The sequence below is a fragment of the Shewanella subflava genome (genome assembly GCF_025971955.1).
GTDB classification, from domain to species: Bacteria; Pseudomonadota; Gammaproteobacteria; order Enterobacterales; family Shewanellaceae; genus Shewanella; species Shewanella subflava.
In genome coordinates this window covers 180,263-237,933 of record NZ_JAPDMX010000030.1, presented here as the reverse complement: position 1 = coordinate 237,933, position 57,671 = coordinate 180,263, and the positions used below count along the sequence as shown (strand labels likewise).

Genomic DNA, 57,671 nt, shown 5'->3' with positions numbered 1-57,671 from the left:
TCGTGAACAACAGCAAAATGTAAATGATACTTGCTCCGACTGCGGCAGTTTTGTGGATATAGGTACCGTAATTGATGAGCATGATACAGAGTTAACGTTAGTTTTTAATGGCGAAAATGCTAAAAATGATGCACAGAATATTGCCAATAAAGCGACTGAGCGGTTTGAACACGTCATTATCCACATGACTGATTTAGAAAATAGCATCAAGTTGACAATGACTTTTTCGGTAACAGTTGAAAAAATGTTGTTTCAACTTGAAAATAGATGCTGAATTAAGGTTACACTAATATAATTTGCGGTATAATCTAACGCAAAACAGACATATAATAACCCTAATAAAATGAAGGTTTAACGATAAGCTTTTTATTAAGCTCCCAATGGGTGCCATTGAATATCTGCAAGTTACTACTGGGTAACTAGATCAATAATTCAGCAGAGCAGCAATGCACGATGTCTTTTCGGGAAAATAATGACACAAGAACAGAACCGGCACCTGTTAGAGTTAATTGTAAACTCTAGTGCAAAACAGCAGGGGAATTTTACGAAAACCTCTGAACTGGTTAGTAGACTTTTGCAGGAACATTTTGTTGCTTCCTCTGTTTCTGTTTGGCTGTTCGACGAAAAATTTAATGGTGAACACTCAGTCACTGAAAATGATCAAACAGCATTTAATTCCTGCTCCAAAAGACTCATCGCTCATTATTGTGCCGCCGGTTTAGAAAATTCAAAGCCTACTTTTGATCCCCAAGAATCTGAAATTCAATTTAGCTTTTTTGATGAGTTACGACGTCATCGTTTTATTGCTGCCCAAACCATTACCGCCCAATCTCAGCTAATTCATTCATTTGATTATTATCAACATCATTTAATCCATAGCACCTTGAATGTAGCTATACGGATCAATGGTCATATTGAAGGTGTATTAACCATTGAGTTTAAAGATGAATTCGAATGGTTACATGATCAAGTTCAAATCGTTATTCAGTGTGCCGATCAGCTAGCGCTAACCCTTGCCACCCGTTATTCCTACGATAAGTCTGAACAAATCAATTTACTGCGTAACGCTGCCGAGCATTCAGATCATGTGGTGATGATTGTTAATCTTGATACTTTAATGGTGGAGTACGTCAATTTTGCACATCAAAAGATGACAGGGCTGTTACGTACTGATATTGAACACCATAGCGTGATGAATCTTGATATTTTTCGTAACAAACCTGACGTACTGCAATATGTACTGGATAAGTTGGCTAAGAATGAAAGTGTGGTCGGCGATATTAAGCTTAAACGCTTAGATAACCGAGAGTATTGGTTACATTACCACGTAACAGGTTTTACGACCCAATTAGGCAACAGCTATGCGTTGGTTTCTAGTTATGATATTTCCTCTGAATTTAATCACAAAGCTGAGTTAGAGCGCTTAGCATGGCACTGTAGTTTAACCGGATTACATAATCGCTCTTTTTTCACACCAATACTTGATAGGGCAACTGATGGAGTCTTATTGCTTGTCGATCTATTAGGTTTTAAACGTTTTAATGATTCCCATGGCCATGAACAAGGCGACTCTTTATTAATCGAAGTGGCGAGGCGCTTGAAACACTTTGGCGCAAACCATCAAGCAATAGATGTCGCGCGAATAGGCAGTGACGAGTTTTGTATTTTACTTCCTAAAGTGTCTGATGAAATCGCACTAGATGATTTGGTGAGTAAATTGATGGCTAACTTGTCTGCATTTGCCGTCATAAACCGTGAAAGAGTTGAGCCCAAACCTGCAATTGCAGTTGTCGACATTGCATCTGTACTTGATTATTTTCCGCCATTATCCTGTGCAGATATTGCTTTACAATACGCCAAGAGAAAATCACTAGAACACTATCAATTTTTCAACCAGGATTTACTGGCACAATTTAAAAATAACGCTGCAATTGAAAAAGACCTGCAGTATGCCATCAAAGGTCGTCAATTTGAGTTGTATTATCAACCATTAATGGATCTCCAAAATCATCGTTATATTGGCGCCGAAGCGTTAATTAGATGGAACCATCCTAAAAAAGGGGTGCTTTATCCAGGTGCATTCATTGATATTGCAGAACAATCAGGCATGATTAATGCGTTAGGTGCCTGGGTGCTTGAAAACGCTTGTAAACAACTTAACCTATGGCAGCATAAAAATGTTGATATCACAATGCATGTTAACGTTGCTGCAAGGCAATTTTTCAGCGGCGATCTTTTTGAGCAAGTATGGGATTTGTTGAACCGCTATCGTATTAAACCCAAAAGTTTAATTCTTGAAATTACTGAAACTGAATTAATGGGCGATATTCGATATGCCAGCAATCTATGCCAGGAATTAGCTGATTTGGGGGTTGGTATTGCAATTGATGATTTCGGAACAGGCTACAGTTCAATGAAATACCTGAAACAGTTCCCAATTACCAAACTTAAAATCGATCGATCGTTTATCATGGATATCTCATCTAGCAAACAAAGCCGTGAAATTGTCAGTGCAATTATCGCTATGGCCAAAGCATTGAATATCTCAATTACTGCAGAAGGCGTAGAAACAATGGAACAAGAAGTCTTTCTTGAGCAAATATCTTGCGAGCATGCGCAGGGATTCTTATACAGCCCTGCAATTCGGGTTAATGATTTCAACAACTTAATTTTGACTAAACTGCAATAATGAGTTTGATTTAAGCCGCTAATTTAGCTTGCTAATTTTTACTTTTATCTACTGCAGCACTGCTTAAACTTTTTACCGCTATGACAAACACAAGCGTCATTACGCTTAGGTAAAGCCGCTTCCATTTGAACCCCTTGGGTGTAAAACCACTGACCATGTTGTTGTACAAAATGAGAACGTTCAAAAATGGCATCCACACTTTTATCGTGCTTATACCAGGCTTTAAAGGTTACAAAGGCTTGTGGGCTATCAATTAAATCTGCCACAAAATCTGAGTGGTGTTGCTCAATCAATCCATGTTCTAATACAGTTAACCCTAACCACTGCGTATCACCTTGTGCAAGTTGTTCTGCCGTTAAGCCATTGAGATAGGTTGGATGGTGTGTTTGAATGAGATATTCAAATGCATTAACCACAAAAGCACAATAACGTGAACGCATCAATTGCTCAGCGCTGTCGGCTTGTTGGGTGTTGGTGTGAAGCCCATAGCAACAATCTTGGTAAGCTAATTTACTGTTACAGGGACACAGGTTGGGTTGTGACAATACTTTCATTCTGATTGTGGTGAAATCTGTTGTATAAATTGGCGACCATAATACCAATTTGGCATCGGCTTGGCGCTATAATAAAACTCGGGTTTAGAGCGGGTGTTAGCATCGATACTGATTTTCCATTCACCCGTTGAGGTTCGTGTTGACACAGTAACAAACTTTCCAGCAAATTCACTTACTGGTTCGCCTGACTCTTCACCAGGGTGGAATTTTACCAAGTAATAACCCACATCAGTTGATTGGTTATCAGACAACTGTCTCATTACTACTCGAAAATCAATTTCAATTTTAGCTTGTTTATGACGGATTTTATTGAAGAATTTCTGGTATAAATCGATAATATTTCGGCGACCAATAACAATATCTTTGTCTTGTGTCTCAGAAATATACACAGCATCATCAAGATAAATGTGATTAACAATATCCATATTGAGCTGTTGAAACCCTTGCGAAATAAACTGGTAATTTTGATTGAGTTTGTCATTGTCCACTTGAGTGCTGCTGTAACAAGGCAAGGCAGTTGCTAAGATCAGCACGCCTAATAATGGGATAAATGACAATTTAAAAAAATTCATTAAAGCGATTTTCTCGTTAGGTTGATCTGTTTTACTGCATTGCGTGTACTATAAATTATTATGTCGGATCGCAATAGAACATAATCATTACAAATTGTGTAGGAGGTGATTTTGGAACGACTCGATGATGACCTGTTATTTTCTCAAGAAATGGCAGATGTTAAGCCTTTAAAAGAAAACCAAAAAACACAATCTAATGGTTTAACAGCACAAATTACACCCACGTTTGGACAATTAGTTAAACAAGCTGCATTAAATGAACATGAACTACTTGCCATGTTACCCATAGCACCTTTTCAGTTTAAAACTGTGTCACCGGATGAGGTGGTCGAGCATAGGCACGATGGCATGCAAGAAGCGGTTTACAAAAGGTTGAGGCAGGGAAAATATGACTTCAAAACAATATTAGATTTGCATTCATACAGTTTACAGCAAGCAAGGGGCAGTTTAGTGAACTGCATATTTGCAGCAATCGAACGGGGTGAGCGTAATATTTTAGTGATTCATGGTAAGGGTTATCACAGCAAACCCTATCCTGGGTTAATGAAAAGTGCCGTTTGTCATTGGCTGTCGGTTATTGAACAGGTGGCCGCTTTCCATAGCGCAACACGCGAGCAGGGCGGTTCTGGTGCGTTATTTGTTCTACTTAAAAAATCATCACAACAAAGAATTGAAAACAGTGAGTTAAACAGAAAGGGGGGAGGTTTTAGGTAAATAAAAACGCCAAATAATATTGGCGTTTTTATGACAAAGTTTAATTGTTATTTAATCAAAGCATACAAGTTCAAAGCATATAAATTGATTAATATTAAGTCGTTACCAACCACATTGGCGGCTTGCTTGTGAATTTTGTTCATCCAACCAAACCTGCAACGGAGCAAAATAATCAAGTACCGCTTTTGCATCCATTTGCTTAGTACCAGTAACAACATTTAATGCTTCTGGCCATGGTTGACTTGCACCCATTTCAAGCATTTCATTTAATTTTGCACCAGCTTCTTTATTGCCATATATACTGCAGCGATGTACAGGGCCTTTATCGCCAGCGATATCACATAAGGCTTTATGGAATTGGAACTGTAATACGTGCGCAAGGAAGTAACGTGTATAAGGAACATTGCCTGGTACGTGATATTTGGCGCCAGGGTCAAAATCCATTTCAGTGCGTGCTATTGGTGCTTTGACACCTTGATATTTTTCACGCAATTCCCACCATGCTTGATTGTACTGTTCAGGCTTAATTGTGCCGTTAAACACCTGCCAGCGCCATTGATCAATCATTAAACTAAAGGGCATAAAGGCAATTTTATCTAATGCTTGCTTAAGCAATAAACCAATATCTTTATCGGCATCTGGAACTGTGTCAAGTAAGCCAATTTGTTGCAGATATTTAGGCGTGATAGACAAGGCTATCGTGTCTCCAATCGCTTCATGGAAACCATCATTAGCTGAGTTTTTGAAGATAAAGGGTTGGTTTTTATAAGCGCGCTGATAAAAATTATGCCCAAGCTCATGGTGGATAACAGTAAAATCTTCAGATGTTTTTTGAATACACATCTTAATGCGAATATCATCAAGGTTATCTAAATCCCATGCAGAAGCATGGCAAACAACGTCACGGTCCTGTGGTTGAACAAACATCGAACGAGACCAAAATGAATCGGGTAATTTGTCAAACCCTAGTGAAGTAAAGAAACCTTCAGCCTGTTTGACCATTTTGATTTCATCATAATTGTTTGCGGCCAAGAGGGCGGTGACATTGTAACCTGGATCGGCGTTGTCCGGAGCAACAGTGTTGTAGATAGTGCCCCATTGCTGTGCCCACATATTACCAAGAAGATGTGCGGGAATAGAGCCAGTTTTAGGGGCGACATCATCACCGTATTTTTCATTTAACTCGCCGCGAACATAACAGTGCAAAGAATCATATAACGGCTTAATTTGTCCCCAAAGACGGTCTAATTCAGCGGAAAAATCATCAGGCTTCATGTCATATTGACTACGCCACAACTCAGATAAATCCTGATAACCTAAATCGCGCGCACCTTCATTGGCCAATTCTACCTCACGTTGAAACAACGGGCGCATTGGTTTAGCTATTTCACGCCAACCTTGCCAAGCTTCTAAAAGCACAGCAGGATCACTCGATTCAGCCATCAAATTAGACAACTCAGGTTGAGTTAAACATTTACCGTCGGCAAAACAATATTTCCCTTTGCCATATAGGCCATTAAGTTCAGAACTGATTTTAGCCAGCTCAGCATTCTTTTCTGGGTCTAAGGGGGCGGGTAACACTAAACTGCTACGTAAACTGTTTAGCTTACGCGCGTTAATGGGGTCTAACTCTACATTGGCATATTTGGCGGCTTCATTGGCATAGCGGACTGATGTCGCGATAACCTTTTCACCCATAGTGGCAGAGAGCGCCGCTGTGTCTTCAGTAATGAAGTTAGAGTAAATCCATTCAGCACGATTTGCTTCTATTGATAGCTTGGCTAAATCGGCTTCGGCCTGGTTAATAAATGCAATCGCTGAGTTTGCATCTATCGTGTTAGCCTGTTGAGTGACAGCTTTATTTTGCGAGGCATTGTTTGGGCTGACTTTATCAGTTTCTCCACAGGCAGAAGTCCCCAACACCATGGCAATAAGTAATGCAGTTTTAGACGGTCGTTTTAAAGGCAAATTCATTTTATTTTTCCTTATTGTTATTCATCCTATAGTGTACCGAAATTTTTTGCATATTGCATACAAGTTAAAACTGTTAACCTATTGCTAAGTTTTGTGGGTGTTTTGCTAAGTAAATAAGCTAAATTTAAATTGACATCTGTTCGCCCAATGATTAATTTAAACAGGTGTTTTAATTAAGAGCGAGTTAGAGGATGGCAGGTCGTACTGATACGAAAACAAGAATTCTAGACGCAGCAGAGAAACTGTTTGCGGAGCGAGGATTTTCAGAAACGTCTTTGCGTTTAATCACCAGTAAAGCCGAAGTGAACTTAGCATCGGTTAATTATCATTTTGGCTCGAAAAAAGAATTAATTCGGGCAGTGTTAGCCCGATATCTTGATGTGTTTATGCCAACGGCTGCGACTGAGATAAAAAGACTACACTTAGCGCCTGAACATGCATCACTAAATGAAATATTTTCAGCGTTAATAAAACCGTTATTAGATCTAAATAAAGTGCGCAATGGTGGCACGATCATATTTCTACAGTTGTTAGGTCGTGGTTACATTGAGAGTCAAGGTCACTTACGTTGGTTTATCACCACCCATTATGGCCAACATTTAAGTACATTTGTGCAAGCGGTGTCGGCAAGTGCACCTCATATACCACCGGCTGAAATGTTTTGGCGTTTGCATTTTACCCTTGGCACCATTGTATTCACTATGGCGTCAGCCGATGCATTAAATGAAATTGCCGCTTCAGATTATGGTGAACACAATAATACTGAAGCCATTATACGCAAAGTAATTCCCTACATGGCAGCGGGTGTTGCTGTGCCAGTTACATCTAACGAGTAAAACTTAAGAAGGTTAAAAATGAGTATTCTTATATTACTGATTATTGCTGTTGCAGTGCTCTTTGGCGTGCGCAGTGTCAGAATGCAAGTGATCACACGTCCCGCATTTGCGTTTTTCAAAAAAGTTCTGCCGCCACTATCGAGCACCGAAAAAGAAGCGATGGAAGCGGGCGATGTATGGTGGGAAGGCGAGTTATTCCGTGGTAAACCCGATTGGAATAAACTGCATAGTTACACTAAACCTACTTTAACGCCTGACGAACAGAGCTTCCTAGACAATCAAGTTCAAACAGCGTTAACAATGATCGATGATTTTGACATTGTTCATAACCGTAAAGATTTACCGCCTGAATTGTGGGAATACTTCAAAAAAGAAGGCTTCTTTGCGCTAATTATTCCTAAAAAATACGGTGGACGCGAGTTTTCAGCCTATGCTAACTCGACTATCGTCGCCAAAATCGCCACACGCAGCGTGAGTGCTGCTGTGACTGTGATGGTGCCTAACTCTTTAGGTCCAGGTGAGTTATTGACACACTATGGTACGCAAGAGCAAAAAGATCGCTGGTTACCAGCCTTAGCTGTGGGTAAAGAACTGCCTTGTTTTGCGCTAACGGGACCTGAAGCAGGCTCTGATGCGGGTGCAATCCCTGATATCGGTGTTGTTTGTCGTCAAGAATTTGAAGGCGAAGAAACCCTAGGTATTAGCTTAACATGGGACAAACGTTACATTACCTTGGCACCGGTTGCCACGGTACTGGGCTTAGCGTTCCAAATGCGCGATCCTGATAAGCTATTAGGCGATAAGAAAAACCTAGGTATTACCTGTGCCTTGATCCCAACAAATCATACTGGTGTTGAAATCGGTCGTCGTCATAACCCATTAATGATGGCGTTTATGAATGGTACAACCAGCGGTAAAGATGTGTTTATTCCATTAGATTGGATCATTGGTGGTCCACAATATGCGGGTAAAGGCTGGAGAATGTTAGTCGAGTGTCTATCAGCAGGGCGTGGTATTTCATTACCTGCACTTGCAACAGCATCTGGCCATGTTACCACCAAAACAACAACCGCCTACAGTTATGTTCGTCAGCAGTTTGGTATGCCAATTGGCAACTTTGAAGGTGTTCAAGAAGCGCTGGCGCGTATCATTGCTAATACCTACCAATTAGAAGCTGCGCGTCGTCTAACAACAACGGGTATTGATGCTAATGTGAAACCTTCGGTGGTCACGGCTATTGCTAAGTACCACATGACTGAGTTAGGTCGTGATGTATTAGAAGATGCGATGGATATTCAATCAGGTAAAGGGATTCAGTTAGGGCCTAAAAACTATTTAGGCCACGCATTTATGGCTAACCCAATTTCAATTACCGTTGAAGGTGCAAACATTTTAACCCGTTCATTGATGATTTTTGGTCAAGGTGCGACTCGTTGTCATCCTTATGTGCTTGCTGAAATGGAAGCGGCGGGAATGGAAGATGAAACTGCCGCAGTAGATCGTTTTGACCAGCTATTATTGGGTCATATTGGTTATGCTACCCGTAATGCGTTAAGTTCATTCGCAAACGCACTAACAGGCAGCCGTTTGTCATCATCTCCTGTTAGTGGTCCAACCCAAAAGTACTACCGAGATATGAATCGTATTTCGTCTTCATTGGCGATTATGACCGACTTATCTATGCTAATTATGGGGGGTGATCTTAAACGTAAAGAAATGATTTCAGCCAGAATGGGTGATGTGTTAAGTCAATTGTATCTAGCATCAGCAACATTGAAATTCTATGAAGACAATGGCCGTCAGCATGATGATTTACCTAGTGTGCACTATGTGATGACTGAACGTCTTCACCTAGCAGCTAAAGCACTCGAAGATGCCATCCGTAATTTCCCAAGCAAAATTGCTGGCGTATTATTGAAAGTATTAATCTTCCCATTAGGTAACCACTTTACCGCACCAAGCGATAAAGCGGCAGTTGAATTGGTAAAAGCGATGCTTAAACCGAGCGCTGCCCGTGACCGTATTACTTTCTTGTGTGGTGAGTTTGAGGGCGACACAGGTGGTATAGCGGAAGTTGAAGATGCATTCCTTGCTAAATATGCTGCAAGAGATTTGTATAAAAAACTGAAAAAAGCACAGCGCAGTGGTCACATTAAATCAAAACTACCAATGCTTGAGTTGTTTGAAGTGGCCTTAGAAAAGGACATTATTACTGATGCAGAATATCAACAATTATTAGAAGCAGATAAGAAGCGATTAGCGGCTATCAACGTTAATGATTTTGACAAGCTCTAACTGACTCAGTTAAACAATTAGTTTATTTATCAAATGTAAAAACGCTGACATAGTTTGCACTAGTTCAGCGTTTTTTATTGCCTGTTAAAAAGTGCCTTCTGCTATAATTCAGCTCGATTTCACATTTGCCCCTATACCAATAGGGGCAAATGTGAAAGAGTTTGCTAGTACAAGTACACCTTTACAGATCTGCTTCGGGACGATTTATGCCGTTTATGGCCGCTTAACCAAAACGTCCTGTTTTCAATATCCTCAGCCGTATCTTCATCGGAAAATTTATCCCTTCAATTTAGCTTTATTTGAACCCCAAATGAAAAGCAACAGTGATACTTTGAATTAAATTTTGATGTTTTTTCTATTGGTTACAAACAAGGTTAAATTGAAGGGGCTAAAATTTCAGGGACCTTTGATATATATAAAGAGTGCAGCGTGTCAAGGTCGTGCTTGCACATAGGCCTGCCGCAGGCAATTGATTAGATTGAGGCTGTGTCTTCAATGCAGAGATAAACGAATTAGACTTGGGTTGCTCGTAGAGGGTGTAATACAATTTTGTCCAAAATTGAGATTGAAATGCATGATCCCAAGTTGAAATTCCTCATAGTAAAGAATCCACTTTCTGAAGCAGGTGGCTTTGATATCACTGCCTAAAAGGCCGCGTTCCTACCGTGCGTGACAAGACGCCGTAAATATATCCCTATAGGCTCTACTAAATCATCCCTGATTTAGAAACTTGTATCGCACCATTAGCAAAGCTCACGTACCACTTAAGTTAATCAACTATTGAACGTACTTCAGGGAGCCTAATGGATGATAACCCCATACTGAAGTAGGTGGTTTAGGGCAGAAAACAAAAAACGCCAATCATATGATTGGCGTTTGGTATTGAGACAAGTACCTAAACTAAGTGTCTAAATGTTGTTGCTAATCATTTAAGCAACAAAATCACTTAAGCAACAACCAGTACTTTACAGGTATTGGTGCCACCGACGGTCTCCATTGCGTCGCCTTTAGTCATTAGTACCATGTCGCCGCTGCTTAAGTAGCCGGCAGCAACCATAGTGTTTAATGCTTCACGTGCTAACTCATCAGCACCATAGGCTGTTGAGTCAAAAAACATAGGTTGTACACCACGGTATAATGCCATTTTCGCCAGTGTTTTCTGATGACGTGAAAGGGCAAAAATCGGTAATGAAGAACTAATACGAGACATGAGTTTCGCCGTTGCACCCGATTCGGTTAACGAAATGATGGCTTTTACACCTTCAAGGTGGTTTGCTGCATACATAGTCGATAGGGCAATGGTTTCTTCAATCGAAGTGAAGCTTTGCTCTAAACGATGCTTAGACACTTTCACGCTTGGGTGTGATTCAGCACCAACACACACATTTGCCATGGCTTTTACGGTTTCTTCAGGGAAGTCACCTGCAGCGGTTTCGGCAGATAACATTACCGCATCAGTACCGTCTAATACTGCGTTAGCCACGTCCATCACTTCAGCGCGCGTTGGCATTGGGCTTGAAATCATTGATTCCATCATTTGCGTCGCTGTAATAACCGCTTTGTTCAATTGACGTGAACGTTGAATTAAACGTTTTTGAACCGCAACCAATGCGGCATCACCAATTTCAACCCCTAAGTCACCACGGGCAACCATCACCACATCAGATGCTCTAATCACATCATCCATGGCTTCATCAGTGGCAACCGCTTCAGCACGTTCAACTTTTGCAACGATAAGGGCATTGCTACCAGCTTCTACCGCTAATTTACGTGCTAGGTCTAAATCAGCACCAGTACGTGGGAAGGATACCGCTAAATAATCAACATCAATTAATGCAGCTGTTTTAATGTCAGCCATATCTTTTTCAGTTAATGCTGGAGCGGTTAAGCCACCACCTTGCTTGTTGATGCCTTTGTTGTTTGATAAAGGGCCGGCAACCGTCACACTGGTAAATACCTTGTTACCTTCAACACTGTCTACACGTAATTGCACACGACCGTCATCTAGCATCAAAATATCGCCAATCACGACATCTCTTGGTAATTCTTTGTAATCAATTCCCACTTGCTGTTGATTGCCTTCACCTTTTGCTAAATCAGCATCAAGAATGAATTTATCACCCAAAGAAAGCTTAATTTTCATGTTGTCTTTAAATGTAGACACACGAATTTTGGGACCTTGTAAGTCGCCTAAGATAGCAACATGTTTGCCTAACTCTTTAGCAATTGCGCGCACTTCGTTAGCACGTTTCAAATGGTCTTCTGGTGAACCATGGGAGAAATTCATACGAACAACATTTGCACCGGCTTTGATAATTTTACGTAAATTATCATCGCGGTCAGTTGCTGGGCCTAAAGTGGTTACGATTTTAGTTCTGCGGAACATAACATACTCCGTTAAATTTAAAGGAAAGATTAAAATTGAATAAAATTGGCTATTAAAAGTACGCTTTGATTCTGGTACTAAAAATGATGGATATATAGTAGCAGAGATTTATTTCAAATGTAGTAAAGTTACAAACAAAAAGTCAGTATTTAATGTGTATATTTTGTGACAGAGAAAAGGTTTTTCATAAAAAAAGGCTAAAACACCTTAGTGCTCAGCCTTTCATTTGAACTATTTACCTACGACTTTGCTAACGTCATAAAGAAAATTTTGTTGTAATTGACAATCAAAACATGAATATTTGCTGATTAAATCGTCAAATCTTTGTTTACGCGTGACTCTTTTAGTACTTCTTTAACGCGTTTTAGATTGTCTCTAAAGCGTGGGCCGCGGCGCAGTGTAAAGCCTGTGGCCAGTACGTCTATGGTAACTAGCTGTGCTAAACGTGATGCCATAGGTAGATAGAGGTCGGTATCTTCTGGTACTTCCATGGTGACAGGTAAAGTACACTCAAGTGATAAGGGGGAGTTACGAGCGGTAATACCGATCACCGCAGCACCATTTTCGCGGGCGATTCGTGCGATTTCAATTAACGATTTTGTTCTGCCAGTGTGCGAAATCAATACCACAACATCACCTTCGTTTGAGTTAATGCAGCTCATACGCTGCATGAGTACATCATCAAAACAAATAACAGGCACGTTAAAACGAAAGAATTTATTTTGCGCATCATGGGCGACAGAAGATGAAGCACCTAAGCCAAAAAACGAAATTGTTTTGGCTTGAGTTAAGATATCAACCGCTTTATTTACCGCGGCGATATCGAGGCTTTGACGCGCTGTATCAAGCGATGCCATTGAAGATTCGAAGATTTTTGTGGTGTAAGACTCAGGGCTATCATCTTCTTCAACATGACGGCTAACATAAGGTGTGCCATTCGCAAGACTTTGTGCCAAATGTAACTTAAAATCAGGGAAGCCTTTTGTGTCTAAACGACGACAAAAACGGTTTACTGTCGGTTCACTGACATCGGCCATTTTGGCCAATGTGGCAATACTCGAGTGAATGGCTGTTTGCGGCGAGGCTAAAATAACTTCGGCTACTTTACGTTCAGACTTACTAAATTTTGCCAGGTTGTTTTGAACCTTTTCAAGTGTATTCATAATCATGCATCCGCAAATATTGGGTAGTGTAATTTTATATCAGAAGTCAGTGTTATCGAGGGAATTAAGTAGTTTTTATACCTTCTGAAAGTCAACTGTAGTAAATTTTCAATTGTTCTTTCAACTGTGAAACTTCTGTTACTGTCTATGAGTGTTGAAAATCATAGCAGATAACGTACCAAAATGACTATATGCTAAACAAGAGATTAATTTCAAAATATTGATGCATATTTTAAATTCTGTTGTTATATTACAACAAAAGTGTGTTTTTATTCATCGTTTAAGACGATATGAGCACAAGATAATAAAGGAGAGCTTTCAGCAATGGGCAAATCATCAGGTGCAAAGGCGTGTGATTTTGTGTTGTTCGGTACCAAAGGGGACCTTGCAAGACGTAAACTTTTACCTTCACTCTACCAATTAGATAAAGCAGAGTTATTGGATAAGGACACCAAAGTGATTGGTGTTGCAAAAGATGCCTTTACTCAACAAGAGTTCATTGAACTTGTTAGCAAGGCATTAAACACATTTGTGAAGGATGAAATTTGTCCAACAACACTTGAGCGTTTCCTCGCCCGTTGTCATTATATCGGCACAGATTTTACTCAGCCAGAAGGCTACCAAGCTTTCCATGATTTATTAGAGCCGAAAAAGCGTGTGATGGTTAATTATTTCGCTACGCCTCCTTCTATCTTCGGTGCTATCTGTCGTTGTCTTAATGCACAAAAACTGATCCATCCTGATACCCGCGTTGTACTCGAAAAGCCGATTGGTACTGATTTAGAATCTTCCCATGTGATCAACGACCAAGTTGCAGAGTTCTTTAATGAGAACCAGGTTTATCGTATTGACCATTATTTAGGTAAAGAAACAGTCCAAAACCTAATTGCACTGCGTTTTGCTAACTCATTATTCGCCTCTAAATGGGATAACCGTACCATTGATCATGTACAGATCACGGTGGCAGAAGAAGTGGGTATTGAAGGGCGTTGGGGCTACTTTGATGGCGCAGGTCAAATGCGTGACATGATCCAAAACCACTTATTACAGGTGCTTAGCTTAGTTGCTATGGATCCTCCCGTAACGCTTGATGCTGATAATATTCGTGATGAAAAAGTAAAAGTGCTGAAATCACTGCGTCCAATCAATCAAGATAACGTTTATGAAAATACCGTTCGTGGCCAATACAGTGCAGGTTTCTTAAAAGGCTCGCCTGTTCCAGGTTACCTTGAAGAAGACGGTGCAAACCTCAAATCACATACTGAAACCTTTGTGGCACTGCGTGTTGATATTGATAACTGGCGTTGGGCAGGCGTGCCGTTTTATTTGCGAAGTGGCAAACGTATGCCATTCAAGAGCAGTGAAATTGTGGTCTACTTTAAAAACCCACCACACAATTTATATCGTTCCAGTTACCGTAATTTGCCGCCAAACAAGTTGACTATTCGTCTACAACCCCATGAAGGTGTTGAAATTCAGATGATGAATAAAGTTCCTGGTCTTGAGCAAAAACAACGCCTACAAACCACTAAACTGGATTTAAGTTTCTCAGACACGTTCAAAAATGAGCGAATTGCTGATGCATATGAGCGTTTATTACTTGAAGCTATGTTAGGTAATCAAGCACTGTTTGTTCGCCGTGATGAAGTTGAACAAGCATGGAAATGGGTTGACGGGATCATTCAAGCTTGGGAACAAAGTGGCGAGCGTCCAAAATCTTATCCAGCAGGTACCTGGGGCCCAGTAGCGTCAGTGGCATTAATTACTAAAGACGGCCGCTCTTGGGATGAATAAGGAAACCAATATGATTAAAGAAACGGTATTTAAATCATTTGATTCGCCAGCCAGTCTTGAATCGACTTTAGCCGATAAGATTGCTAATCAATTACAAGATGCGATTGATTGTCGCGGTAAAGCAAGCTTGGTTGTTTCAGGCGGCTCTACACCGTTGAAATTATTTCAATTGCTTAGCCAAAAATCATTAGAGTGGAGTGAAGTATATATCACACTAGCCGATGAACGCTGGGTTGAAGCTGATGAAAAAGATTCAAATGAAAGGTTAGTTAGGGAGCATCTTCTACAAAATCGTGCGACTAACGCTAAGTTTCGCGGTTTAAAAAATATGTTTGCAACTCCCGAAGCGGGAGCTGCAATGGCAGGTGAATCTCTTGCTAATTTCCCTCGTCCTTTTGATGTGGTGGTATTGGGCATGGGCACCGATGGACATACCTGTTCATGGTTTCCTTGTAGCAAAGAATTAGATCATGCGTTAACCACTCAAGATACGTGTGCAGCAGTCAATCCGACAACTGCACCTCATGCCAGAATCACATTATCAAAAGATGCCATTTTAAATAGCCGTCAAATTTATTTGCACCTTGTCGGTGAAGCAAAATTAACCGTTTATCATCAAGCATTAGAAAATGATGACGTCACAAAAATGCCTATCAGAGCAGTATTAGCGCAGCATAAAACGCCCGTTGATGTGTTCTACAGCGCATAAAGGAGTCTAAACATGCACTCAGTAGTTCAGGCAGTAACAGATCGTATTATCGAACGCAGTAAAAATTCTCGTAAAGGGTATTTAGCTGCATTGAATGATGCTAAAGCCAAAGGCGTTCATCGTAGCGCGTTAAGTTGCGGCAACTTAGCCCATGGTTTTGCCGCGTGTAAACCTGCAGAGAAAGATTCTTTGCGTCAGTTTACTAAAGCAAACATTGGTATTGTCACTTCATTTAACGACATGCTTTCTGCTCACCAGCCCTATGAAGATTATCCAAAACTATTAAAGCAAGCCTGCGAAGATGTCGGCAGTGTTGCTCAGGTTGCCGCGGGTGTGCCTGCAATGTGTGATGGTGTCACACAGGGTCAACCAGGCATGGAGCTAAGTCTCCTTAGCCGTGAAGTGATTGCAATGGCCACTGCTGTTGGCTTATCACACAATATGTTTGATGGTGCTTTACTACTGGGTATATGTGACAAAATCGTACCAGGTTTATTAATCGGTGCTCTAAGCTTTGGCCATTTACCGATGTTATTTGTGCCAGCAGGTCCAATGAAATCGGGTATTCCAAACAAAGAAAAAGCCCGTATTCGTCAAAAGTTTGCTCAAGGCTTAATTGGTCGTGAAGAGTTATTAGCTGCAGAGTCTGCCTCTTATCACAGTGCGGGTACTTGTACTTTCTACGGCACTGCAAACTCTAACCAGTTAATGCTTGAAGTGATGGGCTTGCAGTTACCTGGTTCATCATTTGTTAACCCAGATGATCCACTGCGTGAAGCACTTAATAAAATGGCGGCCAAGCAGGTGTGTCGTTTAACTCAATTAGGTACTCAGTACACCCCAATTGGTGAAGTGGTATGTGAAAAATCAGTGGTTAACGGCATCGTTGCGTTACTAGCCACCGGTGGTTCAACCAACCTGACGATGCACATTGTCGCTGCAGCTCGCGCAGCTGGCATCATAGTGAACTGGGATGATTTTTCCGATTTATCTGATGCAACACCATTATTAGCAAGGGTTTATCCAAACGGTCATGCCGACATTAACCATTTCCATGCCGCAGGCGGTATGGCTTTGTTAATCAAAGAACTGCTTGATGGCGGTTTATTACATGAAGATGTGAATACCGTTGCGGGATTTGGATTACGCAAATATACCCAAGAGCCTAAATTAATTGATGGCGAATTACGTTGGGTTGATGGTGTGACAGAATCACTAGATAAAGAAGTATTAACCCATTTGGCCACGCCGTTCCAAAAAAATGGTGGTTTGAAACTGTTAAAAGGTAACTTAGGCCGTGCGGTAATTAAAGTGTCTGCTGTGCCTGAGAAAAACCGCATTGTGGAAGCGCCAGCGATTGTGATTAACGATCAAAATGAAATTGATGCGTTATTTAAACAAGGCGCACTTGATCGCGATTGCGTGGTTGTCGTCAAAGGTCAGGGGCCGAAAGCCAATGGCATGCCTGAACTGCACAAATTAACGCCTTTCTTGGGCAGCTTACAAGACAAAGGCTTCAGTGTGGCCTTGGTAACTGATGGTCGTATGTCTGGCGCATCGGGCAAAGTACCCGCAGCCATCCATTTAACCCCTGAAGCGCTTGATGGTGGAATGATTGCCAAAGTGCAAGATGGTGACCTTATTCGCGTCAATGCAGTGACTGGCGAGTTAACGTTATTAGTTGATGAGACAGTATTAAATGCACGTGAAGCCAGCCTTGTTGATTTACATCATTCAAGTTATGGCATGGGGCGTGAGTTATTTGGTGCGTTACGCAGCAACTTAAGCAGCCCAGAAACCGGTGCAAGAAGCACCAGTGCACTTGACGAAATTTACTAATTAAAGGAAGAGTAACGAATGTCTGACAATAACTGGTCACTTCAACCACAAGATGTATTTAAGCGTAGCCCGATTGTCCCCGTTATGGTGATCAACAAGATTGAACATGCAGTACCGTTAGCAAAAGCTTTAGTTGCCGGTGGCATTAGTGTGTTAGAGGTGACGTTACGTACTCCATGTGCACTTGAAGCCATTGCTAAAATTGCCAAAGAAGTACCCGAAGCATTAATCGGCGCTGGCACGATTTTAAACGAAGCGCAGCTTCAGCAAGCAGTTGCTGCGGGTTCGCAGTTTATTATCACTCCAGGTGCAACGGTTGATTTACTTAAAGCTGCTAAAAAAGGTAATGTACCATTAATTCCTGGCGTTGCGAGTATTTCTGAAGTGATGGTGGGGATGGAATTGGGTTACACCCATTTTAAATTCTTCCCCGCTGAAGCCTCTGGAGGTGTAAATGCACTTAAGTCATTTTCAGGCCCATTAGCCAACATTCGTTTTTGTCCAACAGGCGGGATAAGCCCTGCTACATACAAAGACTATCTAGCCCTAGACAATGTTGATTGTATTGGCGGTAGCTGGATTGCCCCAAGCGATGCTGTTGACTCTGAAGATTGGGCGCGTATTACCCAGCTTTGTAAAGATGCATTAAGCGGCCTTTAACTCGTTTAAAAAATAACAGCCAGCAAATTTGCTGGCTTTTTTATTTTCAGCCCTACAATAGCTGATTAACTCAAGTGATAAGTGATAAGTGATAAATGATGCTGAGCTTTGCTAATTTGCGGTACAGGGTTCTCAATCAGGGATGATTTAGTAGAGCCTATAGATATATTAACGGCGTCTTGTTAACGCGTGGTAGGAAAACTCCCTTAGAGGGAGTGATATCAAAGCCACCTTTTTGAGAAGGTGGATTCTTTATTGGTTTTTTTAAGTCGATTACCACTATTACCCACAGATGATATGGGTAAACATTCGCTTCAAACACACTATTATTGCTGAGTGGTTTGCAATAAAGGTAAAATTTTGCTCACTTTATCAAAGCATTCCTGATATTCCGCTTCAGCGTTTGAGTCAGCAACCACGCCGCCACCAGCCCAACAATAAATACGATTATTTTCAGTCACCAAGGTGCGAATCGTAATGCTTGTGTCCATGGTGCCATCTTGGCTGATATAGCCAATACTGCCACAATACATACTGCGTCTTGACGGTTCTAATTCTTCAATAATCTGCATTGCCCGTATTTTAGGCGCCCCAGTAATAGAACCTCCAGGAAAACACGCTTTAAGTAGATCGCTGGCATCATATTGGCTAGCTAACTGAGCGGTAACGGTACTGACTAAATGGTGCACAGCAGGGAAGCTTTCAATGTCAAAAAGTTTGGGCACCTTAACGCTGCCTGCTGCTGCAACTTTGCCGATATCATTTCGCAGTAAATCAACAATCATTACATTTTCAGCACGATCTTTTTCTGAACAGCGTAATTTGTCCGCTTGCAATACATCGAGTGCTTCATCGTTTAACCTAGGTAAGGTGCCTTTAATCGGTTTGGTTTCAATATTGTCACCAGCCAGTTGTATAAAGCGTTCTGGTGAAATGGACAAAACAGTATGGTTAGGCAAACGCATAAAAGCAGAAAAGGGGGCTTTATTCGCTTGCGTTAATTGCTTATACGCTTGCCATTCATCACCTTGATAGTCGGCCTCAAATCTTTGGGTTAAGTTAATTTGATAACAGTCACCACTGAGCAAATAGGCTTGAACCCGATCAAAATGATTGAGATACGTTTGTTTATGCGTTTGATTACGCCATTCAGAAGTTAAACAAAATGCAGTCTGATCAGATTGTATGAAGGGGGCTGAAGGCTTGTTTATAAAATTGACTAAGGGGTTGTCGTGATCAACATTGTCGTAACGGATGAAAGACCAACTTTGCTGTTGATAGTCATAAACTAAGCACTGATCATAAAAGCCAATATTCAGTTCATTAAAGTCGATGTCTTTTGTTGCTGTGCTTGGCAGTTGTTCAATTGAGCGGCCTAAATCATAACTAAATGCCCCCACAGCACCGCCACTAAATGGATACTTGCAAGCTTGTTTAACCGGATATAACTCCTGTTGGCAATATTTTAACGCTGCAAATGGGTCAAGCGATGTCGCTTGTAGGTGATGGCAAATTTTATCGAAAATGGGTTGCAGAGTCTGATTAGTACGATCTTTTGCTTCAAATATGACTGTGCCATTACGGCTAACTAATGTGGCAATGGGGTTAACGACAATGATATCAAACCGGGCATCTTGATGTTGCGCATTTGCAGAATCTAACAGCATCGCCCAAGGTAAATGGCTGATGGATTCAAATAAGCTCTGGGTGGAACCTGCCCACATTAATGGTGTTATCGTTAATGGATTATCCCCACGCTGTTTCATCAATTCGCCTTATCTAAAAAGTGCTGTAGCCCAAAAAGGATGGAAAGAGTATCATATTGGCCATAAAAGGATTAATACCTAAATAATGTTGATTAAATCAACTGAACATAAAAACGAAAAACAAGTTAGGCCGCATGGCTGCTGGAGCGCCCCTATATGTCTATAAACACTGAATCGTCTGCTACACCTGTTATGATTAAACAGGCCGATTTCATTGAAAGTATTGCAGATTCTTTGCAATACATCTCATATTACCATCCTAAAGATTTTGTCGATGCTATGTACGGTGCATATCAACGCGAACAAAGCGTTGCAGCGAAAGATGCCATTGCACAAATTTTAATTAATTCTCGTATGTCGGCTGAAGGCAAACGTCCTCTTTGTCAAGACACGGGTATTGTGACCACGTTTGTTAAAATCGGTATGAATGTCAGTTGGGATAAAACCGACATGACAGTGCAGCAAATGGTTGATGAAGGTGTACGTCGTGCTTACACAAACCCAGACAATCCATTGCGTGCTTCAATTGTTGCCGATCCTGCTGGTGCCCGTAAAAACACCCGCGATAACACGCCATCTGTGGTGCATATTGATATGGTTGCTGGCAACCATGTTGAAGTGATGATCGCAGCTAAAGGCGGCGGATCAGAAAACAAATCAAAAATGGCCATGTTAAACCCATCTGACGATATTGCAGCATGGGTAGAAAAAACCTTACCGACAATGGGTGCAGGTTGGTGTCCTCCAGGTATGTTAGGCATAGGTATTGGTGGCACGGCTGAAAAAGCTGCTGTGATGGCAAAAGAGTCATTAATGGACCCTGTTGATATCCATGAATTAATTGCTAAAGGCGCTGAAACAACCGAAGAAAAGCTACGCTTAGATATATTTGAACGTGCTAACAACTTAGGTATAGGCGCACAGGGATTAGGCGGTTTAACCACGGTGTTAGATATTAAAATTAAATCAGCACCAACCCATGCAGCGTCTAAGCCGGTGGTGATGATCCCCAATTGTGCAGCAACCCGCCATGTTCATTTTCACTTAGACGGAACAGGCCCAGCAGATTTAGTGCCGCCATCACTTGAAGATTGGCCAGAAATCACCCGTGAAGCGGGTGAAAATACCCACCGTGTTAATTTAGACACAGTGACCCAAGCTGAAATCGAAACCTGGAAAAGCGGTGACACCTTACTGCTTAACGGCAAAATGCTAACAGGTCGTGATGCGGCGCATAAGCGTATTCAAACGCTGTTAGATTCTGGCGAAGGTTTACCAGCAGGTGTTGATTTTAAGGGTAAGTTTATTTACTACGTGGGTCCTGTTGATCCAGTAGGTAATGAAGTCGTTGGCCCTGCAGGCCCAACTACCGCAACCCGTATGGACAAATTTACCGACATGATGCTGGATAAAACAGGCTTAATGGGCATGATTGGTAAATCTGAACGTGGTCCACAAACTGTTGAGTCAATTAAGAAACACAAAGCCGTATACCTTATGGCAGTGGGCGGCGCAGCCTACCTTGTTTCTAAAGCCATTAAGAAATCTCGCGTGGTTGCCTTTGAAGATCTCGGTATGGAAGCGATTTACGAGTTTGAAGTACAAGATATGCCAGTAACTGTCGCGGTTGATTCTAACGGCGTTAATGCCCATGAAACCGGCCCGGCTATTTGGAAAGTGAATATTGCCAACAGTAAAGCTTAATTTAAGCTTGTCACTGTAAAGTAATGTGACTTAAACGCTCAAGGATCTTTATTCGTTAAGGGTTGCTTGAGCGTTTTGCTTTCGTTAATCTGCCAACAAATAAACACAACAAACCATCAAAGAGATAATCAATAACATGAAAACTTCTTCAGTGCTTTTGGCATTGGTTGCTGCAGGAATGGCAACGTCAGTGCATTCAGCTGAACCTTTTACAGTTCAGCATTTGGTTAATTTAAATAAAATTCATTCATATGCGGTTTCACACGACGGTAACACCTTAGTTTATGGTGTTAAAGTGATCGACGATAAAGGTGAGTCAAGCTCTGATCTTTATACATTAGACTTAACCAATAAGTCAGCAACGCCAAAACAGTTAACGTCTGCTGCAGGCACTGAGCATGATGTCAATTTTGCACCAGATAATAAAAGCATTTATTTTCTAGCCGATCGCAGTGGAACTAGTCAGCTGTTTCAGTTGCCACTAGATGGCGGTGAAGCTAAGCAAGTTACCGACTTACCGCTTGATGTAAATGGCTATAAATTATCGCAAGATGGCAAACAAGTTGTCATGACGTTGCGTGTTTTTCCAGAGTGTAAAGATTTAGCCTGCTCAAAAGAAAAATTCGCCGCTGAAAAAGAGCGTAAAACAACTGGCCGTGAATATAAGCAGTTAATGGTACGTCATTGGGATACCTGGGAAGACCATGCCCGTAACCATTTATTTGTTGCCAATATCAATGGCAACAAAATTACCGATGCGGTTAACGTCACCCAAGGCCGTGATACAGAAACCCCGCCAAAGCCATTTTCTGGTATGGAAGAAGTAACTTTTACTCCAGATGGTAAGTATGTCGTTTATAGTGCTAAAGCACCGAGTCGTGATCAGTCTTGGACGACCAATTATGATTTATGGCAAGTTCCTGTGAGTGGTGGCGAAACAGTCAACCTAACTGAAGCGAATAAAGCGTGGGATGCACAACCTACCTATTCAGCAGATGGTCGTTACATGGCTTATCTTGCTATGAGCAAACCCGGCTTTGAAGCCGATCGTTACCGCTTAATGTTACTTGATACCGTAACAGGTCAAGAAAAAGAAGTTGCCCCTTTATGGGATAGAAGCCCAAGCTCAATCAACTTCAGCAAAGACGGACGTACTCTGTATGTTACCGCTCAAGATGTTGGCCAAGTGTCGATATTTGAAGTAAATCCGCAGTTTGGTGACGTTCGTCCAATCTACAACGATGGCAGCAACAGCATCGTTGCGGTGACAAACAATAAAATCATTTTCAAAAATGCCTCTTTGGTTGAACCAGGTGATTTATACACCATCAGCTTAGAAGGCGAAAACCTACGTCGCCTAACTGAAGTGAACAAAGACAAAGTGGCTAAAATTCAATTCGGTGAATTTGAACAATTCAAATTTAAAGGTTGGAACGACGAAACGGTTCATGGTTATTGGATTAAACCTGCAAACTATAAAGAAGGTGAAAAATATCCTATTGCGTATTTAGTTCATGGTGGACCGCAAGGATCATTTGGTAATTCATTCAGTGGTCGCTGGAATGCCCAATTATGGGCGGGTGCGGGCTATGGTGTGGTGATGGTCGATTTCCATGGGTCAACCGGTTATGGTCAAGCATTCACTGACTCAATCAGTCAAGATTGGGGCGGTAAACCCTTAGAAGACTTGAAAAAAGGTATGGCTGCAGTGACTGAGCAGCAACCTTGGTTAGATGCCAATAATGCCTGTGCACTGGGGGGATCATATGGTGGTTATATGATGAACTGGATCCAAGGGCACTGGAATGATGGCTTCAAGTGTTTAATTAACCATGCTGGTTTATTTGATATGCGCTCTATGTACTACGTGACAGAAGAGTTGTGGTTCCCTGAATACGAATTCGGTGGTACATATCAAGATAACAAAGAGCTGTACGAGAAATTTAACCCAGTTAACTATGTTGAAAACTGGAAAACCCCAATGTTAGTGATTCATGGCGAAAAAGACTTCCGTGTGCCTTATGGTCAAGGTCTTGCGGCATTTAGCTTTATGCAACGTCAAGGGATCCCGTCGGAACTGTTAATGTTCCCAGACGAAAATCATTGGATTTTGAATCAAGATAACCTGCAACAGTGGTACAAAAATGTCTTTGGTTGGATGGATCGCTGGACAGCTAAATAACGTCAAATAGTGATTGATACTAAAATGTGATGTCAGCAATGACATCACATTTTTTTTGCTTTATGCAGATTTTTTATGGGGAAAGTTATGGGGAAGGTTTATGTCAATTGGTTCAATGGCTCCGGCTTGGTTTGGCTTCGTTATCCACAAATAATAGGTCATTCTGCGTCGCGAACTACTGAATTTACGGCTATTATTCTTCAGGCAAACTTTTTTACGCAGTGCCATAAAAATCCTTGTTAACATGTTATTAAACAGAAATTTTTTATTACATCTAATTGTACAGCAAAAAAGTCACCAATTACATAAATGGGTCATTTGTTTGGGCCAAATTACATATTTTAGTGCACATTGGTTGAAGTATCAGCAAATTCCGCGCTTATTCACTGCAGGTTTGATACTTGCTAATCAACATCTGTAGCTTAATTACATTTTTGTTTTGCTAACGCTGATTTTCCCCAGTAATCTGGTATCAAAATTTCTAATGTGAAATAGGCCTTTTTTATAGAAAATATCACTTCTATAAAGGCAAAAGTTACATTAAAGTAGCGCTCCTTTTGGTTTGCTAACACACAATCTATTTAGAGGGTCCCTCATTGGATTACATGCTCTACATTAAGTTCTTTTTAGGACTGTTGGCCATTATCAATCCCATCGGACTGTTGCCGGTATTTGTCAGTTTAACCAGCCATCAAACCGATTTAGAAAGAAAGCACACCAACAAAGTGGCTAACTTTGCCGTAGTTGTGATTCTGTTTGTCACCATTATCGCCGGCCAACATATTTTGAATATGTTCAGCATTTCATTGTCGGCATTTCGTATTGCTGGTGGTAGCTTGATTTGCATCATTGCGATGTCAATGTTGCAAGGTAAGATCAGTGAAGTAAAACGTAACCAAGAAGAAGATCGAGAGTCATCTGGGATGGAATCGGTAGCCGTTGTCCCTTTAGCTTTGCCATTAATGGCCGGGCCAGGTGCGATTAGCTCGGTGATCGTTTTCGCCGCAGAGCATAATAGCTTGATTGATTTTATTGGTATGTTCAGTACCGTACTTGTTTTCGGTTTATTGAGCTGGGCATTATTCAACATGGCACCCACCATATTTAAACTATTAGGTAAAACCGGCATTAACGTGATTACGCGTTTAATGGGTTTATTAATGTTATCACTGGGTATTGAAGTCATTGCAGCGGGTGTGAAGGGGTTATTTCCTCAGTTGATGGGTTAAATACTTAATGTTGCACAGCATTTGTGCAAACACTGAAGCCTTGGGTATTTTCGCTTGACCCACCAGCACCATTTGCGTAAAGTAGCGCCCGCAGAGTTGATTGGCTCTTTAAAACAATCTTAAGGTGACGTGTCCGAGTGGCTGAAGGAGCACGCCTGGAAAGTGTGTAAAGGGCAACCTTTCGAGAGTTCGAATCTCTCCGTCACCGCCATATTCTAAAAGAAAGACGTCTTCGGACGTCTTTTTTGTTTATAATGACTGCCTATTATTGCCAATCACCTTGTTTGAGCGCCTTTATGACATTTTTATCTCTTGGGTTAAGCCCCACTATTGTTGATAACCTAACAGCCTTAGGTTACGAGACTCCGACCGCTATTCAACAAAAAGCGATCCCTGAAATCCTCAAAGGTAAAAATGTCATTGCAGCCGCGCAAACGGGCACAGGTAAAACTGCCAGTTTTGTGTTACCTATTTTGCAACAATTGGCAAAAGCTGAAACGGTACGCAAGAAAAGAATGCGTGCGTTGATTTTAGCACCGACGCGAGAGTTGGTTTCGCAAGTTAACCAAAATATTGAACGCTACGCAAAGGGTTTGCCTTTGCGAACGATGGCGATGTATGGTGGCGTGGATCTTAAAGAACAAAAGGCGGCGCTAATCGATGGTGTCGATATTGTTGTTGCCACACCGGGAAGACTATTAGATTTATACACCCAACGTGCTTTGCATTTTGATGAGCTTGAAGTGTTAGTGTTAGATGAAGCCGATCGCATGCTGGACATGGGCTTTATTGAAGACATCAATAAAGTATTAGAAAAGTTACCCCAAGACAGGCAAAACTTATTATTTTCAGCCACCTTATCAAATCAGGTAAGGGTACTTGCCAAAACAGCCGTTCGCAATGCCGTTGAAATTACCCTTAACAAAGAAGTGGCAACTAAACCTAAAATCGAACAATGGCTCACCACGGTTGATAAAGATAAAAAGTCAGCGTTACTCAGTTATCTTATACAACAACACCAATGGCCGCAGGCATTGATCTTTATTGAAACCAAAGCAGGCGCGGCTAAGTTAGTGACCCAGTTAGCTAAACGCGACATTGTTGCCGAATGTATTCATGGCGGCAGAAGCCAAGTTATTCGTGAACAGCTATTAGCCGATTTTAAGCAAGGTAATATTCAATATCTTATCGCCACAGGTGTAGCCGCAAGAGGGATTGATATTGATGATTTACCCGTGGTGGTTAACTATGATTTACCGTTTCCTGCCGATGATTATATTCATCGAATTGGCCGAACAGGCCGAGCAGGCGCCAGTGGCTTAGCGATATCGCTTGTGTCTAAAGATGATTTCAAGAACCTGTGTATGATTGAAAGCCGATTAGGAGAACTGATTGAGCGCAGAGTGATAGACGGTTTTGAACCGAAAAAACCTATCCCAATCTCGGTGTTAAATTTTGTGCCAAAGGCCAGACATAAAGTCAATGACAGTAAAAATAGCCAACCAACATTATCTTTAAACCAAGGCAAAACAGCGGTGCGGGGAAATACTAACCAAGGTGGCACAGACCAACGCACACCGCAAGATAACAAAAAGTCAGTGACGCATAATAAAAAAGATACTAATAAGCCTTTACCGCCCAATCCGTGGGGCACACCTAAAAACTAGTCTTATTGGTCATTCCCCTTATTGTATGGACTGGGTAAGGGGAATAATGATTTACTTCAACAAGCTGCTATTGATATCAAGCATTATTGATTTTGTGTGATAAGTCATATGCATCGTCTGTCACCAAACGTTCAAGCACTTCAACTCTATCTCGTAATGCCTGCAATTCATCGTTAATGGATTTTGACTGATTACGGTATTCATTTGCCGCGTACAATTGCTTTTCTTTTAACTTCATTATGCTAATCACAAAACTCCCTATGATGGCTAAAATAGGGATAAGCAGTGCTAAAGTCGCCACGTTCATATTCAATCCTTGTGTCTTAAAAACTCAGTCATAGTGCTAATACTATGTATTTTTCAATTGCGGATTACCAGTGACATTTGTTTATCCGCCATCAATATGGCTAAAGGTTGGTTCAGCGGTCACCAATTTTATCGGCTATTCATTAGAATATAATTGTGTGACAAGACATTTCAAAGGTTGAAATAATTATGCAAAAAGCGAAAAAAGATGGTTAACTAATGGCAAACATTCATACCTAAATAGTCAACAAAGCGTTATACGCTATGGCTGTTTGGTTACATTAATTAAAACAATATAGGTTGGTTATGAAAAAGGCGTTAATCTCAATTGCTGTCGCAGTTGCTCTTACTGGATTGGCGGGGTGTAAAGACTCGGCAAATACCGTATCGACAACAACCACAACTACAACTTCAAATACTCAACAAGCAGTGACCTTGTCATTTGCTGATTTTTCTCAGGCATTTATTGATGATTTATGGCAGTTATCACCCACATGGGCAATGTATAACGGCAAACATGTTAATGATGGCTACCTTGAAGTACCCAACCAAGCCAGCAGAGATAAAACCTTAGCGTTTGTGGCAAAACAAAAAGCCCAATTGGCGACATTCGATCAAAAGACATTAACGCCAAATGAGCTGATTGATTACAAGTTACTTGAAAACCTAGTCAACAATTTTGAGTGGGATATTAATACCTTCAAATCATGGCAATGGGATCCATCCAGTTACAATGTGGCCGGTGGATTTGCGCAAATCATCAATGAAGATTTTGCTCCTCTTGATGAACGTTTAGTCTCAGTTATCGCACGTTTAGAACATGTACCGGCCTATTATCAAGCCGCACGCGATAATATTGCCGATCCGACTTTACCGCATACTCAACTTGCTATTCAGCAAAATCAGGGGGCATTTTCAGTATTAAGTGATGAACTTGCCGCTAAAGTGTCGGCCTCTGGATTAACGGCAGATCAAAAGCAATTATTCGACACCCGTTTTACAGCAGCAAAAGCGGCCATTACCCAGCATATCGAGTGGTTAACCGCGTTAGAAGCAACACTGCAAACCGAGGGCGCCCGCGACTTTAGAATTGGTGAAGCACTCTACGAGCAAAAGTTTGCCTTAGATATTCAAGCTGGCATGACAGCAAAACAGCTATATGAAAAAGCCGTGGCTGATAAAAACCGTGTTCAAGCGGAAATGGCTAAAATTACCCATGATATTTGGTCTAAGCATATTGCAACGCCTAAGCCTGAAGATGATAAGTTGGCGATTCGACAGTTGATTGATGTGTTATCGGCTAACCATGTTAAGCGGGAAAACTTTGTGGATGATGTGCGTCAACAAATTCCTGAATTGGTGAAATTCGTTAATGATAAGAAACTCATTACCCTTGACCCCAATAAGCCGTTAGTGGTGCGCGAAACCCCTGAATACATGCGTGGTTTTGCTGGCGCATCCATCAGTGCCCCTGGCCCATATGAAAAAAGCAGTAACACCTACTATAACGTGACACCGTTAGATGGCATGAGTGATGAGTCAGCAGAAAGCTACCTACGTGAATACAATCACTGGATCTTACAAGTGCTGAATATCCATGAAGCGATCCCAGGGCATTACACCCAGTTAGTGTATTCGAATGAATCACCAAGCCTAGTAAAAAGCTTATTCGGTAATGGCGCTATGGTTGAAGGCTGGGCAGTATACACAGAACGTATGATGCTAGAAGAAGGTTATGGCAACTTTGAACCTGAAATGTGGCTAATGTATTACAAGTGGAATTTACGCGTTATTGCCAACACGATACTAGACTACAGCATTCAAGTTAAAGGCATGGACGAAGCAGAAGCCATTGCCTTAATGGAAAATGAAGCGTTTCAACAACGCGCTGAAGCTGAAGGCAAATGGCGTCGTGCGACATTAAGCCAAGTACAATTAACCAGTTATTACTCGGGTTACCGTGAAATTTATGATTTCAGGGAAGAGCTTAAAACAGAGCAGGGTGACGCTTTCGACCTAAAGCAGTTCCATGAAACCTTTTTAAGTTATGGCAGTGCACCGGTTAAGTATATTCGTCAATTAATGAAGTAAGATTTTATCCATTAAACCAAACCTAAAAAAGCCTGAATATTCAGGCTTTTTTATCATAGCACCCACCATTTTGATGGTTGATCGATTTCATCATTACATCACCACAGTGAGTCCGTAAATCTTTATCCTTCCATTTCAAAAATGTCATGGCATTGGGCTACTGCACAAAAAAAATCGTATTTCACTCGATAGGCCAGATTATTTGGCTTTAAAAGATAAGCGAATGGGTCAATTATTTTAATCAAAAGTAGAAAAACCCATCACCACATGTTAATCTAAATGCAAATCGTTATCATTTATGGTGTGGTATGAAGAAAATACTATTAATCGAACAAAAAGATGAAGCAGGCTTTGATTTTGGTAAAAAATTAAATGAGTTAGGTTACCAGATTTGCATTGTCAACGATGCTTTTCAAGCATTAGTGCATTTAGAATCGCATTCATTTGACTTAGTGTTAGTCGATTTGGCTATTCCAAAAATGGATTCATTTTGGCTGCTTGTGGCCCGCAAGTGCCACACTCCAGTGATTACATTAGCGAATACCAATGATGTGCTTGAAAAATTGAATGCTTTTGAACTAGGAGCCGATGACTATTTATCTAAGCCCTTTAATATACGTGAGCTACAGCTGCGGATGAATGTCATTCAACGCCGTGGAAAGTTAATCGAAAATGCCAACAGGCAGACGATTATCGAATTTGATGATACCGCGTATTCATTAACCTGCAGCGGCCATAAAATTACTTTAACCAATACCGAGTACCGCCTGTTTAAATACCTTTATGAACGTCAGGGCGAAGTGGTAACCAAAGAAGAGTTACAACAACGAGTGTTACATAAAAAACTGGGTAAATTTGACCGTAATCTGGATATGCACATCAGTAATACCCGTCGTAAATTAGCGGATCGTAATTTATCCCGTGATTTAATCAATACGGTAAGAGGGCAAGGTTACAGCTTTAATTTTTAACAGTTCACACAAATAGCCGTATTTGGTAAGCTATGCCGATAAAAATAGCCAACACAAGCGCAATTATTGCAATAAAGTGGCGGCATAAGCGGTACAACTTACTAAAGGATTATCTATGCGGATCAGTGCAAATTTTGATGGCGGCAATATTGAAGTCATTAATATCGACAAACACGATGATATTCAACTTGCGATCAAACCTGATTTTGGTGGTGAGTTTTATCAGTGGTTTAATTTTCGTTTAGAGGGCGCAGTAGGCCAAACCTACACCATGCATATCAATAATGCTGGCAGCGCATCTTATCCAAAAGGTTGGCAAGATTACCAAGCGGTAGCAAGTTACGATCGCCAACAGTGGTTTCGCGTGCCTACATCTTATCAAGATGGCAAGTTAACCATTGAAGTTGAACTCGAGTGCGAAGCCATTCAAATAGCCTATTTTGCCCCGTACAGCTATGAGCGTCATTTAGATTTGATCAGTGAAGTGCAATTACACCCATCAGTTAGCCTAGAACATCTTGGCTTAACCTTAGATGGCCGTGACATGACGTTATTGAAAATCGGTGATGGCGACGAAGACAAGAAAAACATTTGGATCACCGCCAGACAGCACCCAGGCGAAACCATGGCTGAATGGTTAGTAGAAGGGTTATTAAGCCAATTGTTAGATGGTGACAACCCAACATCTAAGTCTCTACTCGATAAAGCTAATTTTTATGTTGTACCTAACATGAACCCAGATGGAAGCGTACGTGGTCATCTTCGTACTAACGCTGTCGGCACTAACTTAAACCGCGAGTGGCAAACGCCGAGTTTAGAAAAAAGCCCAGAAGTGTATTACGTTGTGAACAAAATGAAACAAACCGGCGTAGATTTATTTTATGACGTACACGGCGACGAAGGCTTACCTTACGTATTCTTAGCTGGTTGTGAAGGTGTACCAAACTACACAGATAAAATGGCGCAGTTACAAACCAAGTTTGTTGCTTCATTACAATTAGCCAGTGCTGATTTTCAAACGCAGTATGGTTACGACAAAGATGAGCCAGGCAAAGCCAATTTAACCGTAGGGTCTAATTGGGTAGCCAATACCTTTAAATGTTTATCTAACACCCTTGAAATGCCATTTAAAGATAACGCCAATTTGTCAGATCCCTTTGTGGGTTGGTCACCTGAGCGCAGCATTTATCTAGGTGAAGCGTCTTTACTGGCCATGTTAGCCGTCGTTGACGATTTATAATCAGTTAAGAAGGGTTTTCATTAATGGCGTTAATTGAATGTCCTATGTGTCAAAAACGGATTTCCAGCCAAGCAAAAGAGTGCAGCCATTGCAAAGTAAGTTTGGCGGGAAATACCGAAACATTATCTAAAATCAGCCATATTCAACATTCGAATAAGCTGATGAACCATAGCTTGTTTTGTTTAACCCTGTTTATTGGTGGCGCCGTCGCCTGGTTTTGGGGTGGAGAGCAAGCACAAGGCATACAAGCCATTGCAGCGGTGTCATGCTTTGTGATTGGTTTTGTAGGTTATTTAATCACACGAGTCAGACTCGTACTACATAAGCGGAAATCGGTATGAATGATATCAACAAAGTCATTGATGAAATGCCAGAGGAAGTTTATCTCAGACTCGTGTCAGCCACAGAGCTAGGTAAATGGGAAGACGGTACTGTGTTGTCGGAAGCCCAACGTGAGCACACACTACAAGTAATCATGTTGTACCAAGCGCGCAAGCTACAACAGACAGACCATTTCACCATAGCAGCGGGTGGTGGCATCAATGAACTGTCAAAAACGGAATTAAAAAAGCAGTTTAAAGGCGAAGCCATTGCTGAGTTTAAAGCCGCTGACATTTAGTCGTTTTGACTAATTGCTGATAGTAACAACTTGATAAAAGCGAGCCAATGGCTCGCTTTTTTACTTTTTAAACACTGCTGTTAAGTTCACTTACCTCTACTCAAGCTAGTCTGTTTACCATTCTTGCTATCAATAATGATTATTTAATCATAGCAGTCTGATATTAAAGGATTTTTACCTTATAAATCGTGTTGCTAGCCACTTTTAACGCGCAAGCACGGTTTGCTGAGTAGGTAAGGTTTAATAAAACATCTTTACATCAATAACATAGTAAATGTAGCATGTTATAAATCAATAACTTGAATGGCCGACTTTATCGGGCAAGCCCTTCAATAAGCTGTTAGCTGTTTTTCATATATTGGAGTCACATGATTAGTTCTCAAGAAATTTCAGAAATCGTAGAAAGTGGTCGTGTAATTTTAGAAAGAATGCCTCCTATACATGGCGGGTGTTTGTATATCAGCGCTTTGTTGGTAGCCATGATCAATGACAATACTAAATTAGATGCAAAGCTAGTAACTGGTAGCTTGGTTGTTAAAGGTAAAACTATATTTAGTCATTCAGATATAGGTGGGGCATTTTCTACTGGTAATGATGTCTTATCTAGCTGGGATGGACATGCTTGGGTTTCTATTTCCGGTATTGTTTTCGATTTTTCAATATTTAGAACTATTTACTCTGACCAAACGCCCAAAATAATATCTGATACATTTTTAAACTTATTTGGCGATATTTCTTATTTAGTTGGTCAATCGAACAAGCTTAATGAAATGGGCGTAGTTTATAAACAATCTGAGGAGCTAACCGACTCAAATGTTACGTCTTTAATACAAAGTGCTGATCGGCTCGGCTTAATAAACAGCTAACAAGGCCGTTAAACCAAGGACACAAAACAGCAGGCTTGTGCTCCTTCGTCGCCAATTTTAGCCTGCTATTTTGTGCCGTTTACGGCAAGCGTTAGCTTTAAATTCGTCGTCTCATGCTAGGAGTTAAAATGACACAAGAAAAAAATTTATTTGAAATTGATGATGATGAGATCACAGAGTGGTTTGATTCTGAAGATGAGACAAGCACTGCTGCTATCTCTGAAGAGATTTCACTAGAGAAGAAATACAGTGAAAGTCAACTGCGAGTAGTTCTGATAAAACATGGTAAACCGAAGCATACCTAAAACAATGCGTTTTAGGTTGAATCCCAATAATGAGTTGGATAGGGCGTTGTTCGCTACTTAACTATGCTTTTTACTAATGATTGCTATAATCGACCCGTTAAAGATAAAAATTAGGCCACAGACATGAAAAATGGTACACCAAAAGACTATAGCGAAGATATGTACAAGTTCTATTTTGAAGTTGGCGAGTGGGGCGGACAAGCTCTGGCTGTGATTGAATCGTTTCTGGGTCACACCCACTCAAACAACATCATACATTTGGAATTTGGCTATGAATTAACTATGCCTATTCAATGCGCACCAGATTTAGTGAAACGGTTAATTGAGAAAAATATTGGTGTTTATCAGGTCGTACGCGGTGAAAAAACACAAGAATCATGGCGATAGTGGTCAATGATACGTTAGCTTTGCTAATGGTGCGGTACAAGCTTCTAAATCAGGGATGATTTAGTAGAGCCTATAGGGATATATTTACGGCGTCTTGTTAACGCATTAACGCACGTTAGGAAAGATCCCTTTTAGGGAGTGATATTAAAGCCACATTCCTCAGAAGGTGGGTCTTTTACTTTTCACTCTAATTAGCGGCTAGTTATTAAGTCATTGTTCCTCAATCTGGTGTGGGCAATCAAGCTTAATGCTGCAATTGAGATTGTCTGGCAATCCAGTCTTGAAAAACCTGTTCGGTTGGAATGCGTTTGGCAGAATGTCCCATCAGCTGAGTTAAGGCAAAGCTAAATTGATAGTAGAGTTTGGGATCATCAAATCGTTTTCTACTGTCATCAATATTAATAAATGCGCCGCGCAAGTAATTCATCACTAAATCGAGTCGATCGAAACCTGCAACATGGCCAATTTGATTCATGGTATCGGCGTTCCATTGATAGGCTTGTGCGGTTAACTTTTGGTAGCGCTGGCGATAAATGTCACTGCAGTTGTTGAGTAAGGTTTCATTGGGTAGCACTCTTTCCATGACAAAATCTTGTTCAGATAATATGACGTACAACCGATGGCAATAATGGAATATAAATCGCAGGTAAGGATCAGGATAATGTTTATCATCAGCTTTTGCTTGTGCTAGCCATTGCTCAAATTGCGCACAGCCAACCGCCACCATTAAATCGGCTTCAGTTGTAAAATGGTTATAAATAGTCCCTTTTGAGATCTGGCTCGCTTGTACTAAGTGCGAGCGACATAAGTTAAATGTTTTATGTCCTTTTAAGCACCTCAAAGACACCTTGACCAAATAATTTCCCCTCTGTTCCCAACTACTCATGCTCGCTCCTGCATATGGCATATTTTATTGATCATGCTTCACAATCACACCATAACAAGCTTTTTTGCCCCCGGATATTGAGTAATACTGTTAGCACTATGAACTTTTATGATAACCAATGTTAAAAATAGAATTACTCGAAGGGTTTATTGCGGTCGCTGAGTGCGGCAATTTATCAAAAGCCGCTGACAGAATTTGTCGAACTCAATCGGCATTGAGTTTGCAAATTAAAAAGCTGGAAGAGAGTGTCGGCCAGCCATTATTTTTAAGAGATAATAAAGGCGTAACACTGACGGAATCGGGTAAAACACTGCTTAACTATGCCTATAAAATGATCCAACTCAGTTCACAGGCACTGGATGATCTAAAAGACTGTCAAAACAAAGAAATAATTCGTTTAGGTGTGCCGACTGACTATATCAAATGCTATTTAAGTAGTTGTTTGTTAGAGTTTATTCGTGAGTTTACTTGTATAGAATTAGTGATCGACACCGATGTAAGCGGCAATTTATATAAACGCTTACAGCAAGGTGAATTTGATGTCATTGTGGCAACCCATTGGTTATTACCCTCACAGGGCGAGTTATTATTTGAGCGCAAATTCCACTGGGTTTGCGCTAAAGGTGGCAACGCGCATTTAAGAGATACCATCCCGATGGCCTTATACCCTGAAAATTGTCCTATTAGGGCGCAGGTATTCGCGAATCACCAAATGTCTATGCGGCCAATCAATGTGCTACTTTCAACACCATCACCCCATGCTTTGTGCATGGCAGTTGAAAACGATTTGGCCATTGCGCCAATCGCAGAGTTTAGAATTACCGCTGATATGATGATTTTAGATGCAGCCGAACACAATTTACCGCCACTGCCGACATTTAATGAATCACTCTATTTAAATCCAGATACTCAAACAGAAGCTACAGCACAATTGATTGCGTTAATTAAAGCCAATGTGGAAGAGCTTTCCCGTTCTGGTGCGTAATCTAGCGACTGAAATTGTCATATCCTCAGCTGCAATCACAAGCATCTTACCCATAAAAGCCGCATTAATTTTTTAATGCGGCCTTTTCAACGGGAGATAACAAGGTGAAGCGAGCGTGTTAACAGCTACTCTTTGTGTTTGTCATATTTGAAGGTATGGCAGTTACTGCATAGTGGTTTTTTAGTTTCATGTTCACTATGGCATTCTTGGCAAGGTAGTTCTTTACCATAATGCAGGTTGTTGTGCGGGTTCTGCCATTTATCTTGTTCACTTCTTGCCGTTTTCTTTGCTAGCTCATCGATATCGTGACACTGTAAACAAGCTTGATCGGATGGAAATTGTTTAATGCCATTGTCATGACATGATTTACAATTCTTACCTATCACATCTTTATGATAATCTCTTATTTCTACGGCTTGTACGGATAAACTGGCTAAAGCTAACATACCCAGTGCAAGCATAATCTTTAATGTTTTCATCAATAATTCCTCTTGTTAAATTGCACTGTTAAGCTTGCATCATGCTACGTGCAGCGGTCATACCCATCACCATACATTCTGGGATTGAACAACTACCTAATCGGCTAACCCCATGAATACCGCCACACACTTCACCTGCTGCATATAAACCTTGAATGGGTGCACCAGTAAAACTGTCTTTGACTTCGGCTTTTGTATTAACCATTACGCCGCCTTGGCAGTAGTGAACCTTTGGCCATAAACGCACAACAGTGAAAGGGGCTTTAATATATTTATCAGCCGCTTTAGTCATGTTTTTACCAAACTGGGTGTCTTTGCCTGTTTTCACATAACCGTTATATTCCTCTATCTGTGCTTTTAGTGGTGCTAATGGCACATTGAAGTGTTCAGCTAGTGCTTCAATCGATTCGAACTTCCAGCCCACATTATATTTAATCACTTTTTCGGTATTGGGATGTTGTTTAGAGTCTTGATAACTCGTGATTAAAATGGGAGGTAAAGGATTACCTTGCTCATCACGACAGGCTAATTCGGCATCGGCTCGGGTTTTTCTGTCGGCAATTTCATCCATGAAACGCTTGCCCGTTAAACGATTAATCGCGATTGAATGAGGGAAATTATAAATTGAGTAGTTTGATACATACCCAAATCCACCTTCATCGGGCGATGCCCATGGGCCTGATTGAATATGGGCAAGATGCACAGGTATTGCGCCTAATCTAAACATTTCAAACATACCTTCACCGGTAGCGCCTGGGGCATTAGTACAGCCTACTTCAGCGTTTAAGGTGGGATCTTGCGCCATGCGTAAATTAACATTTTGTGCAAAGCCACCTGTGGCCATAATGACGCCACGTGTTGCGCGGATATTGATCACTTTACCTGGTTGGTCTTCACCAAAGTGGTAGTTTTCTCGCATTTTTATGCCTAACACTTCGCCTTGATTACCCACTAAGAAACCTTCAAATTTTGCGCGATTGTGGGTGTTAACGCCTAATTCACGACATTTTTTGAGTAAAGGTTGGGTGATTCCTGCACCGCAACTTACCGTTGTTTGATAAGTACGTGCGACTGAATGGCCACCAAGTTGTTGCAGGTAAGGGTGGTACTCTGAACCTGCATCTAATGTCATTTGCAATGCTTCCATTGCATGTGATGCAACATGACGGAGTAAGGCTTCGTCGGCGATTCCTCGACCCGATGCTAGTTGGTCAGCTACCATTCGCTCAACCGAGTCTTGAATACCTTCTTTTTGCTGCATTGGAGTAACAGGCGCTGCAAACAGGCCACCATTAATGGCAGAGTTCCCGCCAAAGTAGGACATTTTTTCAAAGATATGCACATCTTTAGCGCCCAGTTTTTTGGCTTCAATTGCGGCAGCTAGTCCTGCAAAGCCAGAACCAATAATGACAATTTCAATTTCTTTGTCCCATGCTATGCCATCAGCTTTTTCTGATATTGCCATTGCAGGCGCAACCATAGCCGCACCCGCTGCAATACCTAACCCCGTGATAAATTTACGGCGTCCTAATAGATCTATTTTATTCATAGGTCATCACCCTTTAGTTTTAATTGACCTAATCATCATAAAGATGGAATCCATTCCAAGATGAGAGCAAATGTTAATTTTGTGGCTGGCAGGTTGATTAATTGTCACTAATCAATTGTAGGTAGCATTTATCCTAAAGTGTGTTAACAAGCAGGTGTTTTGGAAAGTGTTCCAAATTGTTATCGAGACCAATATAGGTTGGTTAATTGATGTGAATAGGTGCAATTAAATTCAAAGCAAAAATAAAGCTCATCAAGTGATGAGCCTATTATTTTTACTTCTGACTAGCCTAATATGCTAAATAGTATGATTAATCAATCGATAACTCGCCTATTAGGTTTAGCTGCATCGATTTTTTAATCTCTTCTGGTGTTAAATTTTTTGATAGCAAATAATGCAGTTTTGCTAAGGCAGCTTCTATGGTCATATCCATTCCGCTGATGACTCCGGCTTTTGCCAGTGAGTTGCCGGTTGCATATCCGCCCATATTGACCTTACCTTGAAAGCATTGGGTGAGGTTAACTAGCACAATACCGCGCTCATCGGCTTGTTTTAAGGCTTGTAATAGTTGTGGATCTTGCGGCGCATTACCAACACCAAATGTAAGCAAAATAAGGGCTTTAACGGGTTGCTGCAGCATATTTTCAAATATTTGGGTGGAAATGCCTGGGTATAACGTAACCACCCCAATAGGCTGGGGTTTAATTTTGACTACGTCTAATGGGTAGTTAGTTGGCTCAGATATCTTGCCAGCTTTTATATTAATTTTAATCCCTGCTTCAAGCAGCAAAGGGAAGTTTGGCGAGGCGAATGCATCAAAACCATCGGCATGGGCTTTGGTAGAACGGTTGCCCCTAAACAATTTATTATTAAAGAATAAACACACTTCAGCAACAGGGTAGTTAGCCGCAATGTACAAAGAGTTTAATAAATTGGTTTGGCCATCAGAGCGCAGCTGCGCCAGCGGGATTTGCGAACCGGTAACAATAACAGGTTTCGATAATCCTTGTAGCATAAAAGACAGAGCTGATGCGGTATAGGCCATGGTGTCTGTACCGTGCAAAATCACAAAGCCATCGTATTTTTCGTAATTGGCTTTTATGTCGTCTGCAATTAATTGCCAATCGGTGGGTGCCATATTTGATGAGTCAATTAACGGGCAGTATTCGTGAATAACGAAACTGGGCATCTCGTCATGGTAAAACTCTGGCATTGATTGAACGCAATCAGTTAAGAAACCTGAAACAGGGGCAAAACCATTAGCGGTTTTTTGCATGCCTATGGTACCGCCTGTGTAGGCGACGTATATTGCGCGCTTGGTCATTGTGCTACTCATGAAATTTTTACGAATTGTGTAAATTATACGAGTTATATTGATTAATCGATATAAAAAAGCCTGCAATGCAGGCTTTTTTTATCGAATATTTATTTTATGGTTTAGAAGTCACATTGCTCGCAATATAAGTACATACCCTGTGGATCATCAAACTTAGCAAATTCTTCGATAACTTCGCTCCACTGCATTAACATGGTTTCAAGTATGGAAGATTTATGCACTGATTGTGGAATATACTCAGCCGAAGCACCAACAAGCTGTTGAATAAATTGCTGCTCGGTGGTTAATTCATGTTCAATGAGTTTAGTATCAAATTGGTCCATTTTGGCTAATTCGGCAGCTTTAGCAATCGCTTGTTTCATATCACCAATTTCATCGACTAGGCCTAACTCAAGCGCACGCGTTCCTGTCCAAACCCGTCCCTGAGCAATATTGTCTACCTGCTCAAGTGTCATATTACGTTCGCTAGCAACCAGCGAAATAAACTCATGATAACCACGCTCAATATGACGCTGAATGACAGCTTTTACATTCGGGCTTAAACTGCGAACTGGCGATAAACCTGCCCAGTCTGAAGTTGCTACACCGTCCGAGTTTACACCTAAATGGGTGAGGGCATCTTCAAATGTGGCAAACATGCCAAATATGCCAATGGAACCGGTTAATGTGGTTGGCGTAGCATAAATATAATCGGCACTGGCAGAGATCCAATACCCGCCTGATGCCGCTAAACTGCCCATACTGACAACAACGGGTTTGCCTGCATTTTTAAGGGCTAAAACCTCCTGACGAATTTGTTCAGAGGCGAATGCACTGCCGCCAGGGCTGTCTACCCGTAAAACGACGGCTTTAATCTTGTCATTCAAACGTGCTTTACGTAAAAATTCTGACGTGGTGTCGCCACCAATTTGCCCCGCGGGTTGCGCACCATTAAGAATGTTGCCTTTTGCGACAATAATACCTACAGCGTCTTTTTCAACAAATTGCGGTAATGGCGCGGTTAGTGACAAATAATCATTAAAGCTAATTTGACGGAAAGTGTCGCCGTCTTTATTCGCGCCAACCTGTTCTATCATGGCTAGACGGAATTGTTCAGCCGATACTAATTCATCTACCCAGTGCATGTTCATGGCCATTTGAGCACTGTCGCCTTCGGCTTTGTCTAACTGGGCAAGGTAGGTATCGGTATCCAGCACCAGTTGATCTGGGCTGATGCCACGGTTTTTAGCAACAATACTAGAATAACTCTGCCAAATGTCAGCCAATAGCTGGTTGCTGGCTTCTTTGTCTTCGTCTGACATGTCATCACGGATAAATGGCTCTACAGCCGATTTAAAGGTGCCAACACGAAATACGTGGGTATTAATCTTCAGTTTTTCTAACGCTGACTTATAGAATAAGCGGTACCGGCTTAATCCGTCTAAACTGACCATGCCCTTGGTGTTTAAAAAAACGGTGTCAGCGTAGCTGGCTAAAAAGTACTGATTTTGGCTATAACCATTTTCCATGGCAATAACCTGTTTTCCCGCGGCTTTAAATTCATTTAAGGCATTACCGATATCGGTCATTTTACTCACACCGGCTGATTGTAAATTGCTTAAATTCAGCACAATGGTAGTGATACGAGTATCTTGAGTGGCATTTTGAATAACATAAAGAATGTCTGCTAATAATATTTCAGCATCGGGATTGTCATTATTGCCTTGAGACAAAATTGCTTCAAACGGATCCACAAAGCGTTTTTGATCAACAATATTACCCGAGAGGTCAAGCACCAAAGCTGTTTGATTATCTAGTACAATTTCTTCCTCTGATGTGGCTAAGGCAATCACAATGATTGCTAATACAGTGAAAAAAATGAAATTAATAATCAACTTACGTGTGGTATTAATAATATTCCAAAGAAAGGTGAATAATCTTTGTAAAAACGGCGGTTTAGCGGACATCAGCCACTCCTTTAACATTCTAATGTTGTCATCCTAACTGAAAATGCAAAAAAATGGTAAATTCAATTGTAAACGATTTTGACAATCTACTGCTTCAGAGATTGAGCTTTTAGAACGTTAAGGTTATGCTGGTTTCAATCACTTGTTTAAAAAGGATGTTTGAATGTCGTTTCCACACTTACTAGAACCTTTAGATCTAGGCTTCACACAGTTGAAAAACCGTGTGTTAATGGGCTCAATGCACACAGGCTTAGAAGAAGAAAAAGGCGGATTTGAGAAACTGGCAGCGTTTTATAAAGAGCGAGCTGCAGGCGGCGTCGGATTAATTGTTACCGGCGGTATCGCACCGAATATGCGCGGGCGTCTTGCCCCACATGCATGCCAATTAAGTTTTCCGTGGCAGGTCAGTAAACATAAAATCGTTACCGATGCCGTGCATCAAGCTGGCGGTAAAATTTGTATGCAAATTTTGCATGCAGGCCGATACAGTTATCATCCTTTTAGCTTAGCGCCGAGTAAAGTTAAATCTCCCATTACGCCATTTACGCCTTCGGCTATGTCTGCAAGGCAAGTCAATAACACCATTAAAGATTACGCTAGTAGCGCTAACTTAGCACGTAAAGCGGGCTATGACGGTGTGGAAGTGATGGGATCTGAAGGCTACCTGATTAATCAATTTATCAGCTCGCGTACCAATAAACGTACCGATGAGTGGGGCGGCAGTTATCAAAATAGAGTTAAGTTTCCGTTAGCGATTGTAAAAGCCATTCGTGACAAAGTGGGTAAAGACTTCATTATTGTTTTTCGGCTATCGATGTTGGATTTGGTTGATAATGGCTCAACATGGGATGAAGTGGTTGAATTAGCTAAATCACTCGAAGCCGCAGGTGTGAGTATTATCAATACCGGTATTGGTTGGCATGAAGCACGTGTACCGACAATTGCTACCAGCGTGCCACGAGGCGCATTTGCCTGGGTAACCCAAAGGCTGAAAACGGAAGTTAACGTACCTTTAGTGGCAACTAACCGTATTAATACCCCAGAAATTGCTGAGCACATCATTGCCTCTGGCCAAGCTGACATGGTGTCAATGGCGCGGCCATTCTTAGCCGATGCTGAGTTTGTCAATAAAGCTGCTGCTAACCAAAGTGAATTAATTAATACCTGTATTGGCTGTAATCAGGCATGTCTTGATCATACTTTTTCGATGAAGCGGGCGACCTGTTTGGTTAACCCTCGTGCATGTTATGAAACAGAGATCAATTTTGTCCCTACCACCAATAAAAAACGCATTGCAGTAATGGGCGCTGGACCTGCGGGCATGGCGTTTTCAGTTTATGCGGCAACACGTGGACATGAAGTGGTGTTATTTGAAGCCAAAAGTGAAGTTGGCGGGCAATTTAACCTTGCACGTAAAATCCCGGGTAAAGAAGAGTTTAATGAAACCATCCGTTACTTTACCAATCAAATTAAGCTTCACAAGGTTGATTTACGTTTAAACACTAAGTTAGATGCCGCGGTGTTAAAGCAAGAAAAATTTGATGAAGTGGTGATTTCGTCGGGTGTGGTACCCCGTGATCTTAAACTCAGTGGTTTTGATGATCCTCGCGTTGTGAATTACCAACAGGTGTTAAACCGTGAAGTTGAAATCGGTAAAAAGGTTGCCTTGATTGGCGCCGGCGGTATTGGTTTTGATATGGCGCATTATTTATGTGAGAGCGAATCTTCCACGTTGCAGCCAGATAAGTGGTTAAAACAATGGGGCATAGATAAAGAATATCAGCAAGCCGGTGGACTGACTGACGAATCCGAGCATCACCCAAGCCGTGAAATTTATTTGCTGCAACGCAAAACCTCAAAAATGGGCAAAGGTTTAGGTAAAACTACGGGCTGGATCCACCGCTCAGTGTTAAAGCAGCATCAAGTGAAAATGATGACTGGCGTCAGTTATGAAAAATTCGACAATCAAGGGCTACACATCAAAGTGGGTGAAGAAACGCAAGTGCTAGCGGTTGATAATGTGGTGTTATGTGCCGGACAAGAGTCGAACCGTAGCTTAGTTGATGAAATGAAAGCCACAGGGTTACCTGTTCATCTTATTGGCGGCGTTGATGTTGCTGCTGAGTTAGATGCCAAAAGGGCAATTAGACAAGGTGCCGAGCTGGCAATGTCTATTTAAGCTGGTGCGTACACCATTGATGGTGAGTAAAACCCGCTAAACTAACTAGACAAAATTAAGTCTCATAAAAACCGCCTAGCATTGGTATGTTGGGCGGTTTTTATTTTTTGATCTACAAACCCTATCTTCAGATCCTATCCGCAGATTCTAGATTCTAGTTTCGTGCTCTCTTATCGCGCACTTACTGCATTAAAATTGTGCAAGTCAAGCATAACATAATCCTACACAGTGGCAGCCTTAAACAAAGGTAAAACTATAACCTATTGTAATACGGTGTAAATATTGTCTTATAACTGTCATTAATCTGTCTTCTTTCTGTTATTTAATGCTGGCATGGTAACTGCTCTGATCATGGAGAGTGGCTGGCATGGAGACAAATATGGGGTTAGAGAAGTTACTGTATCTACAAGGTGTCGGTGCGGAATATATTGACTGTCATGGTCATCACGTTCAAATAGCACCAAGCGATAGGACGGGTATTCTAGCTTCGATGTTAGCCAAGGCCAACGTAAATAAGGCCAACGTAAATACTGAGCCGTTAAACCTTGTCGATCCCACTTCGTCGTTGGCCTTAACAGATCCGACTATCACTGCATCGACAATATCAGATAAAACATTCTCGCTTGATGTGGCACCTTGGTTATCCTTATTGCCCTCATTTCAATTTTGCTATTTAACTCACCCGGTCATCTTAATTTATTTACCCGAACAGGCGGCAGAAATTGCTTTTAGCCTGACTTTAGAAGAGGGCGCAGTAACCCCATCGGGGCAGACTGAATTTGAGTGGCTATGCCACACCCAAAACTTGGCAATTATTGGCGAATATCATCATAACAATATCCGTTATTGTCGTTATCAAGTTAACTTAATTGATTATATCAGTGAGACATTACCATTAGGTTATCATCAGGTTTTTGCCCAAAATCTTAGTCACAATTCGGCCGTTAGTGAGCTTGAATCCGCCTCGGGCACCCTAATGATTGCGCCTAAGACGTGTTATCAAGGCGTGATGATGGATAATAGTCTAAGCCCTGTAAAACCCACTAATGGCAAGGAAATAGCTGAGCATTCTCAGTTTGGCAACGCCAAACTTTGGGGGATTAGCATTCAACTGTACAGCTTAAAAAGTTCCAATGATCCGCTTGATGGCATAGGTGATTTCAAAGCGTTAAAGCAACTGATTGAGTTCAGTGCGCAGCAGGGAGCCGATTTTGTCATGCTCAATCCTCTGCATGCGTTAGATATTGCCAATGCTGAACACTGCAGTCCATACAGTCCCAGTGACAGACGTCGTCTTAATCCTTTGTATATTAATATTGATGAGTTGTTAGATTCTAATGCAAGTCGCATTGAATATTCTGAATTAGACGTGAATTTAAATCACATAAAACTTATCAATTATAAAAGGGTTTTTGAGTATAAATATAAAGTATTTGTAAAGTCATATGAATTATTTTGCTTAGAACAGCAGGCAAATTCGACTGAACGGTATAAAGTATTTAACGCCTTTAAAGCCCAACAGGGCCATGCACTAAGTACTTTTTGCCAAGATCAAATGAAGCATGCGCCTGAATGGCTATCTATGCCTGCCGATTTTTATGCCTATTTACAATTTGTTGCGGTTGAACAACTGACAGATTGCCAACAATATTGCTTGTCCTTAGGAATGAAAATTGGCCTGATTGGTGACTTAGCTATTGGTGCAATCTTGCAGGGTAATGAAGTACAAAGTCAGATTGAACAATTTTGTATCCACGCCAGTATCGGCGCCCCAGCAGACAGGTTTTCGCCATCTGGTCAAAACTGGGGGTTAACACCGCTTGACCCTATTAAGCTTAAACAACATAACTACTGTCACTTCATTGATTTAATGCGCAGTAACATGCAGTTTTATGGCGCGCTCAGAATCGATCATGTTATGGGCTTACTGCGTTTATGGTGGTGGCCACTGAGTAAAACCCTCGGCAATGGGGCATATGTTTATTATCCCTTAGACACCTTACTGGCAATCGTCTGCTTAGAAAGCCAACGCGCTAAATGCATGGTTATTGGTGAAGATTTGGGCATTGTGCCGCCTGAAATCAGCGCTGCGATGCAACAAAGTCAACTGTTATCAAACCAATTATTTTACTTCAGTCAACACCATGATGGTTTTATTGCGCCGCAGCAGCACAAGTTACATAGCTTGATGATGTTAGCCAACCATGATGTTGCGCCACTAAAAGGCTGGTGGCAGGGCGAAGATTTACACATCAGAGATCGCCTTGCTTTGTACCCTCAGCCACAACAATACCAAGATGAGCTTCGGCTGCGTGAAAAAGAGCGCTATCAATTACTGCAATGGATTGACAGCGGATTAACAACATTGCTGAAAACGGATTTAACTATCCCATCAGAGCTGAATGAATTGGCCGGCCAAATAGCCACACTGTTTGCTAGCAACACGGATAACGCCTTAAGTATGTTGAAGTTGGACGATTTATCTTTTGATCTACTACTTGATGCCTGGCTTATGGTGGCGGCAACCAGTCAATCGGGTCTGTTTTGTGTACAACTTAGCGATTTGTTGGCTGACAAACACTGTATCAACATTCCGGGGACTTGGAAGTCATTTCCCAATTGGCAGCGCCGTTTAAGCAAAAGCATCGATCATGTAAAGCAAGATAAACAAGTGAGTCAGCGTTGCCAGTTAATTGCAGCTGCGCGGCACCAAGCGGCTTGTTTGAAAAAAGATTGTTAACCCGTTCTACATTTAAACATTCATTTTACGGAAGCCAATATGATGACCACGAATGCCCCTTATATTAACGCTGCAATAGCCGATGCGATCAGTCATGGACAATATATTGATGTTTTTTCTGTACTTGGCATGCATCAACAATCGGATACAAATGCCTTAGTGGTGAGTTGTTTTTTGCCACAAGCCATCAATGTTGATGTGATTGACTTAAAGACCAATCGTAAGGTTGCCAGCTTAGAAAACCTCCACTCTAATGGTTTTTTCTCAGCAATCATCCCCAGACGTAAAAAGCCGTTTATTTATGTTCTGCGAGTGACTTATCCGTTAAGTGTGGAAGATATTATTGACCCTTATCAGTTTGGTTCATTATTGAATGATGAGGATGTGTATCTATTCAATGAAGGCAATCAGCTGAGTGCTTATCGATTTCAAGGGGCTAATTGGACACATCATCAGGGGATTGAAGGCGTCCATTTTTGTGTCTGGGCCCCTAACGCAAAGCAGGTTTCGCTAGTGGGTGACATGAACCATTGGGACGCACGTCGCCATAAGCTTCGCCGTCATCCCGCCAGTGGTTTATGGGATATTTTCATTCCAGATATTGCGCCTTTAATGCACTATAAATTCAGTATTGAATTGGCAAATGGTCATCGAATTGAAAAATCAGATCCCTATGCCAGTATGATGCAAGCTGCGCCAGGAAATGCATCCGTTATTGCTGAAAAAGAGACGCATCAATGGCAAGATGAATGCTGGCTAACCCAGCGTGCAATTAAACATAATAAGCTTGGCAGTCAAAGCCACCAGCAACCTATGTCTATCTATGAAGTGCAGCTGGCATCATGGAGACGCAAGGGCGAGTTAGGGCAAGATTACTATGATTATCAACAACTCATTGATGAGCTAATTCCCTATGCATTAGAAATGGGTTTTACCCATCTGCAGTTAATGCCGATAAGTGAATACCCGTTTGATGGCTCGTGGGGATATCAGCCTGTAGGCTTATATGCTCCTACCTATCGCTTTGGCCAACCCAATGGACTAAAAGCATTCATTGATGAGTGTCATCAACAAGGTTTGGCAGTCCTTTTGGATTGGGTGCCAGCACATTTTCCCAAAGATCCCCATGGTTTAGCCCATTTTGATGGTACCTGTTTGTATGAACATGCCGATCCCCGTTTAGGCGAACATCCTGATTGGGATACGTTAATTTTTAATTATGGCCGCGCTGAAGTGCAAAGCTTCCTGCTCAGTAATGCCTATTACTGGTTAAGCGAGTTTCACTTTGATGGTTTAAGACTAGATGCTGTTTCATCCATGCTGTATTTAGATTATTCCCGCACCGATGACCAATGGCTGCCAAACGAATTGGGTGGTCGTGAAAACCTTGCCGCCATTGCCTTTCTGAAACGTTTAAACCGCGCCATGTACGCTGCATTTCCGGGGATCGATATGATTGCCGAAGAATCTACAGCCTGGGGAGGTGTGACGCAAAGCACTGAACATCATGGTTTAGGTTTTGGTTATAAATGGAATATGGGCTGGATGAATGACACATTAAGTTATCTGCGTCGCGATCCATTATATCGTCGCTATCATCATAATGAACTGACCTTCGGACTCGTTTACGCTTTTACTGAGCAATTCATTTTGTCGCTTAGTCATGATGAAGTGGTGCATGGCAAAGGGGCGTTAATTGCTAAAATTCCTGGTGATGATTGGCAGAAATTTGCCACTTTACGTGCTTATTTTGGATTTATGTGGGCGCATCCAGGCAAAAAACTGCTCTTTATGGGCAGTGAGTTCGCTCAGCGTAACGAGTGGAACCATAATCAAAGCTTAGATTGGCACTTGCTTGAATATTTACCCCATCAAGGGATGCAAGATTGGGTGCGGGATTTAAATCACTTCTATCAGGCAACGCCAGCGTTGTTTGCTTTAGACCATCAACACTCGGGTTTTAGTTGGTTAGATTGCCATAACGATGCCAATAGCGTGTTGGTGTTTGCTCGGTTTGCACCTAACGATCTTCAACATGTGGTGATTGTGGTGAATATGACACCAGAGGTTCATCACGGATTTCGTATCGGACTACCGCAAGATGTTATCTATGAAGAGTCGTTAAACAGCGATAATGCCTGTTATCACGGCACGAATGTCATAAATGACAATCCCATCACTCCTCAAGCACAGCCCTGGCAAGGTCAACCTTATAGCGCATTGATTACTGTGCCGCCATTGGCTTGCATATTCTTAACTCCAACGGTGATTGACGCAACTGACGAGTTGCCAAACTAACCAATGATGAATTGGATTGAGGCTGTGTGAATGAGATTAAAGGGAGGATGGCAATGAATAGACAACCCAATGGTTCACAACCCCCAATGGCTATGAATTCTTTTCAGTTAGCGGCAGGCGAGCCTTATCCCCTTGGCGCTACCATCACAACCGATGGCGTCAACTTCTCTGTGTTTTCTGCCAATGCTACCAAGGTGGTGTTATGTGTATTTGATCAAAATACCCATACCGAAGTTGCCCAATACATACTGACCCACAAAACCCATCATATTTGGCATGGTGAGTTAGTTGGCGCGCAGGCGGGGTTAATTTATGGCTATCGGGTATTTGGTCCTTATCAGCCGGAATTAGGCCATCGATTTAATCACCATAAATTGGCTATGGATCCCTATGCCAAGCAGTTGGTGGGCGAGCTGAAATACGATAAAGCCATTTACGCCTATGATGTTGATGATGCCAATGCCGATTTGTCCTTTTGTGTCAAAGACAATGCACCCTATGTACCTAAATCTGTGGTGGTTGATACTAAAGCGCTTACTGACATAAAGATTGCCCCTATAAAACGCGCGCTCAACCACAGCATTGTATATGAAACCCATGTGAAAGGTTTTACCCAATTACACCCTAAATTGTGTCAGCAAAGTCGCGGTAAATTTGTTGGATTGGCCAGTCCTGTGGTGATTGATTATCTCAGTCAACTTGGCGTAACAGCCATAGAGCTATTACCTGTTCATGCTTTTGTCGATGAACCTTTTTTGATAGAGAAAAATCTTAAAAACTACTGGGGCTACAACACGGTGGGCTTTTTTGCACCCCATCCGCATTATCTCAGCGCTGATGATATTAGTGAATTTCGTCAAATGGTATCCAGTCTGCATCAGGCGGGTATCGAAGTGATTTTAGATGTGGTTTATAACCATACCGCAGAAGGTAATCATCTTGGTCCCAGTTATCACTTCAGAAGTATAGATAACGCTAGCTATTACCGTTTGATGCCTAATGAAGCACGTTATTACATCAATGATACGGGGTGCGGTAACACCCTTAATATTAATCATCCACAAGTACTGATGCTGGTAATGGACTCGTTACGTTACTGGGTTGAAGTGATGGGCGTAGACGGATTTCGATTTGACCTTGCCAGTTGTCTAGGCCGAGAAAACTATGGTTTTGATCCCTGTAGCGGTTTTTTCGATGCCCTGATGCAAGACCCCGTGCTATGTCAGGTTAAATTGATCGCTGAACCTTGGGATATTGGCCCCGGTGGATATCAGTTAGGCAATTACCCCGTGGTGTTTAGTGAGTGGAATGACCGATACCGCGATACCATGCGCCGATTTTGGCGCGGTGACGATGCCATGTTATCTGAGTTTGCCAAACGATTTCATGGTTCTAGTGACGTATTTGAACATAATGGCCGCGGGCCCTCAGCCAGTATCAACTTTATCACCAGTCATGACGGTTACTCCTTACATGATTTAGTGACATATCAAGCTAAACATAATGAAGCAAATGGCGAAGATAATCGCGATGGTCATCAAGAGAATTTCAGTTGTCATTATGGCGTTGAAGGTGAAACCAATTGTGCGGCAATAAATACCCTTCGCTTAAGGCAAAAGCGCAACTTTTTGGCGACATTATTATTGTCGCAGGGCGTACCGATGTTATTGGCCGGAGATGAAGCAGGCCACAGCCAGCAGGGCAACAATAATGCTTATTGCCAGGATAGGCCAGAAAACTGGTTTAACTGGCAAAAAATCGATTGGGAGCTGGTTGGTTTTACGCGGCAATTGATCAAACTGCGCAAACAATTTCCGTTGTTATGTCATCAGCAATTTATGCATCAACCTGAAGCATTATTTGATAACGGCATCGCTTGGTTCAATAAGTTGGGGGAGCCGATGACCAAAATGTTGTGGGGCGAGTATCACTGCAAAACATTAAGTGTGATTGTCACTGGCAACTTACTTCAAAGCGAGATTGGCGCGGTGCCAGAAAATACTCAGGCCTTATTATTGCTTTTTAATGCCGATGATATTCAGCACACATTCCATCTGCCTCAGTTAACGCACTTCCCATCGTGGCTGTGTCTTTTACACACACAACAAAATACCGATGGACAATCGATCACCATTCAACCTGATGGCCAATACAGCCTACTACCGCGCAGCTTGATGATATTTCATAGCAATTTTCAAGGAGATGAACATGACGGCCACTAAAAGTACTCGTGCAAAGAAGCCAGCAAAGGGAGCATCGAAAGCAAGCGAACAGTTGCATAGTGCATCGCAGCCGTGCGAGCCATGCGACACATTATCTGCTGGTGTTGCCCGTCAAATACGCTATGGATTGTGCCATAACGAGCAGGCAGATTCGGCAATATTTGACGCAGTAGCATTTGGGGTGAAAGAGCAAATGCTCGACCAATGGCGAGGTACGCGTCTGAAAGATAATCAATATCAACAAAAGCAAGTGGCCTATTTATCGTTAGAGTTTTTAATGGGCCGTACATTAGGCAATGCGTTATTAAATTTAGATTTAACTCAAGACACCAAAACCTTGCTAACTGACTATGCCGTTGATTTAGAAACCGTCGAAGAATGTGAACATGATGCAGGTTTAGGTAATGGCGGCTTAGGGCGTTTAGCCGCGTGTTTTCTTGATAGTTGTGCCAGTTTAGATTTAGCAGTAACGGGTTATGGTATTCGTTATCAATACGGCATGTTTGCCCAGAAAATTGTCAATGGCTACCAAGTGGAAAAGCCCGATCGTTGGCTTCGCCAAGGTAACCCTTGGGAAGTGAGAATGCCGCATCGTATTGTCTCAGTACCGTTTTTTGGTCATTGCACCAGCTATCAAGACAAAGCGGGGCACATTCAACACGTTTGGCAGGATTGTCAGTATGTATTAGCCGTACCCTATGATATGCCGGTTCCGGGATACCGTAATGGACGCATCAATACCTTGCGGTTATGGAAAGCAGAGGCCAATGATGACTTTGATTTGGCTGAATTTAATGAGGGTGATTATGCCGAAGCGGTTGCAGATAAAAACCTTGCTGAACAAATTACCATGGTGCTGTATCCCAATGATGCCAGTGAAAATGGTAAAGAATTACGTTTACGCCAACAATACTTTTTAAGCTCTGCAAGCTTACAGGATTTACTTGCCCGCTATGTGGCCATTTATGGTGATGATTTCAGTCAATTTAGCGCTAAAAACGCTATTCAGCTGAATGATACCCATCCCAGCATTGCAGTACCTGAATTAATGCGATTGCTAATGGATATTTATGGGTTAGGTTGGGACAACGCGTGGAAAATCACCACTGAGTGTATGGCTTACACTAACCATACGCTATTACCCGAAGCGCTTGAACGTTGGCCAGTGTCGTTAATGCAGCATATGTTGCCACGAATAATGCAGATCATTTATGAGATCAATGCGCGATTTTTGGAGCAAGTCGCCCATAAATGGCCTGGAGATATTAACAAGTTAGCCGCAATGTCGATTATTGAAGAAGGACCACAGCAACAGGTGAGAATGGCCTATCTGGCTATTGTGGGGAGTTTTTCGGTTAATGGGGTTGCTGGCCTGCATACGCAGTTACTCAAAGCTGGCTTGTTTAATGATTTTTACCAACTATGGCCGCATAAGTTTAATAACCGTACCAATGGCGTCACCCCAAGGCGCTGGTTAGTCAATTGTAATTCGCGCTTAACCGAGCTTATAAGCCGCCATTTAGGTCAAGAGTGGATCCATGATCTATCCCACCTAACCGCACTGAATGCTTTCACGGCAGATAAAGCCTTTGTAAAAAAATGGGCAGAAGTGAAGCAAGCGAATAAGCAAGTGTTAGCGGACTTTGTGTTCGAACAAAGTGGCGTACGTTTTGACCCAAGCATGATGTTTGATGTGCAAGTTAAACGCATTCACGAGTACAAGCGCCAACTGTTAAATGTGATGCACGTCATTCATTTGTATCGACGTATTCTCAACGGTGATACCGCCAATATGGCACCACGTTGTGTATTAATTGGCGGTAAAGCTGCACCAGGTTATGCCATGGCCAAGCAAATCATCAAATTGATCAACAATGTGGCGCACATGGTCAATAACGATCCCTTAGTTACGCCTTATCTTAGATTAGCATTTTTGCCAAATTACAACGTCAGTGCGATGGAAAAAATCTGCCCAGGTACCGATTTGTCTGAACAAATTTCAACCGCGGGAAAAGAAGCCTCTGGTACTGGCAATATGAAATTTATGATGAACGGCGCACTTACTATCGGCACCTTAGATGGTGCGAACGTTGAAATGATCGAAGAAGTGGGTAAAGAGCATTTCTTTTTATTTGGCCTAACCACCACAGAAGTTCAGCAATTGAAAGCCTCTTACAACCCACAAACCTATATCGATAAATCGCCAGCGTTGAAAGGGGTATTGGATATGTTGCGCGGGGGGCATTTTAACCTCGTTGAGCCAGGCATTTTCGACAACATCATCAATGCGATTTGTGATCCACACGACCAATGGATGCTCGCCGCTGATTTTGATGATTATTGTCGTGCTCAAGAAGCGGTGTCAGCACTGTATGCCAAGCCAACCCAGTGGCAAAAGACCAGTATACGCAACACTGCGGCAAGTGGTCGATTTTCAAGTGATAAAACGATTGAAGGATATCAACAACATATCTGGTTTAAGGCGTCATTCAATTCAGTAACGACAACCCAAGCTGATGATGACCAAGCGTGATGTGGACATTGCATAACACAGGGACGTAAACACCCAATTTAACTATGATTTACACGGAGTGAGTATATGAATAAAAGTGTTCGTTATATTAGTAATTTAACGCGTGATACTTATGCAATCATTTTAGCTGGTGGACGAGGATCACGTTTGCATGAATTAACCGATTGGCGTGCAAAACCTGCGCTGTATTTTGGCGGTAAATTCAGAATTATCGATTTTCCTTTGTCAAATTGCATTAACTCAGGGATTCGGCGAGTGGGGGTGGTGACGCAATATAAATCACACTCATTGATCCGTCATGTGAGCCGAGGTTGGGGACATTTTAAAAAAGAATTAGGTGAATCGGTTGAGATATTACCCGCATCACAGCAAACCTCAGGAAACTGGTATGAAGGCACTGCCGATGCCGTGTTTCAAAACATTGATATTATTCGCCATGAAATTCCTAAGTATGTGATGATTTTATCGGGCGACCATGTTTACCGTATGGATTATGCTGGCCTATTGGCTGAACATTCAGAGTCGCAAGCGGATATGACCGTGTGTTGCCTAGAAGTGCCTTTAGAAGAAGCTGCAGGTGCTTTTGGTGTCATGGAGGTTGATGAGAACAATCGCATTATTGGATTTGAAGAAAAACCGCTGCATCCTAAACCTATTCCGGGCAAACCGGATAAATGCTTAGCCTCGATGGGTAACTATGTTTTTAACACGAAGTTTTTATTCGACCAATTGAAAAAAGATGCCGTGAGTGAAGGTTCTGAACGCGATTTTGGTAAAGACATTATTCCCAAAATCATTAAAGAACATAATGTATTTGCGTTTCCATTTGTCAGTGCTATTGAAGATGAACCCGCATATTGGCGAGATGTGGGGACGTTAGATTCATTTTTTCAGGCCAACATGGAGTTATTGTCACCCACGCCAGCATTAAATCTCTACGATGCTAAATGGCCAATCTGGACCTATCAGGAACAATTACCGCCGGCGAAGTTTGTATTTGATGATGAAGACCGTCGCGGTATGGCGGTTGATTCTATCGTATCGGGGGGCTGCATTATTTCAGGCGCAAAAGTTAAACGTAGCGTGTTATTTGATGAAGTGCGTATTTGCTCCTATTCATTGGTTAAAGACTCAGTGCTCTTGCCTGATGTTGTGGTACTGAAAAACTGCAAAATCAAAAATGCGATACTCGATCGCGGTTGCATTATTCCCGAGGGCATGGAGATTGGTTATAACCATGAGCATGATAAAGCACGAGGTTTTAGGGTGTCCGAAAAAGGCATTACCTTAGTGACTCGTAAAATGCTTGGACTAGCAGTTGGCTACGAATAAGGATTGTTAATGAAAAAAGTGTTACTTGTTGCTGCAGAAAATGATGCGTTAATTAATGCCAAAGTCGGAGGGATGGGCGATGTTATTCGCGATCTGCCTGAAGCATTAAATACCTGTGCGGTTTCAGCCGATGTGGCGATGCCTGAATATGGATTTTTAAAAGATTATTACGCTGCAACACACACAGCCGAAGTCGTCGTCCCCTATGGAAATAGGACTGAGTCTGTGATGATTTATAAGATGTTGCGGCCTAAAACCAAATATACTGTGATAGATAGCCAGATAGCTTTTGCAGAAAGTGACAATGACCCGCAACAGCAGCAAAATTGGGTGTACCTGTTCGCGCATCCATTGTTTAACCAACATGATGGCAGTATTTACACCCAGAGCAGTGCAGACAGACCTTTTGCTGATGATGCTAATAAATTTGCTTTATTTAGTTTAGCGGTCGCACAAGCGTTGTTAGAAGGCAAACTGGGTGATTATCAAGTGATGCATTTGCACGACTGGCATACTGCAATGATTGCCATGTTAAGAGCAACTGTAGCCGAGTTTGCAGCACTGAAGGCCATAAAGTGTGTGTTTACGATCCACAATCTTGCCTTACAAGGGATCAGACCTTTTTCGGGTGAGCAATCGTCATTTTGCCATTGGTTTGCACGATGGTTTTCGGTTGATATGCTGCATCAACATCAATGGTTTTCAAATGCGATATTAGATCCTCGCTATAACAGCTGCGTAAATCCGATGCGGATGGGCATAGTGTTTAGTGATCTGGTTCATGTGGTGTCACCGACCTATGCCAAAGAGATATTACGCGCATCCGAGCCACAAATCGGTTTTATTGGGGGTGAGGGCTTAGAGCAGGATTTACAGACAAAAGCACAGCAGAATCAACTTGTCGGTATTATCAATGGTTGTAATTACCCTGAGGTAGATACATTTAACGGCCAATCAATTCAGATTAAGCAAAGATTATCTCTGCTCAACATCGCGCAGAATGCTGTAATCAAATGGCAGGCGCATAAAACCACAGTAAGCGCGGCGGATTTTGTCGCCAGTCAAAGGTTGCAGCAATACATTGCTAAATTGTCATCATCACGAAAGACGGCCAATGCGGGTTTATTGATCACATCAGTTGGGCGCTTAACGTCACAAAAAGTGATGTTGTTTTTGCAAAAGTTAAGCAATGGCAAACCTGCGTTAGTACAAATCTTGGTCGATTTAGCTAATCACGATCCACAAGCTGTAATGATTATTCTTGGCAGTGGTGATGAGCATTTATCTTCGCAAATAAAAACCATTGCAGCACAGCATACTAATTGCCTTTTCTTAAATGGCTATGATGAAGCTTTGTCTGAGGACTTGTATCAGCAAGGAGATTTGTTTTTGATGCCAAGCAGCTTCGAGCCCTGCGGCATAAGCCAAATGTTGGCAATGAAGCATGGACAACCCTGTTTGGTTCATGCTGTTGGAGGGTTAAAGGATACTGTCAAGCATCAACAAAATGGGTGGGTATTTGAGGGGGTAGATGCACCGCAACAAGCTACACATTTTGTTGAACAATTTCGCCTTTGTCTTGCATACGATAATGAAACGTTGGCAAGTGTTAAGCTTGCCGCATCCAAAGCGCGTTTTGATTGGGCTAGGGTAGCGCAAAGTTACAATGAGCAGCTTTACTGTGATTGAGATCAGTTTCACTGTGAGCAGAATTAATCATATATCAAAGAGCCACCTTCTGAAGAAGGTGGCTTTGATATCACGCTCTAAAAGGGCGCTTTCCTACCGTGCGTTAAAAGACGCCGTAAATATATCCCTAAAGGCTCTACTAAATCATCCCTGATTTAGAAGCTTGTACCGCACCATTAGCAATTATCACTTGAGTTAATCAGCTAGGTTCAAATGGACTTATAAGCCGTTAAACATTGCCTTATACCGTTGAAGATACTTCAGGCAGAGCCTAAGTGATGTGGTTTAGGACTGAAAACCAAAAGGCCATTTACTTAGGGTAAATGGCCTTTTACATTGTTAACTGTATCGGTTTTGTAGCTTATATTCTAGGTGCTGAAACACACTGAAAGACTTATCTTTATCCACGGTAGCCAAATAATTTGTGCTTAATAATTTCTTCAACCACTGTATCGGGTAATGCTTGCTGCCATTCGTCTGATCCGCGCGCAAGTTGCTTAAGAATTTCGCGAGAATAAATACTGAACAGCTCAATATTACTGGTTTCAATGCCTTTAATGAACCCGTTTTCTACCAGATGACGGTACAAGTAACGTAAATTTGAAGGCACAGTCACATTCGACAAGTCGTTTAATACGCCTTTATCATCCAGTTCAGGGTACACAAATAAGCGGGTATTATCGGGGAATAATTTACCAAAACCTTCTAAAATTCCGCCTTCAAGACCACGATAAAACTCAACATCAAAAATTTGTTTAATGTTAATCATACCCACAACAATACCAATTTGATGATTGGTGAATTGACGGAAATAGGCACGTAATGAGAAGTAACGAGTGTAATCTGATACGAGTACGTTATAACCCAGCAGGTTGAGTAAGCGAACGCGTTCTAGAATGTCTTTTTCTGACATATTCGCGTCATGGCCTTGCAAGTCATTTAAGGATATTTCGGCGATTAAAATGGTGTTATCAATCTCAACCCCTTCTAATTCAGAAAACGCCTTTTGACCTTGCTCAATCATGTCAACATTCAACTTGGTGACAGGTTTAAAGGAGCCGCGAATGGTCAGCACGTTCTTTTTGTACAGCATTTCTGCCGGAACACCTACACTGCCATCGGGTTTAAACATCACCGCGCGGGTTTTCCAACTGCGAATTAAATGGATGTTTTTAGCTTTATTATCTATATCTTCAAAATAGGGGCCTTGAAATTCAATCGAGTCAATCTCAATACGATTTGCTTTCATGTTATCGGTGAGCGAATCAATTAATTTTTTAGGATCTTCAAAATAATAATAGCTGCCATAAATTAAATTCACACCAAGAATGCCCAGTGCCTGCTGCTGGTCTTCAGCATTGTCATCAAACATGCGAACATGAACCACAATATTTGATGGCTCAGCACCGGGGTACATTTGTACTCTTACGCCACACCAAGCATGACACTCATTATCACGATTAAAGCTTTTAGCGGCAACGGTAGCGGCATAACTAAAGTAGCGTGATGAGCGAGACCGCACATCTGCCACACGTTCAACCACTAGGTCGTATTCTTGCTCCATCATGGCAAGTACGCGGCCTTTACTGACATAACGACCGTTTTGTTGCACACCATAAATCGCATCGGAAAACTTCATGTCATATGCGGACATGGTCTTTGCAATTGTACCCGCGGCGGCACCCGCGACGAAAAAATTACGCGCCACTTCTTGGCCTGCACCAATCTCTACAATTGTGCCGTATTTTTTGTCATCCAAATTAAGTCTAAGGGCTTTTTCTTTGGTACTGCGAGAGCTCACTTGCTTGTCCATATTACTTCCGATCTGAATAATAAATTTGCTGGCTAATCATAGTGTAATTAACAAGTTTTTTAAATGCCTTGAATACGTGTTCATTAAATTAAACCCTGATGACAACCATAGCTGCCCGAATTGACGCTATCGAATAAATAAACCCACAATGATTGTTGATTAATAC

At 41.7% G+C, this 57,671-nt stretch carries 43 protein-coding genes and 1 tRNA gene (2 of these 44 running past the window's edge); 30 read left to right on the top strand and 14 right to left on the bottom strand.

Features of this window, described 5'->3' with window-relative positions:
• Positions 1-274 carry the 3' portion of a YfcZ/YiiS family protein gene (locus OHT75_RS15355; RefSeq protein WP_264728197.1) on the top strand. Its footprint begins 14 nt before the window's first position, so only the last 274 of its 288 coding nucleotides appear in the window; its start codon lies beyond the left edge, outside the window; it ends in the stop codon at positions 272-274.
• Between the two features lie 198 nt (positions 275-472).
• Positions 473-2,689, top strand: coding sequence for a putative bifunctional diguanylate cyclase/phosphodiesterase (locus OHT75_RS15350; RefSeq protein ID WP_264728195.1), 2,217 nt, complete (start codon positions 473-475; stop codon positions 2,687-2,689).
• A gap of 44 nt (positions 2,690-2,733) precedes the next feature.
• On the opposite strand, the gene OHT75_RS15345 is transcribed toward OHT75_RS15350, so the two are convergent.
• On the bottom strand, positions 2,734-3,234 hold the full coding sequence (locus tag OHT75_RS15345; RefSeq protein WP_406682034.1) for a YchJ family protein: 501 nt from the start codon (positions 3,232-3,234) through the stop codon (positions 2,734-2,736).
• Between the two features lie 5 nt (positions 3,235-3,239).
• Entirely contained in the window at positions 3,240-3,815 is a 576-nt protein-coding gene (locus tag OHT75_RS15340; protein WP_264728191.1) for a DUF4440 domain-containing protein, read from the bottom strand.
• A gap of 111 nt (positions 3,816-3,926) precedes the next feature.
• Between OHT75_RS15340 and smrA the strand changes: the two genes are divergently transcribed.
• On the top strand, positions 3,927-4,529 hold the full coding sequence (smrA, locus tag OHT75_RS15335) for a DNA endonuclease SmrA (RefSeq protein ID WP_264728189.1): 603 nt from the start codon (positions 3,927-3,929) through the stop codon (positions 4,527-4,529).
• Between the two features lie 102 nt (positions 4,530-4,631).
• Here smrA and OHT75_RS15330 read toward each other — a convergent pair whose 3' ends face one another.
• Positions 4,632-6,503: a M2 family metallopeptidase gene (locus tag OHT75_RS15330; protein ID WP_264728187.1), complete on the bottom strand. Its 1,872-nt coding sequence runs from the start codon at positions 6,501-6,503 to the stop codon at positions 4,632-4,634.
• Between the two features lie 191 nt (positions 6,504-6,694).
• On the opposite strand from OHT75_RS15330, the gene OHT75_RS15325 reads away from it, so the two are divergent.
• Complete coding sequence (locus OHT75_RS15325; RefSeq protein WP_264728185.1) at positions 6,695-7,339, top strand: TetR/AcrR family transcriptional regulator; 645 nt, start codon at positions 6,695-6,697, stop codon at positions 7,337-7,339.
• 18 nt (positions 7,340-7,357) lie between these two features.
• Complete coding sequence (locus OHT75_RS15320; RefSeq protein WP_264728183.1) at positions 7,358-9,634, top strand: acyl-CoA dehydrogenase; 2,277 nt, start codon at positions 7,358-7,360, stop codon at positions 9,632-9,634.
• 946 nt (positions 9,635-10,580) lie between these two features.
• On the opposite strand, the gene pyk is transcribed toward OHT75_RS15320, so the two are convergent.
• Together pyk and OHT75_RS15310 are read right to left on the bottom strand one after the other, a co-directional pair.
• Complete coding sequence (pyk, locus tag OHT75_RS15315; protein ID WP_264728180.1) at positions 10,581-12,020, bottom strand: pyruvate kinase; 1,440 nt, start codon at positions 12,018-12,020, stop codon at positions 10,581-10,583.
• Between the two features lie 308 nt (positions 12,021-12,328).
• Complete coding sequence (locus OHT75_RS15310; protein ID WP_261299246.1) at positions 12,329-13,183, bottom strand: MurR/RpiR family transcriptional regulator; 855 nt, start codon at positions 13,181-13,183, stop codon at positions 12,329-12,331.
• Between the two features lie 324 nt (positions 13,184-13,507).
• Between OHT75_RS15310 and zwf the strand changes: the two genes are divergently transcribed.
• Genes zwf through OHT75_RS15290 form a run of 4 tightly spaced genes read left to right on the top strand, consistent with a single transcriptional unit; the run spans position 13,508 to position 18,185 of the window.
• On the top strand, positions 13,508-14,977 hold the full coding sequence (zwf, locus tag OHT75_RS15305; protein WP_264728178.1) for a glucose-6-phosphate dehydrogenase: 1,470 nt from the start codon (positions 13,508-13,510) through the stop codon (positions 14,975-14,977).
• 10 nt (positions 14,978-14,987) lie between these two features.
• Positions 14,988-15,686, top strand: coding sequence for a 6-phosphogluconolactonase (gene pgl / locus OHT75_RS15300; protein ID WP_264728176.1), 699 nt, complete (start codon positions 14,988-14,990; stop codon positions 15,684-15,686).
• Between the two features lie 12 nt (positions 15,687-15,698).
• On the top strand, positions 15,699-17,525 hold the full coding sequence (edd, locus tag OHT75_RS15295; protein ID WP_264728175.1) for a phosphogluconate dehydratase: 1,827 nt from the start codon (positions 15,699-15,701) through the stop codon (positions 17,523-17,525).
• 18 nt (positions 17,526-17,543) lie between these two features.
• Positions 17,544-18,185, top strand: coding sequence for a bifunctional 4-hydroxy-2-oxoglutarate aldolase/2-dehydro-3-deoxy-phosphogluconate aldolase (locus OHT75_RS15290; RefSeq protein ID WP_264728173.1), 642 nt, complete (start codon positions 17,544-17,546; stop codon positions 18,183-18,185).
• 326 nt (positions 18,186-18,511) lie between these two features.
• On the opposite strand, the gene pabB is transcribed toward OHT75_RS15290, so the two are convergent.
• Positions 18,512-19,951: an aminodeoxychorismate synthase component I gene (pabB, locus tag OHT75_RS15285; RefSeq protein WP_264728170.1), complete on the bottom strand. Its 1,440-nt coding sequence runs from the start codon at positions 19,949-19,951 to the stop codon at positions 18,512-18,514.
• 156 nt (positions 19,952-20,107) lie between these two features.
• On the opposite strand from pabB, the gene OHT75_RS15280 reads away from it, so the two are divergent.
• The 5 genes from OHT75_RS15280 (at position 20,108) to OHT75_RS15260 (ending at position 26,733) form a co-directional block, all read left to right on the top strand.
• Entirely contained in the window at positions 20,108-21,655 is a 1,548-nt protein-coding gene (locus tag OHT75_RS15280; RefSeq protein ID WP_264728168.1) for a fumarate hydratase, read from the top strand.
• 136 nt (positions 21,656-21,791) lie between these two features.
• Positions 21,792-23,837 (top strand): S9 family peptidase, encoded by a 2,046-nt coding sequence (locus tag OHT75_RS15275; RefSeq protein ID WP_264728166.1) that lies wholly within the window; start codon positions 21,792-21,794, stop codon positions 23,835-23,837.
• A 605-nt stretch (positions 23,838-24,442) separates the two neighbouring features.
• Complete coding sequence (locus OHT75_RS15270) at positions 24,443-25,066, top strand: YchE family NAAT transporter (protein WP_406682037.1); 624 nt, start codon at positions 24,443-24,445, stop codon at positions 25,064-25,066.
• Between the two features lie 123 nt (positions 25,067-25,189).
• A tRNA-Ser gene (locus tag OHT75_RS15265) sits at positions 25,190-25,277 on the top strand.
• Between the two features lie 85 nt (positions 25,278-25,362).
• Positions 25,363-26,733 carry a DEAD/DEAH box helicase gene (locus OHT75_RS15260; RefSeq protein ID WP_264728162.1) on the top strand — a complete coding sequence of 457 codons (1,371 nt, stop codon included), beginning with the start codon at positions 25,363-25,365 and terminating at the stop codon, positions 26,731-26,733.
• Between the two features lie 76 nt (positions 26,734-26,809).
• Here OHT75_RS15260 and OHT75_RS15255 read toward each other — a convergent pair whose 3' ends face one another.
• Positions 26,810-27,040 carry a hypothetical protein gene (locus tag OHT75_RS15255; protein WP_264728160.1) on the bottom strand — a complete coding sequence of 77 codons (231 nt, stop codon included), beginning with the start codon at positions 27,038-27,040 and terminating at the stop codon, positions 26,810-26,812.
• Positions 27,041-27,345: 305 nt separating this feature from the next.
• Here OHT75_RS15255 and OHT75_RS15250 point away from each other — a divergent pair, with 305 nt between their 5' ends.
• From OHT75_RS15250 to OHT75_RS15215, 8 genes are all read left to right on the top strand, one after another.
• The gene (locus OHT75_RS15250; RefSeq protein ID WP_264728158.1) at positions 27,346-29,130 is read left to right on the top strand and encodes a DUF885 domain-containing protein; all 1,785 of its coding nucleotides are present in this window, start codon (positions 27,346-27,348) and stop codon (positions 29,128-29,130) included.
• 308 nt (positions 29,131-29,438) lie between these two features.
• Entirely contained in the window at positions 29,439-30,101 is a 663-nt protein-coding gene (locus OHT75_RS15245) for a response regulator transcription factor (RefSeq protein ID WP_264728155.1), read from the top strand.
• A 115-nt stretch (positions 30,102-30,216) separates the two neighbouring features.
• Positions 30,217-31,341 carry a M14 family metallopeptidase gene (locus OHT75_RS15240; RefSeq protein WP_264728154.1) on the top strand — a complete coding sequence of 375 codons (1,125 nt, stop codon included), beginning with the start codon at positions 30,217-30,219 and terminating at the stop codon, positions 31,339-31,341.
• Between the two features lie 23 nt (positions 31,342-31,364).
• Positions 31,365-31,682 carry a zinc ribbon domain-containing protein gene (locus OHT75_RS15235; protein WP_264728152.1) on the top strand — a complete coding sequence of 106 codons (318 nt, stop codon included), beginning with the start codon at positions 31,365-31,367 and terminating at the stop codon, positions 31,680-31,682.
• Positions 31,679-31,960 (top strand): YeaC family protein, encoded by a 282-nt coding sequence (locus OHT75_RS15230; protein ID WP_264728150.1) that lies wholly within the window; start codon positions 31,679-31,681, stop codon positions 31,958-31,960. Before OHT75_RS15235 ends, OHT75_RS15230 begins: the two co-directional genes overlap by 4 nt.
• A gap of 368 nt (positions 31,961-32,328) precedes the next feature.
• Entirely contained in the window at positions 32,329-32,826 is a 498-nt protein-coding gene (locus OHT75_RS15225) for a hypothetical protein (RefSeq protein ID WP_264728148.1), read from the top strand.
• A gap of 128 nt (positions 32,827-32,954) precedes the next feature.
• Positions 32,955-33,131 carry a hypothetical protein gene (locus OHT75_RS15220; RefSeq protein ID WP_264728146.1) on the top strand — a complete coding sequence of 59 codons (177 nt, stop codon included), beginning with the start codon at positions 32,955-32,957 and terminating at the stop codon, positions 33,129-33,131.
• Between the two features lie 123 nt (positions 33,132-33,254).
• Complete coding sequence (locus OHT75_RS15215; protein WP_264728143.1) at positions 33,255-33,518, top strand: hypothetical protein; 264 nt, start codon at positions 33,255-33,257, stop codon at positions 33,516-33,518.
• Between the two features lie 244 nt (positions 33,519-33,762).
• Here the strand turns inward: OHT75_RS15215 and OHT75_RS15210 are convergent, their stop codons facing one another.
• Positions 33,763-34,404 (bottom strand): TetR/AcrR family transcriptional regulator, encoded by a 642-nt coding sequence (locus OHT75_RS15210; protein WP_264728141.1) that lies wholly within the window; start codon positions 34,402-34,404, stop codon positions 33,763-33,765.
• Between the two features lie 118 nt (positions 34,405-34,522).
• Here OHT75_RS15210 and OHT75_RS15205 point away from each other — a divergent pair, with 118 nt between their 5' ends.
• Positions 34,523-35,389, top strand: coding sequence for a LysR family transcriptional regulator (locus tag OHT75_RS15205; protein WP_264728139.1), 867 nt, complete (start codon positions 34,523-34,525; stop codon positions 35,387-35,389).
• Between the two features lie 125 nt (positions 35,390-35,514).
• On the opposite strand, the gene OHT75_RS15200 is transcribed toward OHT75_RS15205, so the two are convergent.
• The 4 genes from OHT75_RS15200 to sppA form a co-directional block, all read right to left on the bottom strand.
• Positions 35,515-35,868, bottom strand: coding sequence for a cytochrome c3 family protein (locus tag OHT75_RS15200; protein WP_264728137.1), 354 nt, complete (start codon positions 35,866-35,868; stop codon positions 35,515-35,517).
• Between the two features lie 28 nt (positions 35,869-35,896).
• Entirely contained in the window at positions 35,897-37,417 is a 1,521-nt protein-coding gene (locus tag OHT75_RS15195) for a flavocytochrome c (protein WP_264728135.1), read from the bottom strand.
• A gap of 310 nt (positions 37,418-37,727) precedes the next feature.
• The gene (gene ansA, locus OHT75_RS15190; protein ID WP_264728133.1) at positions 37,728-38,741 is read right to left on the bottom strand and encodes an asparaginase; all 1,014 of its coding nucleotides are present in this window, start codon (positions 38,739-38,741) and stop codon (positions 37,728-37,730) included.
• 113 nt (positions 38,742-38,854) lie between these two features.
• Positions 38,855-40,699, bottom strand: a complete 1,845-nt coding sequence (gene sppA, locus OHT75_RS15185; protein ID WP_264728132.1) for a signal peptide peptidase SppA — start codon at positions 40,697-40,699, stop codon at positions 38,855-38,857.
• Between the two features lie 163 nt (positions 40,700-40,862).
• On the opposite strand from sppA, the gene OHT75_RS15180 reads away from it, so the two are divergent.
• The 7 genes from OHT75_RS15180 (at position 40,863) to OHT75_RS15150 (ending at position 55,692) form a co-directional block, all read left to right on the top strand.
• Entirely contained in the window at positions 40,863-42,878 is a 2,016-nt protein-coding gene (locus OHT75_RS15180) for an oxidoreductase (protein WP_264728130.1), read from the top strand.
• A 379-nt stretch (positions 42,879-43,257) separates the two neighbouring features.
• Positions 43,258-45,618 carry a 4-alpha-glucanotransferase gene (gene malQ / locus OHT75_RS15175; RefSeq protein WP_264728128.1) on the top strand — a complete coding sequence of 787 codons (2,361 nt, stop codon included), beginning with the start codon at positions 43,258-43,260 and terminating at the stop codon, positions 45,616-45,618.
• A 39-nt stretch (positions 45,619-45,657) separates the two neighbouring features.
• The gene (gene glgB / locus OHT75_RS15170) at positions 45,658-47,916 is read left to right on the top strand and encodes a 1,4-alpha-glucan branching protein GlgB (protein WP_264728126.1); all 2,259 of its coding nucleotides are present in this window, start codon (positions 45,658-45,660) and stop codon (positions 47,914-47,916) included.
• 53 nt (positions 47,917-47,969) lie between these two features.
• Positions 47,970-50,138 (top strand): glycogen debranching protein GlgX, encoded by a 2,169-nt coding sequence (glgX, locus tag OHT75_RS15165; protein WP_264728124.1) that lies wholly within the window; start codon positions 47,970-47,972, stop codon positions 50,136-50,138.
• Positions 50,125-52,671, top strand: a complete 2,547-nt coding sequence (locus tag OHT75_RS15160; RefSeq protein WP_406682033.1) for a glycogen/starch/alpha-glucan phosphorylase — start codon at positions 50,125-50,127, stop codon at positions 52,669-52,671. Before glgX ends, OHT75_RS15160 begins: the two co-directional genes overlap by 14 nt.
• Positions 52,672-52,737: 66 nt before the next feature.
• A complete protein-coding gene (gene glgC, locus OHT75_RS15155) occupies positions 52,738-54,003 on the top strand; it encodes a glucose-1-phosphate adenylyltransferase (RefSeq protein ID WP_264728120.1) in 1,266 nt (421 codons plus the stop codon).
• Positions 54,004-54,012: 9 nt separating this feature from the next.
• On the top strand, positions 54,013-55,692 hold the full coding sequence (locus OHT75_RS15150; RefSeq protein ID WP_264728118.1) for a glycogen synthase: 1,680 nt from the start codon (positions 54,013-54,015) through the stop codon (positions 55,690-55,692).
• Between the two features lie 400 nt (positions 55,693-56,092).
• On the opposite strand, the gene OHT75_RS15145 is transcribed toward OHT75_RS15150, so the two are convergent.
• Both OHT75_RS15145 and yfbR read right to left on the bottom strand, forming a co-directional pair.
• Entirely contained in the window at positions 56,093-57,505 is a 1,413-nt protein-coding gene (locus OHT75_RS15145) for a TonB-dependent receptor (protein ID WP_264728116.1), read from the bottom strand.
• A gap of 159 nt (positions 57,506-57,664) precedes the next feature.
• Positions 57,665-57,671, bottom strand: the 3' portion of a protein-coding gene (gene yfbR, locus OHT75_RS15140; RefSeq protein WP_264728114.1) for a 5'-deoxynucleotidase. The gene runs 596 nt beyond the window's last position; the window shows 7 of its 603 coding nt (coding positions 597-603); its start codon lies beyond the right edge, outside the window; it ends in the stop codon at positions 57,665-57,667.

Excerpts from the sequence above, each read along its gene's own strand:
- OHT75_RS15180 (WP_264728130.1), top strand. The coding sequence starts at position 40,863 with ATGTCGTTTCCACACTTACTAGAACCTTTAGATCTAGGCTTCACACAG.
- glgC (WP_264728120.1), top strand. The coding sequence starts at position 52,738 with ATGAATAAAAGTGTTCGTTATATTAGTAATTTAACGCGTGATACTTAT.
- OHT75_RS15205 (WP_264728139.1), top strand. The coding sequence starts at position 34,523 with ATGTTAAAAATAGAATTACTCGAAGGGTTTATTGCGGTCGCTGAGTGC.
- pyk (WP_264728180.1), bottom strand. The coding sequence starts at position 12,020 with ATGTTCCGCAGAACTAAAATCGTAACCACTTTAGGCCCAGCAACTGAC.
- zwf (WP_264728178.1), top strand. The coding sequence starts at position 13,508 with ATGGGCAAATCATCAGGTGCAAAGGCGTGTGATTTTGTGTTGTTCGGT.
- OHT75_RS15310 (WP_261299246.1), bottom strand. The coding sequence starts at position 13,183 with ATGAATACACTTGAAAAGGTTCAAAACAACCTGGCAAAATTTAGTAAG.
- OHT75_RS15320 (WP_264728183.1), top strand. The coding sequence starts at position 7,358 with ATGAGTATTCTTATATTACTGATTATTGCTGTTGCAGTGCTCTTTGGC.
- glgB (WP_264728126.1), top strand. The coding sequence starts at position 45,658 with ATGATGACCACGAATGCCCCTTATATTAACGCTGCAATAGCCGATGCG.
- OHT75_RS15145 (WP_264728116.1), bottom strand. The coding sequence starts at position 57,505 with ATGGACAAGCAAGTGAGCTCTCGCAGTACCAAAGAAAAAGCCCTTAGA.
- OHT75_RS15160 (WP_406682033.1), top strand. The coding sequence starts at position 50,125 with ATGACGGCCACTAAAAGTACTCGTGCAAAGAAGCCAGCAAAGGGAGCA.
- OHT75_RS15195 (WP_264728135.1), bottom strand. The coding sequence starts at position 37,417 with ATGAATAAAATAGATCTATTAGGACGCCGTAAATTTATCACGGGGTTA.
- OHT75_RS15340 (WP_264728191.1), bottom strand. The coding sequence starts at position 3,815 with ATGAATTTTTTTAAATTGTCATTTATCCCATTATTAGGCGTGCTGATC.
- OHT75_RS15255 (WP_264728160.1), bottom strand. The coding sequence starts at position 27,040 with ATGAACGTGGCGACTTTAGCACTGCTTATCCCTATTTTAGCCATCATA.
- pabB (WP_264728170.1), bottom strand. The coding sequence starts at position 19,951 with ATGAAACAGCGTGGGGATAATCCATTAACGATAACACCATTAATGTGG.
- OHT75_RS15225 (WP_264728148.1), top strand. The coding sequence starts at position 32,329 with ATGATTAGTTCTCAAGAAATTTCAGAAATCGTAGAAAGTGGTCGTGTA.
- ansA (WP_264728133.1), bottom strand. The coding sequence starts at position 38,741 with ATGACCAAGCGCGCAATATACGTCGCCTACACAGGCGGTACCATAGGC.
- OHT75_RS15215 (WP_264728143.1), top strand. The coding sequence starts at position 33,255 with ATGAAAAATGGTACACCAAAAGACTATAGCGAAGATATGTACAAGTTC.
- OHT75_RS15230 (WP_264728150.1), top strand. The coding sequence starts at position 31,679 with ATGAATGATATCAACAAAGTCATTGATGAAATGCCAGAGGAAGTTTAT.
- OHT75_RS15325 (WP_264728185.1), top strand. The coding sequence starts at position 6,695 with ATGGCAGGTCGTACTGATACGAAAACAAGAATTCTAGACGCAGCAGAG.
- OHT75_RS15270 (WP_406682037.1), top strand. The coding sequence starts at position 24,443 with ATGCTCTACATTAAGTTCTTTTTAGGACTGTTGGCCATTATCAATCCC.
- OHT75_RS15245 (WP_264728155.1), top strand. The coding sequence starts at position 29,439 with ATGAAGAAAATACTATTAATCGAACAAAAAGATGAAGCAGGCTTTGAT.
- edd (WP_264728175.1), top strand. The coding sequence starts at position 15,699 with ATGCACTCAGTAGTTCAGGCAGTAACAGATCGTATTATCGAACGCAGT.
- OHT75_RS15240 (WP_264728154.1), top strand. The coding sequence starts at position 30,217 with ATGCGGATCAGTGCAAATTTTGATGGCGGCAATATTGAAGTCATTAAT.
- OHT75_RS15260 (WP_264728162.1), top strand. The coding sequence starts at position 25,363 with ATGACATTTTTATCTCTTGGGTTAAGCCCCACTATTGTTGATAACCTA.
- OHT75_RS15290 (WP_264728173.1), top strand. The coding sequence starts at position 17,544 with ATGTCTGACAATAACTGGTCACTTCAACCACAAGATGTATTTAAGCGT.
- sppA (WP_264728132.1), bottom strand. The coding sequence starts at position 40,699 with ATGTCCGCTAAACCGCCGTTTTTACAAAGATTATTCACCTTTCTTTGG.
- OHT75_RS15200 (WP_264728137.1), bottom strand. The coding sequence starts at position 35,868 with ATGAAAACATTAAAGATTATGCTTGCACTGGGTATGTTAGCTTTAGCC.
- OHT75_RS15250 (WP_264728158.1), top strand. The coding sequence starts at position 27,346 with ATGAAAAAGGCGTTAATCTCAATTGCTGTCGCAGTTGCTCTTACTGGA.
- OHT75_RS15235 (WP_264728152.1), top strand. The coding sequence starts at position 31,365 with ATGGCGTTAATTGAATGTCCTATGTGTCAAAAACGGATTTCCAGCCAA.
- OHT75_RS15150 (WP_264728118.1), top strand. The coding sequence starts at position 54,013 with ATGAAAAAAGTGTTACTTGTTGCTGCAGAAAATGATGCGTTAATTAAT.
- OHT75_RS15350 (WP_264728195.1), top strand. The coding sequence starts at position 473 with ATGACACAAGAACAGAACCGGCACCTGTTAGAGTTAATTGTAAACTCT.
- pgl (WP_264728176.1), top strand. The coding sequence starts at position 14,988 with ATGATTAAAGAAACGGTATTTAAATCATTTGATTCGCCAGCCAGTCTT.
- OHT75_RS15280 (WP_264728168.1), top strand. The coding sequence starts at position 20,108 with ATGTCTATAAACACTGAATCGTCTGCTACACCTGTTATGATTAAACAG.
- OHT75_RS15275 (WP_264728166.1), top strand. The coding sequence starts at position 21,792 with ATGAAAACTTCTTCAGTGCTTTTGGCATTGGTTGCTGCAGGAATGGCA.
- glgX (WP_264728124.1), top strand. The coding sequence starts at position 47,970 with ATGAATAGACAACCCAATGGTTCACAACCCCCAATGGCTATGAATTCT.
- OHT75_RS15330 (WP_264728187.1), bottom strand. The coding sequence starts at position 6,503 with ATGAATTTGCCTTTAAAACGACCGTCTAAAACTGCATTACTTATTGCC.
- malQ (WP_264728128.1), top strand. The coding sequence starts at position 43,258 with ATGGGGTTAGAGAAGTTACTGTATCTACAAGGTGTCGGTGCGGAATAT.
- OHT75_RS15220 (WP_264728146.1), top strand. The coding sequence starts at position 32,955 with ATGACACAAGAAAAAAATTTATTTGAAATTGATGATGATGAGATCACA.
- OHT75_RS15210 (WP_264728141.1), bottom strand. The coding sequence starts at position 34,404 with ATGAGTAGTTGGGAACAGAGGGGAAATTATTTGGTCAAGGTGTCTTTG.